The sequence below is a fragment of the Aliidiomarina shirensis genome (assembly GCF_003987345.1).
GTDB classification, from domain to species: Bacteria; Pseudomonadota; Gammaproteobacteria; order Enterobacterales; family Alteromonadaceae; genus Aliidiomarina; species Aliidiomarina shirensis.
This window is the reverse complement of the sequence record NZ_PIPP01000001.1, coordinates 806,104-861,947: the sequence shown is the minus strand read 5'-3', so window position 1 is coordinate 861,947 and position 55,844 is coordinate 806,104. Positions and strand designations below refer to the sequence as shown.

Here is a 55,844-nt window from a genome sequence, read left to right as displayed (position 1 = left end):
ACTGGGATTGATATCGCTGATGGACAGTTACCATCGGCTCAAATGTAACCTATGAACCGCCGTGGTACGGAACCGTATGCCCGGTGGTGTGAGAGGACGGAGGCCGTGAGGCCTCCTCCTACTCGATCAAAGGGTTCTTAAGCAAATACTAGACTTTATCGGATTCGCCACCCTGTAAACTGCCATCCGCGTTTAGACCGGCGTCCGGGTCGTTATACACATCCATATCGAGTTGATCTTCTGATTTACCAACTATGGTTGTTACCATGGCATCACCGGTAATGTTCACCGCAGTTCTCGTCATGTCCAGTAACCTATCAACACCGATAATTAAACCAATCGCTTCTACTGGCAAGCCAACTTGCTGAAGTACCATTGCCAACATGATCAAACCAACACCGGGTACACCGGCAGTACCAATGGACGCTAACGTTGCCGTAAGAATAACCATGAGATATTGCTGCATGGATAAATCGATACCATATAACTGGGCGATAAACACGGTTGCAACGCCTTGCATGATCGCTGTGCCATCCATGTTAATGGTAGCCCCTAACGGAACCGTAAACGAAGCAATTTTATTATCAACACCGAGGCGCTTAGTGGTAGTGCGCAAGGTAACTGGAATCGCCGCGTTACTGCTAGAAATACTAAAGGCAAATATTTGGTTGCTAAGCATTTTGCGAATAAAGATAGCTGGATTTAGGCGTGTGAGGGCACTCAGTATTGCGGGGTACACAATGAACCCGTGTACTAGCAAAATAACCAGCACGGTAATGAAGTAAACGGCAAGATCACCGAGCAGTTCGCCTAACCCTAAATCGGCAAAGGTGCGCGCGAGCAGAGCAAATACACCGTAAGGCGCAACCTGCATGAGTATCATTACAAGCTTCATTATAACGGTGTTAATATCTTCAAAGAAATCGCGTAAGCGTTCGCCCGGCTTGCCAACCAATGCCATTGAAATACCAAACAATAAGGCAAATACAATTATTTGCAGCATGTTGCCTTCGGCCAGAGCATTTATTGGATTGCGTGGCACCATATCAATAAGCACATCAACGAAACTTGGCGCTTGCTGAGCTTCAAACGTAACGTCTTGGCCAGCCATCGAGCCACCACTACCGGGTTTTACGATAGAGGCGACAACTAACGCGATGCTAATCGCAATGCCGGTAGTGATTAGGTAAAGCATTAAGGCTTTACCACCTATTCTGCCGAGTTTACTCGGATCACTCATGGAGCAGGTGCCAACCACGAGAGAAACGAAAACTAGAGGCACAACAAGCATCATTAAGCTGGTGATGAAAAATTCGCCAACTAAACGTAACACACCATCGACAACAACGAGTTTCAACCAAGAATCAGGTGCATCGCTGATTAGGGTATTGAGGAGTAAGCCAAATAAAATACCGGCAAACATACCGATTACTATTTTACCGGTGAGGCCAATCTTTTTAAGTTGCATGGAAATATCCTGAAAGTTATTTTTATTTCGGTGTAGCCTACCAGAGAAGCATCTAATGCCAAAGCTCGACACGGTAAATGGTACGAATAAAAAGAGGAGCATCAGCTCCTCAAATCTTAGTTAAACCCTTTTACTACTGAACTTGCTCCGTAGGAGCCGCTCTGTAATAGGTTACCGTTAGTGCATGTTAACCAATAAAGGTTGGAAAAAATCCATTTGTCCAAGCGATAGCAGTACCTGCCATCAGCACAACCATTAAGATTAAACCGGCAGTAACCACCGAACTTGCATAAATAAAGCCACGTTCTTCAGGGATGTGCATCAAAATTGGCACGCCTGAATAGAGCAGATACACCGAATACGCAACACCCGCTAAGAAAACCATAGAAACAAACCACAGCTCTGGGTAGAACGCCGCTACACCCGACATTAAAACAGGAGTTGATGTATATGCTGCCAATTCTAATGATTGGGTGAGAGTGGGCTTAGCACCAAAGGTTTTCGCCATCCAATGGATTAAATACGATAGCGCCATTACGCCGGCTATGATGCCAACATACATAGCAACCGCCATTGCAATTGCACTATTTTGGGTTAGATAAATACTTTCTCTCGCGCCTATACTCCAGCCCAAATGAGCTGATGCATAATAAGCCACAAGGCATGGAATTAGAGCAACGAATAAGATATGGGTTAACGAGAATCGTAAACTTTCATGGCGTTGATCGATGGTTTTCCATTCTTCAACTGGATGAGCGTAGAGACCCCAGATATGATTTAGTATCATTTTTATTTCTCCTTGGAAGCCGCGGCCCCGGATGTCTTTAAAAACCACAATGGTTATAATGCATTATACGTATGGAGTTCGTGTTTAAATCAAGAATGAAAGGTTCTGAGTATTAGCTGCTCAGATTCTTTTGTTATAAAGTAGTTATGTGGTGAATGTGAAATTATTAAACAATTATCAGGATTTGTTAAATCCAATACACAGTTTTTTATTGTGTAAAACACCAAAACAATGGATTGAACAAGCCGCTGATCCTGAAAAACTTCCCTTACTTCTTACCGATCATCTGCATTGTGAGCTGAAAGCGGCACAAAGTGCGGGATTATTGTTGCGCCGCTATGTTGTTGATAATGAAACATCAAAGCAGATTTTAGAGTGGTTAGAACCATATGAAACTCGAGTATATCGGGGGCATTTATTGAACAGCGATGATGCGCTTACTCATGAGAATAATAAAAAAAATCAGCAAGTACCGAGGTTACAACTCGAAAATGGCGAAGCGTGGCAGCATGAATTGCTGAATAGAATGGTTTTATTGATGAAAGAAGAGCTTCATCACTTTGATCAGGTGTTTAGCATCATAGAAGCAAATAACATTGAACTACAGCCGACAACGGCAGCACGCTATGCGGCCGGAATGTTGCGGCACATTCGAGGTTCCGAGGTTGGCGGTCTAGTTGATAAATTGATCATTGGCGGAATTATCGAGGCGCGTTCGTGCGAACGTTTCGCGGCCTTAGTTCCCCACTTGCCGGAATCTATAGCGCGGTTTTATGTTTCCTTGTTGCGCTCAGAGGCTCGCCATTTTGAAGATTATTTAACCTTGGCACAAATGGTGGCGAGGGAGGATATCCAAGCTCGAACTCAGGAGTTTTTGCGCATTGAAAAGAAACTTATTGAGAGCCCAGATAAAGTATTACGCTTTCATAGCGGCCCTGTTATGTGAACTCGCTTGCAACGGGGCCTCGGGCTGGCGTTGTAAGCGAACACTAACTGCTAATGCTTAGGGTGTAGCGAGAGGCTGGCTTTTGAGTTCAAAGCCGTTTGCGTCTACTTCTAAAATCGAGCCTTGCTCATACCAATCACCCAATACAATTCGAGTGCTCTCGATGCCTTTTACATTATGTGCATGGATGGCGGGTTGATGCGTATGGCCGTGAATCATTAGATCCGTAGAGGTATCGTTCATGAGCGCAACAATAGCTTGGTCTTTCGCATCGTATTTCGCCAGCTGTTCTGCGGTAAGTTGTTTGTTTCCTGAACTGTTATCACGCAGCTTAATGGCAAGCCAACGGCGCCAAGAAAGTGGCATGTTTCTGGCAACCGCGAGCAACCAAGGATGACGAATTACTTTTCGAAATCGCTGATAGCTGACATCATCAGTACATAGTGTATCGCCATGCAATATAACGGTTCGTCGCCCGTATAAATCAATTACCGAGGGCTCAGGTAATATTTCCACGCCCGTGCGTTCGGCAAATTGCTCGCCGATGAGAAAATCGCGGTTACCATGAATGAAATAGCACGGCACTCCGCTATCGGTGAGTGCTTTTAGTTCAGTTTGAATTTGGCGATGAAATGCATTGTCATCATCATCGCCAATCCAATACTCGAGTAAATCACCAAGAATGTATATTGCATCACTTTGGCGCGCTTCTGTTTGCAAAAACTGCACGAACAAACCTGTGATATCAGGCCGTTCAGCGCTCAAGTGCAAATCAGAAATAAATCGAGTAGTCATCTAGAACCTATTTGTTCACAGTTGCTTTGGTTATAACAATATCTTCAACTGGAACGTCTTGATGGAAGCCGGCGGAACCGGTTTTAACGGTACGAATTGCGTCCACAACATCAAGCCCCGAGGTTACTTCACCGAATACGCAATAGCCCCATCCATATGGGTTTTCGCCGGTAAAATCTAAGCCATCATTATCGCGCACGTTAATAAAAAACTGAGCGGTTGCAGAATGTGGATCATTGGTACGCGCCATTGCAAGGGTACCGCGTTTATTCGATACACCATTATTCGCTTCGTTTTTAATCGGAGCCTTTACTTCTTTTTGGTTCATGCCTGGCTCAAAACCGCCGCCTTGAATCATGAAGCCATCAATAACGCGGTGAAAGATTGTGTTTGCATAAAAGCCATCTTCTACATAAGAAACAAAATTGGCTACTGTTTCCGGTGCTTTATCTGCAAAGAGAGTGATTTCAATATCACCCATGGTGGTATGAAGAGTTACGTTCATAATGTATTCCAATTTAATCCGTGAATGAGCCGCTTAAAACATGTTAAGCGCCGTTATTGTAACGGAAATAGGTATCATTAGGTACTTTGCGTTGTCGATTCGGCAGCTACTTGATGAAGTGAAAGGAGAATAGGCTTAATTTCTTTCCAAGCATCATCAACTGAATCGACCAAATGGTAGAGTGCTAAATCTTCTGCGTCGATTAAATGGTGTTCCGCTAATAACTCAAGGTTAATTAGGCCATTCCAGAACTTTTCACCATATAGAAAAACGGGAATACGTGGCATTTTTCCGGTTTGGATAAGCGTTAGTGTTTCGAAGAGTTCATCGAGTGTGCCGAAGCCACCGGGGAACACGATTAGGGCTTTTGCGCGTTTCAAAAAATGCATTTTTCGTAACGCAAAATATTGGAAATTAATGCTGTGCTTTGCCGCTATAAATGGATTTAACCGTTGTTCATGCGGTAACGCAATATTTAGCCCGATACTTGAATGGCCCGCTTCATGAGCTCCGCGGCTGCTTGCTTCCATGATGCCAGGGCCGCCACCGGTAATTAATCGTGTTTGTGTAAGCCCATTGCGCTCGATGTACTCGCCAATTTGAAACGAGAGTTCGCGAGCTTGCTGGTAGTAGGGCGACATGGATTCGCACGGGTTTTTTTGGGCACAAGATTCGGGGGCAGGAATTCGGGCACTACCGAAAATTGAAATAGTATGCAGAACATCTTCGCCGTTGAATGTTTCTTCCGCCAGCATCCACTCTGTGGCCAAGTGTTCAGCACGCTGCATTTCCTTTTGCTGCGCTTGCTCACTAATGGTGAGGTCGGGTTCGTTTTGCTCGTTTACTCGATTAAATGCATTCTTTGCCATGAAACTATCCTTTCAAACGACATGATTCTGGATTACGTTCTATGCTGAATTCTATGCTGAATTCTATGCTGAATTCTATGCTGAATTCTATGCTGAAACTAAGGCCTGATGCTGGTAGTATAAGCCTTTTCCAATCTACCGTAACGTAAGAATCACAGCGAGAATTTAAAATAATGCTAAAGCTTTATAATTCCTTAACCCAAACTAAAGAAGAATTTAAACCAATTCAAACGGGTGAAGTGAAGCTCTATGTGTGTGGCGTTACTATTTATGATTTATGCCATATTGGGCATGCTCGCACCTATGTAGCATTCGATGTGATCGTGCGGTACTTACGCTACCTTGGTTATCAGGTTACCTTCGTTCGAAATGTTACTGATGTTGACGATAAAATCATTCGCCGTGCCGCCGAGAACAACGAAAGTATTGATTCTATCACTGAACGTTTTTTAGGTTATATGCATGAAGATTTCCGCGCTTTGAATCTTGTAGAACCAGATATTGAACCGCGCGTTACTACTCACATGCAAGAAATTATTGATTTGGTGGCGCAGCTTATTGAGAAGAAGCATGCGTATGTTGCCAGTTCAGGTGATGTTTTGTTTGACGTGTCGAGCTTTCCGGAATATGGCCGTTTAAGTGGGCAAAATCTAGAACAGCTGCAAGCTGGCGCACGGGTAGCGGTAACGGAAGGTAAGCAAGATCAAATGGACTTTGTGCTTTGGAAACATGCGAAAGCAGACGAACCAAGTTGGGAATCACCTTGGGGGCCAGGCCGCCCAGGTTGGCATATTGAATGTTCGGCAATGAATGGTAAACATCTTGGCAAGCATTTCGATATCCACGGTGGTGGTTCAGATTTAATGTTCCCGCATCACGAGAACGAGATTGCGCAATCCTGCTGTGCGCATGATACCCCGTATGTGAATTACTGGATGCATACCGGAATGGTGCAAGTTAACCAAGAAAAAATGTCTAAATCACTGGGTAACTTCTTCACTATTCGTGATGTTTTGGCGAGTTACGCAGCTGAAACGGTTCGTTTCTTTTTGCTTTCGGGCCATTATCGGAGTCAGCTTAATTATTCTGAAGCGCATCTAGAACAAGCGCATGCTAGCTTGGAACGTATTTATACCGCAATGCGAGGTATTCAACCTGAAACGGCTTCGGAATCCGTAAGAGAAGGTTATGAAGCGCGTATTCGGGACGCATTAAATGATGATTTTAATGTGCCAGAAGCGATGTCGGTGATTTTTGAAATTACGCGAGAAGTAAATCGCCAACGCAACGAGAACAAATCATTAGCAGCTGAGCTTGTTTTCCTGTTGCAAGAATATGGTGCCATTTTAGGTATTCTGCAGCAGCAACCGGATGAGTTTTTGAAAGGCTCCGAAAATGATTCAGAAGTTGCACAAATTGAAGCGCTAATCGAACAACGTAATGCCGCACGCCAAGCTAAAGATTGGGCTGGCGCAGATGCAGCGCGCGATAAGTTACAGGCGCTTGGAATTGTTCTTGAAGATACTGCTGAAGGCACATTGTGGCGCCGTCAATAGATAGTAAAGCGTATCTCTAGGTATGTATTTGCAGAGCAATCAACGCAAAAATGAGGAATTTATAAGTATGGCAACACCAAAATTAACGATAGTGTCTTCGATTCAAGAGTTACCTGATTCAGGGTGCGATGCTCTCGTAGTACTTAGCCATGATTTAGCAACAATCCCTGCACCATTTGCAGAAACTGTGCACACTGCGCAACAAGTAGATGCTCAAGTTGTGAATAAAACGTCAGTGTTACGTTGTTCGGCTGCGCCAGCGCAACGTTTGGTGGTGGTGCCTACGGGGCCACTTGACCGTGACTATGATGATGTTCGCCGCTTTTTCGATGCAGCACGAAATGCCGCGTTAATCGTTCGTGATACCGGCGCAATAGCACCGGTTCTTTGGTTACCAGAGATTCCAAAAAATACAACCTATGAAAAAGCAGTAGAAGCCGCTTGGTTTGGTTTTTGCCAAGGTTTATATGAGCCTCTCGAAGCGCGCGAGCACTTCGGTGAAAACGTGGAGCCTATTTCTGCGGTTACGCTTATTGCCGAAACTTCACAGAGCGCCTCGTGGCTTCAGGCCGTAGAAGAGGGGCGCCGTGTTGCACGGGATCTTTGTGGCACTGAGCCAGAGCGTATGTCACCTATGAAGTTTGCTGAGTATTGTCAGCAAGCCTTTGCTAGCACCTCGGTTAAAGTGCAGATTATTGATGATAAGCCACAGCTAGAGCATGAGTATCCACTCTTAGCTGCTGTGGGGCGTGCCTCATTTGGAACGAGTCAGCGCCCTTGTGTTATTCGTTTGGAATACACACCAGAAGGTAATGTTGATGAAACGCTCATGATCGTGGGTAAAGGAATAACTTACGATACCGGTGGAGCCGATGTGAAAACTGGTGGCCATATGGCGGGAATGAGCCGCGATAAAGGCGGTGCCGCTGGTGTTGCTGGTTTCGTTAAAGCAGTAGCGGGTGTTAAACCACAAGGGCTAAAAGTTATTGCAGAACTTGCGGCAGTGCGGAATAACATTGACGCCTTGGCGTTTGTAGCCGATGAGATCATTACCGGGCGTTCAGGTAAGCGCGTGCGAATTGGTAACACCGATGCCGAGGGCCGTTTAGTAATGGCCGATTGCTTGGCGCATCTTACTGAATTGGCGGCTAATGAGGTAAACCCGAGTTTGTATACTGTAGCTACTTTAACCGGGCATGCGGCCTTAGCTAAAGGCCCTTATTCGGCGTTTGTGCCCAATGGGCCTGCGATGAAAACTGGCCTTGTTAATGATCTGCTTGCAGCAAGTGAAACTTGGGCGGATCCGGCAGAATTATCACCCAGCCGCCGGGAAGATTATGATTTTGTGCGTGGGCGCACCAAAGCCGATGATTTGCTTTCATCGAATAATGGTCCATCGGCCACTACTAAACGTGGCCACCAGTTCCCAATGGCGTTTTTGAATGAAGTGGCGCTTTTGCATGAACATGGCAACAATAGCGATAAGCCATTGCCATATATTCATATTGATATCGCCGGCAGTGGCGTTGAAGGTGGGGATTGGCAGCATGGCAAACCGACGGCAACCCCAGTGTTGGCATTTGCTGGAAAATTTTTAGCGCGTTAAATATTGCGTTAGAAAAAATAGTTGCGAATAACTCAGGGCAGGGTGCTGAAAAGCATCCTGCCCTGTTGTTTTTGTACGCCAAGCTTTATGCGGGTGGTTCAATTGTGAGTAAATCGAGCTCTTCTTTTGTTTTTCCGTGAGCTTGAGGTTTACGTGAAACACCATCGATATGCACAAAAACAATATCATCAGCTACACAAATATTTTGTTTCGTGCCCTTGTTTCTAACAACACAGCTTACCGTTAATGAGGAGCGGCCCACGTGCTTGGTTTCTAAGCCAAATTCAACAACATCGCCTTGAAACGCCGAAGCTTCAAAAGTAATAGCACCCATGTGTTTGGTGACAAGGCTTTTCTGATCGAGCTGGCAGCTGGCATAAATATAGGCTTCTTCATCGATCCACTCGAGAATTCGGCCTCCGAAAAGTGAACCTGCAAAGTTTAAATCGTTTGGCATAACTAAGCGTCGAGATAAAAAGCGCATTGGCTCTCCTTAAAGTTCTCATGGGCGGTATCAATTCATTGGGGAGTATAGCTTAAGGCTGCAATAACATCTAAAGCAAAGGAACGATTGCGTGAATCGAGTAGCACCAGAATTAAAAAAGGGCCATTTCAGCAGAAATGGCCCTTCGACAAATAGAGAACTGCAACTTTCAGTTCATCGATGTTCTAAAAACTGGCACGAATACCAAGGCTGAAACCACGGCCCGGAAGCGGCGCATAGTTTTTAATAAACGAGCTGTGGGCGTACCCTAGCTCATTGGTTAGGTTTTCAGCTTTGAGGTAAATTGCAACGTCTTGGCCACCAAAGTAACCAGGGTAGTAATTCAGTTGTAGGTTTACTAAACCGAAACTATCGGTTGCATCTTCATTCACAGCAGTTCGGTTCTGCGCAAAATAGTAGGTGTAACCTATAGTTGCATCCCAATTTTCTTGCGTAAAAGTGCCGCTCAGGCCAAAGCGTTGAGCAGGAATACGTGGAACGTTTCCGCCACTGCTAAACACCGCGCGAGTATAATCAGAGAAACCATTTAAGCTCCAAGTTTGATTGAATACATAGCGGCCCGATAACTCGTAACCGTATAATTCCGCACTTTGTTGAGCGTGTTGGTAAACCGGTAATTCGCCAAAGTCGTGTTCATGATCGTGCTCATCTTCATGACCGTGATCATCGTGCTCACTGTGGAAAAGATCGGCATCTAATAATTCACTTGCAAAGCCCATGTTATTTAAATAGATGAAGTCATGAATTTTATTAAGAAACAAATTGGCATCGAGGTGCCATTTGTCGCCCTCAAAATGCATACCAAAATCGATATTCATGGAACGTTCTTTTGCTAATGCAAAATCAGCAAGTTCTAACTCGTAGGCATACTCATCATGACCATGGTCGGCGTGGTCGTCATGACCATGTCCATCGGTATCGTGCTCACCATGTTCATCGAGATGGTGAATTTGATACACACCACCCACTTCAAAGGTGCGCGTTGCAAAGTGTGCGCCATTCGCAAATAGTTCATTCGCACTCGGTGCGCGCTCGCTGTAGCTTACACTTGTCGATAATTTCAGGCCTTCGCTCACCTGCCAATTCATGCCGGTAGACGCGCTCAACGGCGTGTAATCCAACGTGTTAAAGTTCTCGCTATCGAGCTCTACTTGTTCAACGCGAGCGCCGAGTTCCCACGTAATATCACCAAAGGCACGCTCTGCTATCCAGAAAACACCTGCGGTGTCTGTATCGGTTGCCGGGGTATAAGCTTCTGAGCCAAAAGAGCTATATTCTTGTTGCGAAACTTGCGTGCCGATTGCACCACGCCATCCTGCAATAGGGTTGTGGCGAGCAATAATACGCAATTCGGTTTGCTCTAAATCAAAACCGGTTTCAACAAAAGCGCCTTCAATTTCTTGATGATTTAATTCGGTATATCCTACGTTAAAATCAATGCTCTCAAAGCCAGCGAATGGGTTGTTAATGCCGCTAATAAACTGAATTCGATCTTGTTTCATCCGGGCGAACACACCATCATCACCGTGCTCGTCGTGAGCATCATCAGCATGATCATCATGGCCATGTTCATCATGTTCATCATCACCGTGGGAATGTCCTGGAATACCATAATCACGTTCTAAGCGGCCGAAGGAGATTCCAGCGAAGCCGTCGTTAAAGAAATAACTTGCGCCTACAGTAGCGCCTTTATCATCGGTAAAACTATTTTCAATCTTATCTTCATGATGGTCGTCAGGCGTATGGAATTCTGGAACCCGAGTATCGTTGGCTTTGCGGTAAAAGCCATCAAGATGTAAGGCAAAAGCGCCTCGGCCTGCATTTAGATCGAAGCTGCCGCTGCGCTGGTCGGAAACGTTGTTATAACGAACCCCATAAGAACCTTCTAGGCCATCAATTGGCTGCCGTGGAACCCGATTATCAACAACATTCACCACACCACCGCTGGCGCCACTTCCAAATAATAGAGTTGAAGGGCCACGTAAAACTTCAATTTGCTGCGCAGTTGTGGCTTCAGTAGACACCGCATGGTCGGGGCCTCCACGAGAAATATCCGCTACATCTAAACCGTTTTGCACAACTTTCACTCGTGGCCCATCAAGACCACGAATAATGGGGCTACTCGCTGTCGGGCTATAGTAGGTTGCTTGCACGCCAGGCAGACCACGCAAAGTTTCCCCAAGCGTTGCGGCTTCATTGGCCCGGAGTGCATCACCATAGAGCACGTGAACGGGTTGGGCACTCTCTAGAGCTGTTCTTTGTAAAGCGGATGCGGTAACAATAATACGCTCGAAACTCTGTTCAGTGCTGCGTTCAGAGGCACGCTCACGTTGCGCTGTTGCGCGAGATTCATTTTCTTCGGTATCTTGTGCACTTGCGATTTGTGGGCTGAGCAATGCAGCAATGGCCAATGCTAATGGTGCTTTTTTGAACATCTTAATTCACCCGTGATTTGGTTTTACGTAGTTGGTTATCTTTTATGTGATAATATAACATTACATAATCTTCACGAAAGAAACAACCGTTTTTCTCATTGCTGCGATAAGAAGCAGATAAACTGAGATGATCATGTTAACTTTGGGTTACTTAAGTTAGCGTTCTGGCTTAAAGTGTAGGGTAGCGAAATTTCATTCGTAGAGCCCGCATGCGTTGCGCCAAAGTTGAACGGTGCAAGCCACAATAAATACAAGAATAATGGAAGCAATTATGAAGAAGCATTTTTTTAGTAACGCCTCTAAATCCAAGGGAGTTATTGGTGTTTTTGTTGCAGCTGCCTTACTAGCCGCTTGTTCGCCGCAGCCAGAAGCTGAGTTAGAAGTTGCAGCGCCAGCCGCCAACCCACGCTCGGTGCAGGCTCATTTAGAATTTCTTGCCAGTGATTTGTTAGAAGGGCGCGATACCGGCTCTCGTGGCCATGAAATTAGTTCACATTATATTGCCGCGCAATTTCAGGTAATGGGCCTGCAAGAAGCCGGTACTGACGGTTATTACCAGCGCGTTTCATTCCGCAGCGCTCGCCTTAGTGACAACGAACCAACGTTTACCGTAGATACCGAGAGTGGAACTCACGAGTTACAGTATCGGAAGCACTTCACAACCGGCGCAAATACAGCTGAAGAACTATCAGAAGTTTCTGCTGGCCTCGTGTTTGTTGGGTACGGTTTGGTATCGGAAACGTTCGGTATTAATGATTACGAAGGTGTTGATGTAGAGAACAAAATCGTAATTGCTGTAAGTGGCGGAACGCAAGGGCTACCTAGTGAAGAAGCAGCGCACTTGGGCGCGCAGAAACAAAAGCAAGCGGTAGAACGTGGCGCCGTAGGTTTTATCACATTACATACGCCAGAGCGCGAAGCCGTTCGGCCTTTTGAACGTGCTGTTTTATTTGGTGCTGGCCCGCGTATGCGTTGGTTAGATAAAGATGGCAACGCCCACGGTGAAGATAATCAGCTAAAAGGTAGCGCCTATGTTGATTACCGAGCTGCAGAGCCTATGTTCGCCGGAGCAGAATATACACTAGAAGATGTTTTCGCAGCCTTAGAAGCGGGTGAGCGGCCGCCATCGTTTGCATTAAATGCAACTGCCCACATGAGCCGTGAATCAATTTTCGAAGAAATCGATAGCCCGAATGTAATTGGAATGATTGAAGGTTCAGATCCTGAGCTGAAAAACGAGTACGTTATCTATACGGCACACTCCGATCATATTGGTTTGGCTCGTGATTTCACAACGTCCTCAAAAATTAATAATGGCGCTCTTGATAACGCTGCTGGTGTTGCGGTTATGCTTGAAACTGCGCGTATGTATGCTGAACAAGCGGCAGCAGGAAACCCGCCACGTCGCTCCATACTTTTTGCTGCGGTGACAGCTGAAGAGAAAGGGCTTTTAGGTGCGGATTATTTCGCCCACAACCCTACGGTGCCAATTGAAAGTATCGTAGCGAACGTAAACCTTGATATGCCCGTGTTATTGTATCCGTTTGCCGATATCGTTGCTTTTGGTGCAGATCATTCGAACTTAGGCGAAATTGTAGCGCGCGCTGCGGGTAAACATGATATCGCACTCAGCCCGGATCCAATGCCTGAGCAAGCTATTTTTACGCGCTCAGATCATTACACATTAGTACGCCAAGGTATTCCTGCGGTGTTCTTAATGACCGGCTTTACTTCGCAAGACGAAGATGAAGATGGTGGCGAAGTTTGGGGCCGTTTCTTTGCTGAGAACTATCACCGCCCGGGCGATGATTTGAAAACCCTCACGGAACAATATGGCGGAATTCGCTATGATTTCGGTGCACTTTTTACCGATATTAACTTCCAAATTGGTATGGAAATCGCAAATGCTGATGAAGCACCGTACTGGTTACCTGAGAGTTACTTTGGTAAGATTTTTGCAGCCGATTCTTCTGTTCGAGATTAGTTGAATGCCAAAAGATGCTCCTGTAGAGGATACATCCAAAGATGCCGGGAATTCTTCCGGCATCTTTGTTTTACATAAACAGTTAGAGAACGATTGTTTCAATGTGGGTAGCTTGCCTTTGTGCCAAGTGCTCATGATGAACGATCGGCAATACCCGTGGTTTATTCTGGTGCCGAAGCGGCCAAGTTTACGGGAAATTTATCAACTATCGATACCTGATCAGGCGAGCTTTTTACATGAATCGAGCTGGTTTGGGCAGATGATCATGGAAGAATTTAACGGTGAAAAACTGAACATTGGGGCGCTTGGAAATATGGTTTCTCAGCTGCATATCCACCACATAGTGCGCAATCAATATGATGCGTGCTGGCCTGCGCCAGTTTGGGGTAAACTACCAGCAAAACATTATTCAGTAGAGGATGCGGCTAAACGCATCGGATTGGTGGAAAAACGCTTGGCAACCTACCAACCGCCGCCCTCCGATTTTGATGAATTTATTATTGATGAATCCGATTTCGAAGCCTAAACCTTAGTTTAGGCTTTTTCAGTTTTAGGCTTCAATACTTTGTGCAATTTCTTCGAGAACTTGCATGCACCAATTTTGAATTCGTTCGTCCGAAAACTCGTATTGTGAATCTTCATCAAGTGCTAAGCCAACAAACTGGCTTTCATCTTCGGTAAGCGCTTTTGATGCAACGAATTCATAGCCTTGATTTGGCCAAAAACCGATACGATTGATTGTTCTGTTCGCATCGATTTCCGCAATAGCATCGTGCAACATGCCGAGGGCATCTTGAAACCACTCACCATAACCCTGCTGATCGCCCATGCCAAAAAGGGCAATTGTTTTATTGCTAAGATTTAAATCAGCGATTTCATCCCAATGGCTTTCCCAATCTTCCTGAATTTCGCCAAAATCCCAAGTGGATAGGCCAAAAATAAGAAAGTCGTATTGTTCTGCATTTTTCAGGGGAATATCTTTAATATTGTTTAGTTCGAGGATATCAGCACCGATAATGTCGCGCATTTTCTCTGCGGCTATTTCTGTATAGCAAGTGGTAGAACCATAAAATAAGCCAATGCGAAAATCACTCATGGGGTACCTTTATAAACAACACGTAGTAATGAACTTTAAGATGGAGCTTCGATTCCGCAAGATCATAGCAGATAGCGCTCGTGAACTCATTAAGCAAGCAACAATTAACCCTAAGCTACGCTGGAGTGGGTTGCTAAGATCAGCTACAATTGCCGCGCTTTTCGGGGTACAGAGGTTTGTTTCAGATAACGGCGAGAAGCGCAGTTGAATTTATCTAAGTTGTCGGCACATTGAAGCTGGCTATGGAATGAGGACATTATGGCGAACGAATTAACTACCTTAGCTGACTCACTCGAAGCGGTATTTGATGAAGCGGTTGTAAATGGTGATGATAACGAGCTGTTCGCCAGTGGTTATTTACGTGGGCATTTTGACCTCGTTGTGGCGCAGCTTGAATTACGCGGTGAAGAATCACCCGAGTTGTTATGGGAAGAGTTGCGCGCCGCATTAAAGAAAACCAAAGATGAGTTAAACCCGCAAGACCAACAACACGTTCAGAACATGCTGGAACGTTTGATTGCCGCTAGTTAATCTACCCATATCGATTGTTTGCGAATTGCTGCTCGCTCAGCGAAGCGAATAGGTTTCAGTGCATCTACAATCCGCGCCGTTGCCGGTAACGGCAATGCTTCTACTTGGGCCGCTATGAGCTCTGCCGCTAGAGGTGCACTCGTTAAACCTCTAGCGCCGAGGCCGCTCAGAATCCAAAGATTTGGCCATTCATCTAAATTCTCATTGGCGAACCGAGGTGCTCGCCCAGCTAAAGGCAAATGATCTGGGGTTGTTGCTCGTACGCTCGCTCTGCTGTTGGCGATCCATTGCTTCGGAAGTGCAAAGCCAAAATCTTTTTCTAGCTGATTTAAATTTTGCTTGTCATCTTGCGCATCAAAAATGGCCTCATGGCGGCTTTTATCGAACGTGGCGCCAATACAGCAGGTGCCTTCGGTTGCGGGCGTAATGTAACCATTGTGGCAAAGCACTTGTGTTAATTTATTTAGCGGATGGTCCTTTGGTATCGAAAGCTGAGTTATCTGCCCGCGAACCGGGCGAATAGGTACTAACGCTTGTGGTAATAATGAAGCGCTACGTTCACCTCCGGCGATGATAACCTGATCGGCTTGGTATTTATTGTTCTCGGTTAATAAAGCCCACGGTTTTCCGGCTACGCCATTTTGTGTATAGCCCACTTCTTGAATGCTGGTTATCGGGCAATTGAATTTTTGTTCGAACTTGCGCCCCAAAGCCATGCGGTGCTTTCGTACCTGTTCAAAAAGCTCAGATACTAAGGTTTTCGCTGGCACCCAACCGGCCTTGGGTAGCAAAAGCGAAGCTGAAGGGAGTTCTAAACTGGCACTTTGCGATGCTTGCGCTCGTGTTTGCGGTAACCAAATATCGCTCGGGTAAAGCGCTCGAGCTCTGATGCTACGAATTTTAATGTGTTGGGCCGCTGTTTTACTGAGTTGCTGTACACCGGTTTCGTGCCAGCAGCTAGGTGCTGCGCTGCGATATAACTGGCGCGCATATTCATGAGCGTGGCTAAAAAAATCTGCGGTAGGCGTCCACTGTGCTTGCAGCAAAGGGTATACGGCGCCCTGCGGGTTTCCAGAAGCGCCAGCTGCAGGGCCCGAAGCTGCTGAAAAAACGGTAATATCTTTCACTGAATTTTTCAACGCATACGCTAATGAGGCGGCTGCTATACCGTCACCGATAATGGCTATGGATTCTGCAGGTAGATTCTTTGGCAGCCCCAGTTTGTAAATGGTGCCATACAGCATTTCCCTTTTTTTGCCGAATCCGGGAGCTTTTTTGATGTGTAATCCTGCGCGAATAAGGCCTCGTCGCACATCGCCGGTAGCGCTGAAGGTTGCAAGTGTTGCCTGATTCGCCATACTGACCGAAATAGCTTGAAAAAGCTCGGGCTGCCACATCTGCGGGTTTTTTTGAGGTGCGAACCCATCTAAGAACCAAGCATGCACTGTGCGTTTATGGCGTTCTACCCATTCAGGTAGTGCTTCATTAACATCTGCGAAATATAGGTCGAGTGTAATTTGTGGGTGTAAATGCAAGCGCTGTAAACCCGGTAATAACGGTGGGTATTGGCGAAGCAACAGCTCGCTTAGCATTTGAAATTGTGGCCAATAACTGAGTATTTTTGCTAAATCCGCGTATTTCAGTGGATACTTTTCAAAGCTCACAAAATAAAGATGCGCGTTTTTCGGCGCTGTGCGAAGAAATAAATCGGCCGCCAAAAGAAAGTTTAGGCCGCTGCCGAAACCTGTTTCAGCAATTAAAAATTGTTCATGATCCGCAAGTTGCGAGAAACGTGTGGTTAGATCGTTATGATGAATAAATACGTAATTGCTTTCAGCTACACCATCTTTGCGGGAAAAGTAGATATCATCGAACAACCTAGATTCAGGAGTACCTTGTTGGTCGAAGTGGATATCGGCATAATGCAACGATGGATTAGCGTTAGCAGATGTCATATTTAGCCTTGTTCGGGAATGTTAGTCAGCAGACCACTTAAAGAGTGCATTTTCGTTTTCGTCGGGACAAGGTATGATACCGGAAATTTATTAATAGGATAGATTCAATGAGACGAGCAGTCGTAACCGGAATCGGAATTGTATCAAGCATTGGTAACAACCAGCAGGAAGTATTGGCTTCGTTAAAAGAGGGTCGTTCAGGCATCACTCGTTCCGAGCCATTTGCAGAAATGGGTTTGCGTTGCCAAGTTTGGGGTGATTTAAAAATTAATGTTAGTGAGCATATCGATCGTAAAGCCTATCGCTTTATGGGTGATGCTGCTGCTTATGCTTATATTGCACTCGAGCAAGCAATTGCTGATGCGGGCCTTACCGAAGCTGAAGTTTCAAACGAACGTACAGGTTTGGTGGTTGGCTCAGGTGGTGCGTCAGGTGAGCACCAAGTAGCGGCTGCCGATACGCTTCGCGAAAAGGGTGTTAAACGTGTAGGGCCATATATGGTTCCGCGCTGTATGGCGTCTACTACTTCAGCATGTTTGGCAACACCGATGAAAATCAAAGGTGTGAACTATTCTATTAGCTCAGCATGCGCTACCAGTGCCCATTGTATTGGCCATGCTTTAGAGCTCATTCAATTAGGTAAACAAGATCGTGTGTTTGCCGGCGGTGGTGAAGAATTGCATTGGACACTTGGCATGGAATTCGATGCCATGGGTGCATTAAGTACCAAATATAACGATACGCCAGAGAAAGCTTCTCGCACTTATGATGCCAACCGCGATGGTTTCGTGCCTTCAGGTGGCGGTGGCATGCTGGTGATTGAAGAACTTGAAACCGCTTTAGCGCGCGGCGCCACCATTTATGGTGAAATTGTAGGTTACGGAGCTACATCAGATGGCTTCGATATGGTTGCTCCTTCAGGTGAAGGTGCGGTGCGTTGTATGAAGATGGCCATGCAAGATCTAGATGCGCCAATTGATTACTTAAATACTCATGGAACCAGCACACCAGTGGGCGACGTGAAAGAGCTTGAAGCGATTCGTGAAGTGTTTGCCGATAACACGCCGCTAATCAGTGCTACTAAAGCAATGACAGGGCACAGTTTGGGTGCTGCCGGTGTACATGAAGCGATCTACTCATTATTAATGATGAAAGAGAGCTTTGTAACACCTTCAATCAATATTGAAGAACTTGATGAAAAAGCGGTTGGCATGAATATTGTTCGTGAACCAACGCCAAAAAATCTAAATGTTGTGATGTCGAATAGCTTTGGTTTTGGTGGCACAAACGCGTCGTTAGTGTTCCGCAAATACCAGTAAGTAAACTTCGTTTTTTGTTTAGAAGCCGTTCCGCAAGGAGCGGCTTTTTTGTTTTACTTCAGCGTGATTTCCCATATTCGTTATAATCGGCATAATGTTCACAGCATTTAGCGCGCTCAGATTAGGCTTTTGGCAAAAGGAACAAAGAATGAATTTTTTAATCGACAAGAACCTACCTGCAGCACAAGAGCTGCTCTCCGAATACGGTGAGCTGCATTTTTTTGAGGGGCGAGAATTACCTTCAGAGTTGCTTGCGGAAGCGGAAATATTGTTGATTCGTTCTGTTACCCAAATTAGCGAAGCAATTCTTTCCCAAGCACCAAAGTTAAAATTTGTGGGCACAGCTACCATAGGTACCGATCACGTTGATTTAAGTGCGCTCGCGGCACGAAATATAACGTTTGCGAACGCGGCTGGTTGTAATGCTGTAGCTGTGGGGGAGTATGTTTTAAGTGCTGCTTTTGCGGTTGCTCATGAACATCAGCTTACACTGCAGGGGAAACGAGCATTAATTGTAGGGGCTGGAAATACGGGAAGTGAAGTGGGCGCACGTTTGTCAGCGCTTGGTATGGAAGTAGCCTATATTGATCCCATAAAACAAGAAGCTGGCGCTGATGTCGAGTTCAGTGATTGGCAGCAACTGCATCAGTTTGATTTGATATCGTTGCATGTACCGATGCAGAAGCATGGTGAATATACAACCTGGCATTTACTCGACGCTGAGCGAATTAATCGGCTAAAACCCGGCACGTTACTCGTAAATGCTAGCCGCGGTGCCGTTGTGGATAATCAAGCCCTTTATCAGCGCTTGCAAACTCAAGACGACATCTATGTTGTTCTTGATGTTTGGGAGGGCGAACCCGATGTATTAACTGAATTGGTGGCGCTCGTAGATATAGCAACACCGCATATTGCAGGGCACAGCATTGAAGGGAAAATACGCGGCACTTATCGATTATATACGCAGTTGCATGCGCATTTTGGTTTCGCAACACCGATACTACCGGAACGGAATGTGCTACCGGGATTTTGCGATGAGGAAATTTATGTGGCGAGCGATTATACCGAGGCTGACATTGGGCAATGGGTGCAGAAAGTGTACCCGGTAGTTCAGGACGATAGTAGCTTTCGACAAAATGGACTTACCGCACTAGGCTTTGATAAATTACGTAAAGAATATGCGTTACGGCGTGAGTTATGGAGCCAAATACTGGTTTGTTCTCCTAACTGCTCAGGAAAGCAACAGAAACAGCTGGAAGCACTGGGTTTTAGTATTCGAGCAGCGTAGAATAACTACGTTTTCGCGTTGAAAGCGCACGGCGTGAGTATTCCGCTACAATAAATTCATGATGTGTAGCACGAGCTGCACGGGTTATAAATTTCGAGGTTTATAAATGAGCATTGAAGTAAATGTTGCGGTATTGGGTGCCACTGGATTAGTAGGCAAACAAATGATCGAATGCTTGGAAGAGCGTGGTTTTCCGGTAAAGCAATTGTTTCCGCTTGCGAGTAGCCGCTCCGCGGGCAAAGAAGTTAGTTTTCGTGGCGAAGACATCGTCGTTGAAGATGCTGAAACCTTTGATTGGAGCCAAGTTGAGATTGCTTTCTTTTCGGCAGGTGGCAGTATTTCTGAAATCTATGCTCCCCGCGCAGCAGATGCTGGCTGTGTTGTGATCGACAATACGAGCCAATTTCGTTATCAGCCAGATGTTCCTTTGGTAGTGCCTGAAGTAAATGCGCACGCTATTGCAGAGTTTCGTAACCGTAATATTATTGCCAACCCTAATTGTTCGACCATTCAAATGTTGGTGGCTCTGAAGCCTATTCATGATGAGTTTGGTATTGAACGGATAAACGTGGCTACCTATCAATCTGTATCCGGTTCTGGCGCATCAGCAATGGACGAGCTGGCACAGCAAACATCGAAGTTGCTGAATGGGTTGCCGGCAGAGCCAGAAGAGTTTAGCCGACAAATTGCTTTTAATGCGATCCCACAAATCGATGTATTTTTAGAAAATGATTACACCAAAGAAGAAATGAAAATGCATTGGGAAACGCAAAAAATATTCGGTGATGAGAGCATTATGGTGAATGCTACTGCTGTTCGTGTTCCGGTGTTTTTTGGTCATGCTGAAGCGATTCATTTAGAAACGAGATTACCTATTGATGTTGAGCGAGTGAAAGCCTTACTTGAGCAAGCAGAGAGTGTGGAATTGCGTGAGTTGAATGCTGAATTCCCAACCCAAGTTACTGATGCTTCAGGAAAGGATACGGTTTTTGTTGGTCGAGTGCGCAAAGATTTTACGCACCCGAATGGATTAAATCTTTGGGTTGTTGCCGACAACATTCGCAAAGGTGCGGCAACTAACAGTGTTCAGATTGCGGAGCATCTATTGCGCGATTACTGGTGATATAGAAAGACACCATATGAGCGCAACGTGCTTCAAAAGCTGAGTGATTCGTTTAAGTGGCAAGCTGTATTCGATGCCTGTTCAGTGCATCAGAGCGAGCTCAATGAGCAAGCAGGGACAATAAAAATGATAAGCATGCAACAGAAAAAAACTAATACCGGCCGACCATCGCGAACGAATGTGATGGTGATGTTACTACTAGCAGCATTCGCTTTTTCTGTTCCAAGTTGGGCGAGTGTATCGCAGACAGCGGAAAGCGATAGCTCAGAAGCAGGCACGCAGCAAACTTATGGGCCAATAACCAAGCGCGATACCGTATGGTTTATCGCTAACCGGATTCATCCAGACCGCAGTGTTAGCATTTACCAAACGATGGCCGCGCTTGTTGATGCGAATCCAGAGTTGTTTCCTGAAGATAACATTAATCGCCTGGAAACTGGGGTAACGCTGAATGTGCCATCCGCCACCGATATTCGTGCTCAGGACGCAGAGCGTGCGCGCGAACGCATGATACCTGTCCTAGGTGGTGAATTTGCCGCCGCTGCGCTAGCGGGCGAAGCACGCGTTGATGTAGATGAACTGCGAGCTGAGCATGCGGAAGCCCTAAGTGCAGTGGAACAACAATTGCGTGATACGGAACGGAATGTTCGCAATCTTAACCGCGAGAATAGTGAATTGCGGGCACAAATAGCTGATTTGGAAACCGCGTTGAGCGCCGCTGAATCAGCATCGGCAAATCGAGAAGATACTCAAGCTCCACGCCAAGAAATTATTCGGGAAACCCAAGTGGAAACCGTGTATGAACCAAGCATGGCGTGGTTTATGAGCTGGCCAGGAATTGTTATTCCGCTGGCGTTTATCGGTTTGATTCTTGCGTTTTTAGTTGTGGCATTGCGTAAAAATGTACCGAGTAAGGGAGTTGATTCTCCGCATAAAGCGGCAACGGCCGTTCATTTGACGGAACCTGAAGAGTCAGACGGCGTTGAAACGAATGCACAACTTAGCGCTGATACGCATGAACACCCGGAGCATTCAAAAGAGCAAGTAGAAAGCTATCGCGAGATATCTGATATTTTAGATGAAGCAGAAGCAGACGCAGATGCCGATAGTGATTTTGATGCCGGGCAAACAAAAGAGGAAGCAGCGCAAGCTCAGCGCGAAGAGCTGGCGGCGCAAATAGACTTAGCTAGGGCATATTTGGAAATGGGCGAGCTTGATGAGGCTATAGCAGCACTTGAAGAAGTAATGCCGGTAGCCGATAGCGCGTTACAAGCTGAAGCTGAACAGTTAATGGAAAAGATCAAGGAACAAAAGTAGATAATGCGAATAGCGCTCGGAGTAGAGTACGATGGCCACCGTTATTTTGGTTGGCAGCGTCAACAAGCAGTACCAAGCGTACAAGAATGTTTGGAAAAAGCGATTAGCCAAGTAGCGGATCACCCGGTAGCCGTTACTTGTGCTGGCCGAACCGATGCAGGTGTACATGCAACCGGACAGGTGGTTCACTTTGACGTGACTAGTGTGCGTGACGATCGCGCTTGGACACTGGGTGTAAATGCGCTGTTACCCGATGATATTGCGATTCGTTGGTATGCCGAAGTTGGAGATGAATTTAGTGCTCGATTCAGTGCTACGGCTCGACGATATCGGTATGTTATTCAGAATTCACCACTGCGTCCGGGAGTTCTCAAACAGGGCATAACGCATGTCTATCATGCCCTTGATGCTGAGCGAATGCATGAGGCTGCGCAAGCCATTTGTGGCGAGCATGATTTCACCTCATTTCGCGCTTCCCATTGTCAATCGAATACCCCTTTTCGCAACATTCATTTTGTTGATGTAAAACGTATCAGCGATTTTATTGTTATTGATATTAAAGCGAACGCGTTTGTTCATCATATGGTGCGCAACATCGTGGGCTCATTAATTATCATCGGCCAAGGTGAGCAACCGGTAAGTTGGATGTCCGAACTTCTCGCTGCAAAAGATCGGAAACTCGCAGCGGCCACAGCGAAACCAAACGGGTTGTATCTTGTAGATGTGATTTATCCGAAAGAATTTGGCATCCCGAAAGTTCCGATAGGGCCATTATTTTTACCAGAACGGCTTGCGGATTTGAGTAAATAGGTTGGTAGCGCAATAGTTTTGCGAACGGAGCCTAGTGTTTAGACCACTTCTTGCTGCACTATCGGCCGGGTTTGTGCTTTAATGTATACCCTTAACCGGTGATTTAACATAGACGATACTAACTGTATCGGGAGACATTAGGTTCTTATGAGCTGGATAGAACGAATTCTTGCTAAGCCACAATCAAGCAAAAAGAAAAACATTCCGGAAGGGGTGTGGAGTAAATGCGAAGGTTGTGAAGCTATTTTGTACCGCGCTGATTTAGAGCGCCATTTGTATGTATGTCCTAAATGTGGCCATCATATGCGGTTATCTGCACGTGAGCGTTTAGCGGCATTCTTAGACCCAGATAACCAAGAAGAAATTGGCGCGGATCTTGAACCACAAGATAGGCTCAAGTTTAAAGATACAAAGAAATACAAAGATCGGCTAGTTGCAGCGCAAAAGGCAACGGGTGAGAAAGATGCCTTGGTTGCGATGAGCGGCAATTTAAAAGGTATTCCAGTTTGCGTTACTGCCTTTGAGTTTAAATTTATGGGCGGTTCTATGGCTTCGGTTGTTGGTGCCCGTTTTGTGAAAGCGGCTGAAGTTTGTTTAGAGCGGAAGATACCTTTGGTGTGCTTTTCTGCATCCGGTGGTGCGCGTATGCAAGAAGCGCTTTTATCGTTAATGCAAATGGCGAAAACATCAGCTGCATTAGCGAGAATGAGTGAAGAAGGGTTGCCCTTCATCTCCGTATTAACCGATCCAACAATGGGTGGTGTGTCTGCGAGTTTAGCGATGCTCGGTGATGTGAATATTGCCGAACCTAATGCGTTAATTGGTTTTGCGGGCCCTCGGGTTATTGAACAAACCGTACGTGAAACGTTGCCGCCAGGATTCCAAAGAGCTGAATTTCTACTCGAGCATGGTGCTATCGATATGATCGTTGATCGTCGAGAAATGCGCGATCGGATTGGTGGATTATTGGCTAAAATGCAGAACTTGCCGAGCGTAAACCCGGAAATTGAAACATCTGCTGAGTGAGCCAAAGCGTTGAAAACTTCCCCAGAAGTGCAGGCTCAATGGAGCCTGCAGCAATGGCTTGAATATTTAGAAAGTATACATCATAGGCCCATTGATATGGGCCTTGATCGTGTTCGTTTGGTGGCTGAAAAATTAAAGCTGTTGCATCCGAAAGCCACAGTGTTCACGGTAGGTGGAACCAATGGTAAAGGCTCTACAGTTCGCTACCTTGAACAAATTTGTTTAGCCGCTGGGCTTTCTGTCGCCACTTACACTTCCCCTCATATGTTGCGTTACACCGAGCGTGTTCGTTTAAATGGTAACGAACTACCTGAGCGTGAGCATGTGCGTGCTTTTTCTGCCATTGAAGAAGGCCGCGGTGATACTAGCCTTACGTATTTCGAATTCGGCACGTTAGCGGCCATTTGGTTGTGCCAACAACATTTACCGCACGTTATTATTCTTGAGGTAGGCTTAGGTGGTCGATTTGATGCGGTTAATATTATTGATGCCGATGTAAGTTTAGTAACCAGTGTTGGTGTAGATCACATAGAGTTTCTAGGTTCTGATCGCGAACAAATTGGCTTTGAAAAGGCGGGGATCTATCGCGCCAAAAAACCTGCTATTTGTGGTGATACGTCGCCTCCTATCAAGTTAATCAACTACGCAAAAGAAATCGGCGCAGATCTGTGTTGTGTTGGGGTTGATTTTAACGCTGCCCGGCAGCCAGATACGGCTTATTTTGATTTTCATGGTCCACGTACTGATTGGCAAAATTTGCCCATGCCGAGTTTACCGTTCGCAAACGCATTGACTGCGCTTGCAGCCATCCAACTTAGCAATCTAAACATTAGCGCAGAACATGTATCCATAGGCTTAGTAAAAGCCCAGTTACCAGGCCGATTTGAACTCATACGAGCCAACCCTACGGTTATTTTTGATGTAGGGCATAATCCTCATGCTGCTCAATATCTGGCGCAAACGTTGCAAGATAAATTTGCAAACAAACGCATCGTTGCGGTTTGTGGCATGCTGAAAGATAAAGAGCATAGAGCAACGCTCGAGCCCTTGCTTGCCGTTATCGAACATTGGTATCTTGCATCATTGTCAGGGGTAAGGGGGATTCCTGCTCAGACACTAAGGGAATCGTTGCCGGCAACGGCAAAAGCTGATTGTTTTTCTGATCCTATCGCTGCATTTACACAAGCGGAAGCTGACGCTGGTATTGATGATGTTATAGTGTGTTTCGGATCATTCCTTACGATTGCTGCGTTATATGAGCAGCTTACCCAATCAAGTGATTAAAAGAGGTAGTAAAGGTGGCGAGTCAATTACAGAATCGAATTGTGGGTACGTTAATCGTCATTGCGTTAGCTGTAATTATTTTACCGGATCTACTATCGGGTAAAAACTACAACCCTGAGGAAGAGTTTCAGGTGAGCCCACTGCGGCCGCAAGCAAACTCAGAAATGACAGCCCCAGAATTTCCCGATGATTTTTCTGAGCGCGCGGAAAGAGAACCGAACGTGTATGTTGAAGATAACGATTTTGCTGTACAAGAGCCGCGCGAAGCTAGCCCGATTCAAGTGGGTTCGGCTGATAACGAAGAAGATGAATCTGCCGCAACAAACGTAAATGAAGGCTGGGTTATTCAACTTGGTGCGTTCCGTAATGCTGAACGTGTTGCCGAAATTGTAGCTGAGCTGCGTTCCGAAGGGTATTCCGCGTATAGCCGCAATACCCAAAATAGCCAAGGTGATGAGCTTACACTTTTACTCGTAGGGCCGGATGTAAACGCTGCTCGATTAGAAGAGCAATTACCTCGTTTGCAAGAAATATCCGGTCTATCGGGACGCGTTGTTGAATATCGTCCGGCGCAGTAAAAAGCAATCAAATAAACTGCGAGCACGTGCGTGTTTCTTCTGATAGAATGCGCGAAAATTCCACTATGGCGGGCTAAATTATGGAATGGATCGATTACGCAATTATTGCAGTGATAGCTTTATCTATCATTGTGAGCCTGGTTCGTGGCTTCGTTAAAGAAGCACTTTCGCTTGGTGTGTGGATTGCCGCTTTTTTCATTGCCAGCCAATTTTACCTCGAACTTGCCGCTTATTTTACTCGAATTGAAGATACCATGCTTCGGAATGGTGCAGCGGTAGCGGTGTTGTTTATTGCCACCTTGATTGTGGGTGCATTAATTACCTATTTCATCAGCCAGTTAGTAGAAAAAACTGGCCTGTCCGGCACGGATCGTGTGCTGGGTTCTGTTTTCGGCGCTTTGCGTGGGGTGCTCATTGTTAGCGCACTACTTTTTGCTGCTGATACATTTACGCCAATGGCCGAGAATGTTTGGTGGCAAAACTCGCTACTTATCCCGCATTTCAGCGTTTACATTCAGTGGTTCTTTGAATATCTACAAAATACTTCTAGCTTTTTGCAGCCGGAATAATTAACGAGAGGTTTGTGCATGTGTGGTGTTGTCGGAATCGTAGGGAATCAACCAATTAATCAGGCGCTCTACGACGGACTGACGATGCTGCAGCATCGAGGGCAAGATGCTGCGGGTATCATGACGATTGATGGCCAAACACTGCGTTTGCGCAAATCGAATGGTTTAGTTCGTGACGTGTTTCATACTCGCCATATGCGTCGCTTAAGTGGCAACATGGGTATAGGCCATGTTCGTTATCCTACCGCCGGCACTAGCAGCTCAGCAGAAGCGCAGCCTTTTTATGTAAACTCGCCATTTGGTATTGCTATGGCACATAATGGCAACCTTACGAATGCTGCAGATTTACAGGCGGCTTTGTTTGAAAAAGCCCGCCGTCATATCAATACTTCTTCAGATTCAGAAATTCTTTTGAATATTTTTGCTTATGAATTAATGGAAAGTAAGCAGCTTGAGCTTTCAAAAGATGAGATTTTTTCTGCGGTTGCGCGCGTGCATGAACAGGTTCGTGGTGCATATGCTGTGGTGGCGGTGATTATTGGCCATGGTTTGGTAGCTTTTCGCGATCCCCATGGGATTCGGCCATTAGCTCTAGGCAAGCGCGAAACACCGCAAGGCACCGAATATATGGTGGCATCTGAAAGTGTTGCGATTGATGGTACTGGGTTTACCTACGAACGCGATGTTGAGCCTGGCGAAGCCATTTATATTTCTGAACAAGGCGAGTTCTTTAGCCAGCAATGTTCGCAACAGCCGGTACATAACCCATGTATTTTTGAATACGTTTACTTTGCTCGTCCCGATTCAACGATTGATGGCGTTTCTGTTTATGCAAGCCGTATCAACATGGGCCGCAAGTTAGGCGAAAAAATTCAGCGCGAATATTCACACTTAGATATTGACGTGATCGTACCCATCCCAGAAACCGCTTGTGATATCGCCTTGGAAATGTCTCGGGTGTTGAACATTCCATATCGCCAAGGGTTTGTGAAAAATCGTTATATCGGCCGTACTTTTATTATGCCTGGGCAAACTCAACGCCGTAAATCAGTGCGCCGGAAACTAAATGCAATTACTGCTGAGTTTAAAGATAAAAATGTTTTATTAGTCGATGATTCCATTGTTCGCGGAACCACTTCAGAGCAAATTATTGAAATGGCTCGTGAAGCGGGCGCAAAGAATGTGTATTTTGCTTCTGCTGCACCTGAGATTCGTTATCCGAATGTGTACGGTATTGATATGCCAAGCGCAAATGAATTAATTGGCTTTGGCCGTGAAGCGGATGAAATCGGCGCTATAATTAAAGCTGATGGCTTGATTTATCAAGATTTAACCGATTTAATTGATGCGGTAAAGGGTGAAAACCCAAGTTTAGAAAGGTTCGAAACATCAGTGTTTAACGGTGAATACGTTACTGGTGATATAAATCAAGATTACCTTGATCGCTTAGATGCAGCACGGAACGATAATGCTCGAGCCGAAGATGATCAAGATAGTACTAACCCAGAACTTTATAATGAAGGTGATTGATGAAAGGATTTCGGTTTTTATTAGCGGTAGTATTATTTGTTGGGGCTGTGGGAACAAGTTCCGCAGAAATTTTATATCGTGCGCAATACGGTGAACAAACATGGTGGTTGCTCGGCACTATTCACGTGGGTGGAGAAGATACTAAATTATCGTCGCAGGCACGCAACGCGTTTTCTGAAAGCGAACGGTTTTGGTTAGAACTCACACCGGCTGAATTAGAAAAAGCTGGGCCATTACTATTTCAGCACGGATTTCGCAATGAAAAAATGTCCGCTAGCGTGGAACCAGCGCTGTGGAAACAAACAGAAGCTGCGTTAGCTGAATTTGAAATAGCGGCAGCCATGCTGGATAACATGAAACCTTGGTTGTTCGAGCTGATGGTAACTGTGCAAATAGCTATGGCGCAGGGCTTTGATGCTGAGCAAGGTTCGGAAATGCAGTTGTTAAAATGGGCCGAAGAATCAGGCATTGAGTTTGAAGGCTTAGAAACGGCTGAAGAACAAATTGCGTCGCTGCGTAGTGGTGCTGTTGAATCCGACACTGAGTTTCTAACAAGACTTCTCGATCAAATCGACCAAGGAGCGCTTGATACGGATAACTTGGCTGGTATGTGGATACAGGGCGATTTAGATGGTTTAACGGCGTTGATCCTTGAATCGATGAACGAAGAACAGCTAGATGCTCTGCTTTGGCGGCGAAATAATGCTTGGATGGCGCAATTAAAGCCGCTGCTTAATTCAGATGATAGCAACAGTTACTTTATTGCAGTGGGTGCCGGACATCTGGGTGCCGACCAAGGACTGTTACAGCTACTTACCGCAGAAGGCGTTGAGATTACGAATTACTCGAGTAATGCCCAACGCTGATAATGGTTCTTGTTGTGTTAAAAAAAAGCGGCTTTCGCCGCTTTTTTTGTGTTCGAGTTGCAATGCTTGAGGGTTAATCCTGTTGGAATGGATATACCGAGCCCAAGTTCATAATTTGTGTTAGTTCATCGAGTGCCGTGCGAGATTCAACGAGCAAGCTTGGATCAATTAAATCACTCACCGATAACTCATCTCGATAATGTTTATCTACCCATTGATTTAAGCGCGTGAACAATTCATCTGTGAGTATTACGTTTGGATTTACAGCCTCAAGCTCTTGATCATTTAACGCAACGCGCAAACGCAAACAAGCGGGGCCACCACCATTGCGCATACTTTGTTTCACATCGAAGTAACGCACTTCTTTAATTGGCGTATTACTTTGTACCAAGCTATCTAAGTATGCTTTTACACCCGGGTGCTCTTCACATTCGGTAGGCGCAATGATAATCATATACCCAGGCTTTAAAGTAACCAGCTGAGTGTTAAATAAATAGGTACGAACGGCATCATCAACACTGACGGCTGATGTTGGTACCTGAATAAAATGCATGGGTCGCCCGAGCTTAGCTTCTAGTTCGGCGAAGGCTGGTGCTGCATTGAGAAATGCTTGTTCGTGGTAAAACATTACGTTTTGGTTACCAACGGCAATAACGTCGTTATGAAATACGCCTTGATCGATTACATCAGGGTTTTGTTGCAGAAACACAACGTTATCATCGCTTAGACCATGTAGCCTAGCGATGGCTTCGGAAGCTTCAAACGTTTGCCGAGCTGGGTAGATCTTCGGTGCGGGCTTACTACTATCAAAAGCGTGGCGGCCATACACAAAAAGCTCAACACCAGCGTTGCCATAATCGCTGCAAAAACGCGTATGGTTCGCGGCACCCTCGTCACCAAAGTGTTCGTTGTCAGGCAAATGCTGATGGTGCTCAAAGAAACGGTTGTTTGCGAACATGGCTTGCAGAATTCTGCCGCTGGTTTGTGGTTCAAGTGAACGATGGAATTTATTGGTGAGGTTCGCCGGCGTGAAATGCACTTTGCCATTTTTTGTATCTGCGCTTGGTGATACGGTTGCAGCATTAGCGGTCCACATGCTGGAAGCAGAGCAACAGGCGCGGAAAATGGCCGGCGCTTCTTTTGCCGCTTTTTCCAATACGGCTTGATCACTACCACTAAAACCAAGACGACGAAGTGCATAAATATCCGGCCGCTCTTGTGGCGCTAAAACCCCTTGAACCAGCCCCATTTCTTGCAATGCTTTCATTTTTTGCAGCCCTTGCTTGGCTGCGGATTTCGGGCTAGAGGCACTTTTGGCATTACTTAACGAGGCTACATTACCGAACGATAGCCCTGCGTAATTGTGTGTGGGGCCTACCAAACCGTCGAAGTTAACTTCAAAATGCTGCATGATGAGATTGTGCTCCTAAATTTTTTACGCATTCAAAAATGCCATAACCTGGCGCCATTATACGCAACCTCACGCCGGTTAAAAGCCCGTTCTAGCTATAGGTATGGGGGAGCAAAGAATGGAATGCGTAACTATTCACTTATCTATCGATTTTAAGCTGATTTCATTTTTCGGGTTGTTTCTTGGCGTTAATCCCTATATATCTTAAAAAGGAGGGGTAATTGCTGAATCCCCTTGAATATTTATGTTTGAAGGTTTATACAGAAGCCCAAATAACTAGCAAACCATTCGCATCACTAATAAAGAGACATTGGATTTCATGGGTAAAGCACTAGTAATTGTCGAATCCCCCGCAAAAGCGAAGACGATCAATAAGTATCTCGGTTCCGATTTTATTGTGAAATCAAGTATTGGTCATGTTCGAGATCTGCCAACGAAAAGCGGCGCTAAGGCTCCAACTAAAGCACCATCTGAAGTTCGCAAAATGTCTGAGAAACAAAAAGAAAAGTATAAGCGGGAACGTGATTACTTGAACTTGGTATCACGCATGGGTATCGACCCAGAGCATGGCTGGGAGCCGCATTACGAAGTTTTGCCGGGCAAAGAAAAGGTAGTGAAAGAGCTTCAGGCTCTGGCGAAAAAAGCGGATACAGTTTATCTCGCAACGGATTTGGATAGAGAAGGGGAAGCCATTGCGTGGCACTTACGCGAGCTCATTGGAGGTAGCGATGATCGTTATCAGCGTGTGGTGTTCAATGAGATCACGAAAAAGGCTATTCAACAAGCTTTCTCAGAGCCAACAGAGCTTAATGTATCACGAGTAAATGCTCAGCAAACGCGGCGTTTTCTCGATCGCGTTGTTGGCTTTATGCTGTCGCCACTACTTTGGAAAAAGATAGCGCGTGGGTTATCGGCAGGTCGGGTGCAATCGGTTGCTATGCGTTTAGTGGTTGAGCGCGAACGCGAAATTAAAGCTTTTGTGCCAGAAGAATTTTGGGATTTACACGCTGATTTAAACGCACAAAATGAAGATGTTCGGTTTGTTGTTAGCCGCTATCGAGGCGAAAGCTTCAAACCGGTAAATGAAAAGCAAGCAATGACGGCCGTGAGCGCGCTTGAGAAAGCACGCTATGAAGTTGTTTCGCGTGAAGATAAACCTACATCAAGCAGAGCATCAGCGCCTTTTATTACTTCAACGTTGCAGCAAGCCGCGAGCACACGTTTAGGTTTTGGGGTGAAAAAGACCATGATGATGGCGCAGCGCTTATATGAAGCGGGCTACATCACCTATATGCGTACGGATTCAACGCATTTAGGGCAAGATGCGCTAAACAGCGTGCGTGGTTTTATTGAGAAAGAATATGGTAAGCCTTACTTACCTGAGAAACCTAATTTTTATGGCTCTAAGGCGAACGCACAAGAAGCGCACGAAGCAATTCGTCCTTCCGATGTGAAAGTACGCTCCAACCTGTTAAGTGGCATGGAGCGTGATGCTGAGCGTTTGTATGAGTTAATTTGGCGTCAATTCGTATCCTGCCAAATGACACCAGCAAAATATGATGCAAGCACCATCACCGTGAAAGCGGAAGATTACGAATTGAAAGCTCGTGGTCGCGTAATGCGTTTCGATGGTTGGACACGCGTGCAACCACCGATGAGCCGTAAAGGTGCGGAAGATACCCATTTACCCGATTTAAAAGAAGGCGCCGAGCTAAAGCTGATTGCTTTAGATCCTCAGCAACACTTCACCAAGCCTCCTGCTCGTTTTAGTGAAGCTTCGCTGGTAAAAGAACTTGAGAAGCGTGGTATTGGTCGGCCATCAACGTATGCATCCATTATATCAACCATCCAAGATCGTGGTTATGTACGGGTAGAAAATCGCCGTTTTTATGCAGAAAAAATGGGTGAAATCGTTACCGATAGGTTAACCGAGAATTTCCGTGATTTAATGAGTTACAATTTTACTGCGGAAATGGAACAACGGCTGGATGATATCGCTGAAGGCAAGCAAGATTGGAAAACGGCATTAGATGAATTCTATCGCGATTTTAAAGATACGCTGGAAATAGCTGAAGATAGCGAAGAAGCCGGCGGTATGCGCAGTAATCAAATGGTAGAAACCGATATTGATTGTCCGAAATGTGGGCGAAAAATGGGTATTCGAACCGCTTCTACCGGTGTTTTCTTGGGTTGCTCTGGTTACAATTTGCCGGTGAAAGAGCGCTGTACGCAAACCTTGAATTTAGTTTCTGGCGATGAAGCTGTGCAAGTTGCCGATGATGATGATGGTGAAGCGGAAGCACTCGCTTTGCGCGCGAAGAAGCGCTGTGAGAAGTGCGGCACAGCCATGGATTCATATTTACTCGATAAAGAACGTAAGCTGCATGTTTGCGGCAATAATCCAGTTTGTGATGGCTACCTTATCGAAAAGGGTACGTTTAAAATTAAGGGATATGATGGTCCGTTAATCGAATGCGATCGTTGTGGTAGTGATATGCAACTCAAAGCTGGCCGTTTTGGAAAGTACTTTGGGTGTACTAATGACGACTGTAAAAACACCCGCAAGCTTCTGAAAAACGGCGAAGCGGCTCCTCCTCGCGAGGACCCAGTGCATCTGCCTGAATTACCGTGTGAAAAATCGGATGCTTATTTTGTGTTACGTGATGGTGCTTCAGGTATCTTTATGTCGGCGAGTACTTTTCCCAAATCGCGGGAAACACGCGCGGTAACCGTAAAAGAATTACAGCGATTTCGCGAACGTTTGCCGCAGAAGTTCCACTACTTAGCGGATGCGCCGGCAGAAGATAAAGATGGCCGTGATGCAGTAGTTCGCTACAGCCGGAAGAATAAAATTCAGTACGTTATGACTGAAGAAAATGGTAAAGCAACCGGTTGGCAAGCACACTATGAAGGTGGCCGTTGGGTTGAAGAAGAAGGAAAATCCGCTTCAACAACTAAGAAAAAAGCAACAAAGAAAACAGTTAAGAAAACAACAAAACGTGTTGTTAAAAAGAAAACGGCGGCGAAGAACTAATCGGTAAACGCGTCATGTTTTCTCATTAAAAGTACTAGCCGATAGGACGTCGGCGTTCAGCAAAAGGAGTTTGCTATGTATCCGAATCTACGGAAGGTTTCGGTATCATCATTTTTCTTGATCATTATGTTGGCTAGCCCTAACGCTTTGGCGTTTGGGCTGCCAACATGCCCTCCACTCAATATTCAAACTTCTGGTGCTACCGGTACTGCTATTCTTGAAAGCAGCCCGTGGGCGCAACTTGAACTTAAGCCGGGCTTATTACGCCCGCAGCTAGAAAAGCTTCTAAAGCAGCATTGGGGAATTCAGAATGTGGTTTGGTATGCCGAAGATGGCCATTACTGGCCTACGCATTATTCTTTGCGTGCGGCTACCTGGGATGAGTTACTAGAAACGTTAATAGCCCCATATCACATCAAAGTTACTTTACATGCAAATCATACCGCAGTTGTCGATTACCTTTCTGATACCAAGCGAGGTTTGTAATGCGTTTGCTAAGCTTGATGTTAATGCTACCAATATTGCTCGCCTGCTCAGGGTTAGAAAGCTATGAAACGAAGCGCTCTGCTGCTGAGGAACGATTGCATGCTGCTTATGAAATGCCTACCGGAAATGATAAACCGAGCCGAATTATCCGTGAGCAGGGTTATTTTGTTCCTCCCTTACAGCTTCCAGAGAAGAACGGACCGGGTTGGTTTAATTTAAATTTAGAGTTTGCCTTTGACGACTACCCGCTGATGCAAGCGTTGCAGGATATAACGGCTCCACTTGGCGTTAGTGTAAGGTTACTCGATCAAATAGATCCAAATTTACCAATTAGTATTCGTCACCAAGGCACCGTCGGTGAGGCGATAGAGCAAATAGCTTTGCTAACTGGACTGTCATTTGTTGCCGATGAACGTTTGGTAACGTGGCGGCAGTACGAGATGGCTGAGTTTGATGTGGCATTCTTGGCGGGTGCAACAAACTTCTTTTTGGGCGCTGACGGGCAAGAACGCGCGGATTCTGGAGCTGTTGGTGGTAATTCGCAAATGGCCTTCAACAGCGGATTAAGCGATGAGTCAAGCCAGTATTTAAATTTTGCCAGTGAATCGCTTTCCGTGTGGGATGATCTTGAACGCGCGCTTTCCTTACTGCTTTCTGAGCATGGAGAAATAGCCGTGAATCAAAGTTCCACATCGGTTCTTATACGTGATTTACCGCAGCATGTTGCTCAGGTTCGAGAATATTTAATTCAACAAAATGAACGTTTAACTCGGCAAGTAGCAATTGATGTACAAGTTATTGAAGTAACGTTTAATGATTCAAAACAAGTAGGTATAGATTGGGATTTAATCTATCAAATGACCAGCGGTTCAGGCGTAGTGAACTTACTATCGGGTTCTGGGAATCAGTTTTCTAATGGTGCCTCTGGCTTAGGGTATCAACGCCAAGGTGGGCCAATGGCCGGGTCTAGTGCATTAATTAGCGCTCTAAATCAACAAGGTGTTGTTGAAGTGAGTAATCACCCTCGGCTAGTTACGTTAAATAATCAAATTTCAAAAATAATTCTCGAAGATAATGTCACATACTTGGCGTCCGCTGGAACGAGCTCAACAGCTAATGTCGGCACAAGTGATTTACTTATTCCTGGCGTTGTGCGAACCGGATTTGAGCTTTACGTTCTGCCGAAGGTAGCCAATGGGCAGGTGCTGTTGCAGCTTTCAACGTCGTTATCGGATCTACGCAGCATTGATGAAGTTCGTTCGGGCGAGATGATCATTCAAACGCCACAAACAAGCAGGAAAAAGTTTTTCATGAAAGCTATTGTGGCGAATCAAGAGACATTACTTATTTCTGGCTTAGAAAACAGTCGGGAACAATGGGAGCAACGCGGCTCTACGGGATCTTGGCTATTGGGTGGGAAACGACAAAATCAGCGACAACATTCGGAAACGTTGCTGCTACTTACGCCACGAATATTGGATGCTGGAGCAATGCTATGAACGCTGAACTCTTGATGGCTAAAATTTCGAGTCGGTTCCCGTACTTCGCACTTCGAAAATTAGCAAAGCAGTATGAGGCTGAATACGGCAGTGTGGTTAATATTGGTGGCAAAGCATGGGCGCAGCTTAGTGATAAACGTTTGCCAAATTATCTAGCGTGGGCTCTAAAGCGTTTTCGTTATTCGTCAGTTTTGTTGTGCTGTCAGGTAGAGAACAAGTGTTTAGTTCTTGCATGGCATAAGCAGGATGCTATTTGTAATCAATTTATCGGGTTTGAGCATTTGTCCCACCTGTTAGGGTGCTTTGTAGATATTGATGGTTTTGTGCCGAAAGTATTTTACTTTTTTTATCAGGAGAACGGTTTAACGTTGCTGCCTGATGATTGGTCTGATCGAGAAGAAATTGGTGATTGGCCGCAATTAACGAAATCTATCCCGCAACTTCAACAATTAATGAATACAGGGAAAAAGCCACTTACATTGGTATTTGCAATTACTGCGAGCATTTTATTGACGGTTATTATTTGGCCAACTGGCAACAATCTAGAACCGGAGCCAATACCTCCAGCTGAAACGAGTATACAAGAGATACTAGCAGGATCTCCGGGCGCAGTTGCTCCGTTGCTGCAACTTGACGGGCAAATTCAACGTTTGCTTTATCAACTCCCCGGTTGGGAGGTTGCACTTGTAGAATATCACCAAAATTCACTTCGATATCGCATGATCAGAAATACCGGTCGGTTAAGTGAACTGAGGCGGTTTGCTGATCGGCTAAATACACGCGTAATGGTTCAAGGGGAAGAAATTTGGTTGCAGCGGCTTGTGGCGTTACCACCCGCTTTAGATAACTCAACGGAGCTCGATAAATTACCCCAGTTGACGCAGCTAGAGGACCATTTGAACGACAGTATTCAAATACTTATTCCGGCCAGCGGAATACAATTTCAAGCAGTAGAACATAAAGCAGAATGGGGCGTACGGCGTGCGCAAATAACCTTAAATGGGCATTTCCACGAAGATCTTCTTACATTATCGAGTTTACTTGATGGTTTACCTGTTCGGCTCGTGGATGTGAGCTATCGAGTTACTAATAACCAGTTACATGGCTATGTTTCCATCGATATTTATGGAGTGCATAACGGATGAAATGGAATTCATTATCAGCAACTATCGGAGCACTTTTAATGCTTGTTTCGGCGATTACGGAAGAGCCTGATGTGATTGAGCCCATTCTTAACAAGGATGAAGTAAATCAACACAAGCAACTCGCTTTATCGTTGCGCAATCAACGATTACTTGAACAAAAAGCTGAATCGCGAGCGAAGCAACTACTTTTTCAGCTGCAAGCTGCTGAAGCCTGGGCCGCGATTCAGCGTTTAGGGGGGCAAGTAAGCGGGGCGCATGCCGATGAGGCTGACGCAGCAGACAATTCAAATTTATACGTTGCTGATGTAAATGAATTTTATGGTTTTCGCGCGTTGGCCATTATTAAACGCGGTGAAAATTGGATTGCTCGCATTGGCGATAACCAGCGCGTAATAACGGTGAAGAACGGTAGTGAATTAAAGCCGGGCGTGCGCGTTCGTATTGAAAAAGATCTTGTGGAGTTAACCGGGAAAGGATGGAAACACCAAATTAGCATGGAGTAGCTATGGAGATTATCGATGATCGCCGAGAACTGGGGTATGTTCACGTAGCCCCGCAAATGCTCGAGCATTGTTTAGATTTTTTCAATCAATGGAATGATCCAGAAGTTGTGGCGGTGGTGCTGGAGGATGGCCGTTTGCTTGCTTCATCAAAGGCTTGGCGTAAATACTACATAGATCTCCAGAAGATTGTGTTCGCAGCACGCAATATTTGCCCCGTGAAGAATTCGTGTGAAGGCGCAGCGGCAATGATTCGCGAAATTCTCACGGATGCAGACGGGCAACGCCGAGCTCTTGAGATTCAAGCCGGATTTACTGAATATGGAGAAAACCTTGCTCAACAGACCTTGAGCGATATCGTAACTGAAGCGCTTGCTATGAATGCTACCGACATTCATTTGCGAATGAGTGGACAAGAAGCCCGAATATCCTTTCGCATCGATGGGCTTCTGTGTTGGCAAGGCAACCGTAGTCGGGTGTTTGTCACCGAAGTTGTAGCTGCGGCTTTAAATACACAATCGGACGATTGCTCTGATGTTTTCGATGAACGCAGTATCTCCGCAGCAAGTATCTCGCTGGCGCTCCCAGAGCCCCATGGCGAAGTAAGAATTCGAGCTCAGAAATCGCCGTGCCGAGATGGCTTTACGGTAACGCTTCGTTTGCAAAAAAGTTCCCAACGAGAACTTCCAGAACTCACCTCTCTTGGGTTTGCAAACGATACGATAGCGGCTCTAAAACGCCTGATGCAGCAATCTATAGGGCTTATTTTAATATCCGGACCAACGGGACACGGAAAAACAACGACACTAGCGGCTATGAACCGCTTACTTCCGAAAACTCGGAAAGTTATATCGTTAGAAGATCCAATTGAGATAGTGCAACCGGCGATAGAACAAAAGTTTGTTGCCAATACAACGGAGCACAGTGCTTTTTCGGCGATGCTAAAAGTTGTCCTCCGCGAGGATCCTGATGTTGTTGAAGTCAGTGAAATTCGAGACTTGGAAACAGCTACATCGGCGATAAGTGCGGCGTTAACTGGTCATTTAGTGGCATCAACTATTCATGCGAATGACGCCATCGGTATTGTTCCTCGGTTACTTGATATCGGTTTAAATGCCGTGCAATTGAGTCAACCAGGCTTACTTGCAGGGCTTATAGCGCAGCGACTACTACCACGGCTTTGCCAGTACTGCAGAATAAAAGATAAAAGCGTGCATTACGGTGTGCTTTGGCAGCGAAATGAACAAGGCTGTGAACATTGTCAGCACAGAGGTGTAGTAGGGCGTGTGGTTATTAGTGAAGTTTTAGTACCGGGAGAAGATTCAGGACGCTACATCCGAGAGCAAGACTTCCATGCTTGGCGAGAACATCTATTAAAGCGCGGTTGGAAAAGCCTAGCTCGTGAGGCTGAAATACTCGTAAAACAGGGTGTCGTTTCTCTCAACGACGCTTGTGAAATTGTTCCGAATATGCGGATGCAAGGCGAAAGTATAACGATTGCAAAGGAAAGCGATTATGCATTTGATGTTCAATAATCGGTTTAGTAAGGAAAAGCAGTTTCAGTTTTTGCTCGATTTCGGCCAGTGGCTTACGGATGGGCAATCACCAAACAGTGCGCTTGCAGGAATGGAACTTATTGCAAAGGAAAGAAACGATCGTGTTGAGTTGAATATTATTGCGAAATTAAGAGCCACTTTAGCGCAAGGAAAGCCGATTGCAGTAGGTATGCAAAAAAATTTCAGTAAGGATTTACAATTGTTAGTTGATGTTGGCCAAAAGGCAGGGTGCTTGCCAGCCCTGATTACCAGTTATCAGCATTTTCGTGAACGTCGATATGCACTTATTCAACGGGTGATTAAGGGGCTTATTTATCCGCTTGTTCTGCTTTTTGCATCTTTGATTGCTGTCGCTTTTATTGGCGCAGTGGTATTGCCAAAATTCAAACACGTAGATTCTGAAACACCTATGCCTGTTATGAGTGAATGGTTGCAACAGTTTGGTGGACTTCTTTATCAGTTTGGCCCAGCAATACTGATAAGCGGGCTGCTCGCCACCTTGGGGTTCATTCTGTTGGTGTCTCGTAACATCCATAAGCTCCCGAATTGGCTTCAAAACTGCACAATATTTTCGATACTTAAAGCGTATAACGCGATTTATCTATTGCAGGGGCTGAGCTTGTTCTTAAGCTGTCGCTTGAGCCTTGAACGTTCGCTACAAATTTTTGAATCAAGATCTTCGGCTTTCTTGCAAAACCATATTAGCGCTATGCGTAAATCACTGGCTCGTGGAGAAACAAACATGACTAAAATCTTTTCCACCGGTTTGTTCAGCCAGGTAGCTCTTTATCGTTTGGAGGTGGGTTCGGCTACGCGGCAGCCGAAAGGTACGTTATTTGCACATCTTGCGGAGCGAATGATGCGTGATGTCGAGCGGTTAGTGATTGCGCGTCAACGCGCAATGGCATATGTGTGCTTTGTTACTGCCGTAGGATTAATTTTAATGATTATCATTGGTTTAGGGCAGCTATTTACTGATTTAGCACAGCAATGGGCGTAATTTTATACAACAACCCAATGGAAATAACTAAGGAGTCATAGATGACAAATGGAATTGATAGATCGCGTCAGAATTTGTACGAATCAAACGTTATTGCTTTACGACCTGAATCTACCGGTTTGGTGCGAGCACGAGGGTTTACATTTATCGAGATTCTCGCAGTGCTGGGTATTATCGCCCTCGCAACGGTTGGTGTTTTAAGCCTACGTGATTGGGCAACTAGCAATGCTCGTATTGCCGAAGTGAAGGCTCAGGTAGCAACAATACAATCAGGCGTTCAACAATGGCGGCCGCGCAATGGGGTGTATACCGGAATATCCGTCAGTAGTTTGAGCAGTGTGGCCTCACTTCCAGTTGACTGGGCCGACGGCTCCGGCATAAATCCGTGGGGAGGCGACATCGAAGTATCGGTAGATTCAGCTGACGCTACGCGTTATCGAGTGCGATTCACCAATATTCGAGTTGAGGAAGAGGGGATGCGCTTGCAGCGCGACTTTGCTGATATAGCCGAAGCGGCAAGCTTTTCGTCTGGAACCTTTGAAGTTACTTTTCAAGGATAAATCTATGTTTAGCTTCTCATTCTTTGAAGTTCTTGTGGTGATTGGGCTTTCCGCGAGTATTCTCGCATGGCAATCGAGCGCTTGGTTGATTGCCGACCGGTTTGATACAAACGGTGATGAACAGCTTCATAAATGTGCATTATCATTTCAGGCAACCCATCGGCGAGAAGATGAGAAATATTGGTTTTCAGAGAATGGGGAGCTAATTTGTGGTGAATCAACGCAGAAATAATGGCTATTCGCTATTTGAACTTATCATTGTATTGTCATTCGTTGGCGCAATACTGACTTTCACCGTTAAATTTACCGCCAACCAGCAACAGAACAGCCGTGTTCAATTGTTAGTGAGTGATCTTAGTGATTTAAAAGATGCGGTGTACAGTGCGGGTAAATATCTAGACCATGAAGTAATGCCAGAACAGCTCGTGTCAGAACAACTTTATTTTGGTGATTTAGACAGTCCGTGGGGCGAGCCCTATCAAATCGAATACACGGAATATGGAACTTACGTAACCGGATTTGCTAAAAGCAATCAATTTGCCGCTCGCGTGGCGAAACAATTACCTGCCGCTGAGGTTGAAAATGGGTGGGTGAAACTATTTATTCATCGTCCAAACCTGCAGTTAGATGTTTCGCAATTTCTGCACCGAGAGCTAATTACTGACCGGCCGTATTTAAACCAAATGAATACAGACCTAGATATGCAGGGCAATAATATTTTCGATGCTCAAGAACTAACGGCAAATCAAAGTGAATTCACAAATGTTTCTGCAAATACCGCTTGGTTGTCTAATTTGGTCAGTGAAGATACGGTTGCGGGCAGTTTGTCGGCTACCAATGTAACCAGCGATACCGCGGCATTTACGAATGCACAGGCTGACTTTTTAGCAGTTTCAGAATTATCAGTTTCTGATCTATTTGCTGAGAATTTATCAGTTAGCGCACCGCTTATTTCCGTGCAAAACCTGCAAATAAATAATCTTCAGGGAAGCAGCTTAACGGCGGAGGAACTATCGGTAGCACATCAGCTATCGGTAAGTAATGCCATTCAGGCCAATAACGCACACTTTTATACGTTTGAAACTCAAAATTTAGATGTTCAGAACGCTACGTTGCAGACCTTGTCTGCTGACGAACTCAGCAGCGATTCCGTTGTCGCGAATAGTATTAATGTCAATTCGTTTTCTGCAAACCAATTAGATATCAGCGGTAACCTACAAGTATCACAATTAAATGCAAACACTATCATTGCGAGTGATTTTGTGACCGCCACCAGTTCATTGGTGGCGGTGCAAAAATTAGCGGCAAAGTTAGACTCGCTCTGGTTGCAGTGTACGGTCGATGGGGGATGTCAGTGAGTCGCTTAAGCTGGGGATATCGTTGGCACGGGCAAAGCATGCTTGAAGTGGCCATTAGTTTGTTCTTCTTTTGTGTATTTATCGCCACCATTACCCAGTTACTTTGGATATTTTTAGCACAACAAATGCTGCAAGCGACGACATTGAGCGCTGCCCGCTTTGCTGCAAAAGCAAGTATGGACAACGCCGGCGTGCAGATGCTAATTCAAAACCGGATAAAGGCGATTCCCGGCTTGCAAATTCACATACCGAAAATTCAACGCGTAGCGCCAACAGATGAGGATGTAAAAACGCATGGAATTTATGATGCTCGAAATAAGCGTCATCGTTTGCCTGCGGAGTTTCCGGAACTAAATCTATCGCTACTAACGAGAGAGGAACAAGAGAAGTTTTTGCAACTGCGCGTTTTGCAAATTGAAATTGAGTACTGTTTTTCGCTGCGCGTACCGTTAGCGGCAACATTAATTAAAAGCGCCACTAAGGCCAGCATTCACTGCCAACTACAACAGCGCAATAAGCCTATGTTACCGATTCACACGAAAGCGAGTGTTCCGTTAGCCAATGATTTTTGGCTTTAGCGTGAAGTTTTTGGCTTATGCTAATTAGTGGTCACTATGGAAGTCATTACATGCTTGCAAAGTATTTGCCATAAGCATGGCCACTGTCATTGGGCCAACACCGCCAGGAACTGGCGTAATAAAGCTAGCGCGCTCACGGGCAGCTACGAACTCTACGTCGCCACACAGCGAACCATCGGTACGTCGGTTGATCCCAACGTCAATTACGATGGCACCTGGTTTAACCCATTCTCCGGGAATGAATCCGGGCTTACCTACTGCTACTACTAAGATATCGGCGCGCTTAACATGGCTCGAAAGATCGCGCGTGAAGCGGTGGCAAACGGTCGTTGTGGCACCGGCAAGCAGAAATTCTAAACTCATAGGTCGGCCGACAATATTGGAGGCCCCTACAATTACTGCATGTTTACCATGTAAATCAGTGCCTGTGCTTTCTAGTAATTTAATCACACCATACGGAGTGCATGGACGTAATACCGGAAGCCGTTGTGAGAGGCGACCGATATTATACGGATGGAAACCATCTACATCCTTTTTCGGGTCTATGCGCTCTAGAATGCCGGTCGAATCTAAACCAGCGGGCAGCGGTAATTGTACGAGAATCCCATCGATTTCGGGATCCTGATTCAAATCATCAACAAGCGATTCAAGTGTCTCTTGACTGGTTGTAACCGGCAAATCGTAGGCTTTTGAAATAATGCCTACTTCATCACAAGATTTGCGTTTGCTGCCTACGTATACTTGCGAAGCTGGGTCTTGGCCAACGAGAACTACCGCTAATCCGGGCGCTCGCTTGCCTTGCTTAAGGCGCTGAGCAACCCCTTCTTTGACGGTATTTCGAACTTCTTGAGCGATGGCTTTACCATCAATCAGTTGCGCATGGTTCTGGGAGGTCATGATACTTTGGTTCCGGGAACTAGAGAAAAAGGCTAACTGGGCACATATTGTCGCGGAAAATGAAGCAGAGAACAATGAAACGAGTGAAGTTTAAGCACATTTTCTGTCAATTCGTAGATAACTGACGTAAAAATAGGCATACAGCACAGTATTCTCAAAAATTGTTTGACGAGGTGGCGGCAGATAGGTAATATTCGCCCCCGTTGAGCTCCTGAGATTTCATTCGGGAAAACGACTGTCGGCGATTAGCGCAGCTTGGTAGCGCACTTGGTTTGGGTCCAAGGGGTCGCAGGTTCAAATCCTGCATCGCCGACCATTTTTTCTTTATGCTAAACCGTAGGAAGAATAACGCGCCCGTAGCTCAGCTGGATAGAGCAACTGCCTTCTAAGCCGTCGGTCGCAGGTTCGAATCCTGCCGGGCGCGCCAATTTCGCTGCTGTTTTAAGCGAAGAAATAGGCCGTCAGCATAGAGTTCAAAACAGTGGTGGGTGTAGCTCAGTTGGTAGAGCCCCGGATTGTGATTCCGGTTGTCGTGGGTTCGAGTCCCATCATCCACCCCATTTCTAGAAAATGCTTCAATATTGTCGGCGATTAGCGCAGCTTGGTAGCGCACTTGGTTTGGGTCCAAGGGGTCGCAGGTTCAAATCCTGCATCGCCGACCACTCCCTCAGATTTAATCTCTGAATCATATCTCAATATCACTTTATCAAATTTTAATATTGCGTATGATACAAGGTATCTGCTCATGGCGAGCTATTCCTACTGAACGAGATTTAACATGTTTGATGCGCAATTGATGGCCAACACTCGCGAGCTTTCCGATCGATTGGTGCAGCTCCAATCGCCGATACGCATTCTTGATGCGGTCAATTGGGATCGTAGTATCAAAGAAGAGTTTTTCCGCCAAAAAGCACAGCATAATCCAACTATTTCGCGTAGCTATTACCAGCAAAAAAATCTAGGTTTTGATCCGGAATCGTTGCGCCAAAGTTTGGCTGAATTACAGCGCGATATCGTTCGGCAACTCGGCCGGTTGAGCCCTGCATCGCAATTAATGACCCGAGCATGCCGCGAGTACCGCGATGTTATTCGTCTTATCGAAGCCCGCGGCACCTCTGAGTTTCATGAGCTGTCAGTAGAACTTTTTGGTCATCCCGATGATGTTTTTCACGCCAATGAACCTTCGCTATCAGAACTTGCCACAATGCTGCAGAGCCCGCTCGATAGCTTGCTGGCCAGTGATGCGCTGCCAGAGGAAAAAAAGAGCATCAGTGCGAGTGAAGCGGTAGCACGATTGCAAGCTCAGCTTGATTTAAGTATGCCCGATGTTGATGTTCAAGTAATGCTCTCAGATGGGATTGTGAGCGATGCGGCCGCAGGTAGTGACCGTATTAAGCTTAATCAAGATGTGCTCTTCTCCCAACGTGAGTTGGACATTCTTGAGGTGCACGAAGGTTGGATTCATGTAGGCACAACGCAAAATGGTTTAAAGCAACCTTATCTCACGTGTTTGAGTAAAGGCACTCCGAGCGCAACGATTACGCAAGAGGGGTTAGCTGTGCTCACTGAGGTTATCACGTTGCGTTCAACGCCGCGGCGGTTAGCGAAGCTCGTGCAACGTATTCATGCGGTGGCGTTAGCAGCAGATGGTGCTGAGTTTGTTGAGGTATACCGGAATTGTTTAGAGCAGGGCATGCGGCCTGAAGAAAGTTATACGCTAACTCAACGCGTATTTCGCGGCAGTACCGCCGATGGTAAGCCTTTTACTAAAGATCTGGCTTACATTCGCGGTTTCGTATTGGTTTATAATCTAATACGCGTAGCCGTGCAATTAGGCAAGATAGATAGGCTACCATTGTTACTCACCGGCAAGATTGCGATTGATGATTTCCGTTTAATCTGTGAATTATCTGATTCTGGAATGATTGCCCAACCAAATTTTGTACCACCGCACTTTAAAGATTTACGTGGCTTAGCCACTTGGCTAAGTGTGGGCCGTTTCTTAGGTGATTTCTCGTTTACTCAACTCGAGAATGATTACCGTCCGTTAATTCCATAAAGTTTTTGATGGTTAAATTCCCAAGGATTCTTAATGAGCGTTAAACGCAATTCCGGTTACTCTTTGCAAACACGTGTTGCCCAGGCGTTAAGCTACGTGGAACCAAGCACGCAAGGTTTGGTGCCGCCAACGTATCCATCAACAACGTATTTGCGCGATGAAGATAATGAATACCGTTCCGGATTAGTTTATTCCCGTGCGGATAATCCAACGTATCGAGTGGTCGAAAGCGTTCTCGCGGACATTGAAGAGGGCGAGGATGCGCTCTTGTTTGCTTCCGGAATGGCAGCGGCGGTAACCGTTTTTCAAGCGCTGCGCCCGGGCGATCACGTTTTGGCACCGAAAGTAATGTATTGGGCATTGCGGAATTGGTTACTTACCTTAGGGACCGATTGGGGATTAGAGGTTGAGTTGGTGGATATGACCAACACAGCCGCGGTCGAGAAGGCAATTATAGCCGGTAAAACTAAATTAGTGTGGTTAGAAACACCAGGTAATCCGCTATGGACCATTTCGGATATCCAAGCTATTTGTCATCTCGCTCACAGTGCGGGAGCAAAGGTAGCGGTCGATTCTACCTGTGCTACGCCAGTGCTGAGCTTACCAATCACACTGGGTGCCGATATTGTGATGCACTCCGCTACGAAATACTTGAATGGGCATTCGGATGTGATCGCCGGGGCTTTAATTGGAGCGAAAGATGACGCCTTCTGGCAACGCATTCGAATGGTTCGGAAACAAGGGGGAGCGGTATTAAGCCCAGCCGATGCGAATCAATTACTTCGGGGCATGCGGACATTGGAACTACGCGTACGGCAAAGTAGCCAAAGCGCACAAATCATCGCGGAACGGCTACAGGCGTTACCAAATGTTATCGAGGTGCTGTACCCAGGTTTGCCTTCATTTTCTGGACATGAAGTTGCTGCCAAACAAATGCAGGGAGGGTTCGGGGGAATGCTTTCGGTGCGTTTACAAAATAGCGCTATGGCCATTCATACAGCGGCATATACGAAGCTTTGGAAGCGGGCTACGTCACTCGGAGGAGTTGAAAGCTTAATTGAGCATCGAGCAAGTATTGAAGGTATTGATTCTCCAGTGCCTGATGATCTTTTACGCCTTTCGGTAGGCATCGAAGACGCCGACGAGCTATTTGCTGATTTACAGCAAGCGATGGCCTCGGCGAATAATGCAAAAAATTAATACAACATACTAATGTCAGATCCTTTAAAAGTTGCGTCTGGGTTTGCGGAATTTGAAATCGAAATAAAGAAGAGCCGATTTATTGCTATCGCTGGACCCGCGGAAAATCGCGATCAAGCTTTGCTTTTATTAGAAAAAACGAAAGCACAATACCCTGATGCTCGCCATCACTGCTGGGCTTATTTACTTGGCGGCGCGCAACTACCAAGTAGTGCAGCGATGAATGATGATGGTGAACCTAGCGGTACCGCAGGAAAACCTATTCTAAATGTTTTGCAGCATAAAGGTATCAGTGATGTGATGCTTATCGTGGTGCGTTATTTTGGCGGTGTAAAGCTGGGCGCCGGTGGTTTAGTGAGAGCATATTCGCAAGCTGCTGAAGCAGTAATGCGTAAGGTGCCGTTTACTATTCATGTGGCTCAAAGCCGTTGGCAAGTTTCTGTTGATTTTTCGTTGGAGCAGCCGCTTCGGCATTTTCTCAGTGAAAATGAGGGGAACATTGATAGCGTAACTTATACCGACACCGTAAATGTGAGCCTATCACTTCCCACGGAGCATGATGCAGCCTTTGATGCTTTCTGCGCGCAGCATCAACTCAAGGGCGTGCGTTTAGTTGATGAGTAGCAGGCGATTGCTTAAATCAACTTGGCAATAACGATCGGTGCGCGGGTTTGGAACGCGTGAGGTATCGGTTTCCGCAAATGTACTTGGGCCCAATCCCATACTCAATAAATCAGCTTCTGAATAGTAGAATCCTTGGTATTGCTCAGTCATACAGCCGATATTTTTATCAAAGCCATAAACGGTAATATATTGGTCGACGTTGATGCGGTTGAAAAATCGAGTTTCCCGGCGCAGGTAAGCATTGGCATTTTGGGCAATGAAATCACCTACGCCCGGAAACAGTGTTGATGTCCATTCACTGAGCCTGCTTTGTTCTAGTGCGCCGCCAGCCCATGCCACAATAGCTCCTTCATCAACCGTACGAGTTTTTGCAGCAGTGAAAATGTAATTTGCGCAGCCTTGCTTGCATATATCGGTAACCCGTAAATCAAAAGCATTCCGGTACAAAATATAGCCGAGCTGCATCGCAGCCATTGGGTCTGAAGTTTCGCTCGATATATGTAGTTCGGTAACCTCGGGATAGTCAGCTACCAAGTTTTCCAGTTGCTCAACGGTAGAATTCGTTACCTTGCCTTGAATCGAGAAATGATTCTCAAAGATTTGCACTGATGCGCCAGTGTCTGGGGTAGAGGACGAGCATGCAGATAGAAGTAGAACACTCAGAATTGATACTTTACTGATCATAGAACGCTGACGCATTTAAATTACCCTTATTATTTTTATTCACATAACGTTTGTGTCGCGACAAATACTGTACCAACTGATCCCTATCCTAGGCCATATTTTGTTCATCGGCAACTTAGGAAAAGCGCATGTTATTGGTTGAACGAAAATGAGGCTGAGCACGGAATCTGGCGATTACGATGCGGATGATTCTCTATACTCTACTCGATTTCTTCCTTTTGCTTTTGCCAACGTCAGCATATTGTCAGCTTGGTTCACAAGATCATCTGCATTTCGGCTATCAGATAGGCAGGCTATACCGCCACTTACTGTAACGTTCTTGCTGTTTTCCGTGCTTGGATGAGTGATGCCTTCTAACTCGAGTAACTGCAGAAAATCATCGCTACGTTGGCAAGCATCAAGAAAGCTAAGATGAGGAAGCATTACCGCAAACTTTTCATCGGCAAAGCGACACACAAGCTCGCCATTTCTGCGAAAATGTTGCTTTAGAAGCCCAGCTAGCTTTTGAATTAAGGCATCACCGGACGGAAGGCCAAGACTCTCGTTATATGCTCTAAAATCATCGATACCGAACATTGCGACAGTAAGTTCATGTTTTTGCCGCAATGCCCTGGCCATCTCCTCTTGCAGGCGGTCGGTGAATTGCCGACGATTCGCTAATCCAGTTAGCCCGTCTCGAAGCACTAATTCGCGGAGCGCGTCATTGTTTGCCATAAGCTGCTGTTGCGATGTTTGTAAGGTATGGTAAATGCGCTCATTACTTACCGCCGTGGCAATGAGTTCGCCAATAAGCCGCGTTCGCCGAATATCAGCTTCGGACCAACGACGATTTCTAGCGACCATATCTAAACCTATGAAACCGATTAATTCATCCATTTCATAGAGGCCGACACAAAGTGTTGAACGAATATCCTCGCGTTCAAACTCGGCCTTCTCAAGCGCTCCTTCATCGGGGATCTTGGCTGTGTCGGTTATCGCGAATACGCCTTGGCTTTTAATTTGCTCGAAAAACCAAGGAAGCTGTGTATTGGGAATTTCTTGAAGATCATCGATATGACTTGAAATTCCATCATTAACCCACTCGTGGGTATTGCTCATTGTGGTATGTTCAAAGTCAAACAGAAATACGTAGGCTCGATCGGATTGGCAGAACTCGCCTAGCCGAGTAAGCGCATGGTAAATATTGGCGTCAATTTGCGCGAGCTTAGAATTTCGCAGTAGGGTTGATAAATCGGCAACAATTTTCTCAAAACCAATGAAATCACGAAGTGACACTTCCGCATTTGACATATCCATTGGCGTACTTTTATTAAAAAATAACCGATGGTCTCTGGGTTGTAACGTTAATGCGTAAATTCGTTCATCGTCGCCATAGAATTGATTGCTTTCGATGCTGACTGGAAAATTTGCTACGATTAAATCACGACGATCAATAACTTCGCCGGATAACGCTGCGATAATCGGCGAGGCAATAGGCTGTGGATCCGTGGCAGCACCAGTGAGATGAACGTCAGGAAAGAATTGTAACTTTTCAAGCTGCGATTTTAACGGCAAGTCGGCATCGAGATTGAGTAACTCAATTGCAGTTTGATTGGCAAAGTAAGTACGCGATGGGATTCCTGAGTCTTCCGATTCCGCGGCGAAGACAACAGCTACAGGCAAAAGGTCAACAACTGCTTGCCAATTTTTTATCGAAGTTCCAAATTGAGGCATCATGGGTCCCGTCGTGCAGGTATTTTTCTTATTATAGACGCTTACTATTGATAGGTTGCTTTTTCATCGCCACTTTGTCAATTTAAGAATGCAGTTTTAGCGCTGCTAGCGATGATTTGTCTTGTCTGCTGATTAATTCGGCGGCTATGCTCGACTCTGTCGCTTGTCATCGTTATAATGTCGCGTCATTTTTTCATGAAGTGCTTTATGAGTACTTGCTTAGAAAAGAGTAGGTGGCCGCGGGATCGACATCCCGAGTATGCAGGCACCAGATTTTTTGGAGTAGCTTAAGAATACTGTTTGTTACGTATTGAGAAGATTTCAATAACGTAATAACGGAATGATTAAGGCTACGGTAATACGAAATGCACTATTTAGTGATGCTGAGGTAACAACGCAATGCAGGTTTCTGTTGAAGCAACTGAAGGTTTAGAACGCCGGATTACCATCTCTGTTCCGGCTGAGAAAATTGATAAAGAAGTTAAGAGCAAAGTACAACAACAGGCTCGTACTGTTCGTATGGACGGCTTCCGCCCAGGCAAAGTGCCAGTAAGCTTGGTTGCTAAGCGCTTCGGCCCTGCAATTCGCCAAGACGTAGTGATGGAGCAAATCCAACGCCACTACATTGAAGCTTTGGTGCAAGAGAAGATTAATCCAGCGGGTGCGCCTCGCTTTGAACCAAAAGTTGACGAAGAAGGTAAAGACCTTGAGTTCGTTGCTGTGTTCGAAGTATATCCAGAAGTTGAATTAAAAGATTTGGATAAGGTTAGTGTTGAGAAGCCAGTAGCAACGGTTACTGATGCAGACCTTGAAAAAATGCTAGAAACCTTACAGAAGCAACATGCTACTTTTGAAGAAGTGAAGCGTGGCGCGAAAGAAGGCGATAAAGTAACTTTTGATTTTCTTGGCCGCGTAGATGGCGAAGAATTTGAAGGCGGCAAAGCTGAAAACTTTGAATTGGAAATGGGCCAAGGCCGCATGATTCCAGGTTTCGAAGACGGTATGAAAGGGTTGAAAGCTGGCGCTGAGAAAACTATCGAAGTGACGTTCCCTGAAGATTACCATGCTGAAGATTTAAAAGGTAAAGTTGCTGAGTTTGATCTTGTAATCAAAGCAGTGAATGCACCAAAACTACCTGAACTGAATGATGATTTTGCTACTCAGTTCGGTATTGGCGATGGCGGTATTGAAGCGTTGCGTGCTGAAGTTCGCAAGAACATGGAACGTGAACTGAAAAATGCTGTAAAAAATAAAGTTAAGCAACAAGTTATCAAAGGTTTGTTAGCGGCTAACGATGATATTCCAGTGCCTGCAGCAATGAAAGAACAAGAAGTTAAAGTTCTTCGCCAGCAAGCTATGCAGCGGTTTGGTGGAAATGGCCAGAACATGCCTGAGCTACCAGCAGAATTATTCTCTGAGCAAGCTGATGAGCGCGTTAAAGTTGGATTGTTACTTGGCGAAGTTATTCGCGGTAACGAACTTAAAGTTGACGAAGCACGCGTTCAGGAAATGATTGAAAATACTGCTTCTGCGTATGAAGATCCGCAAGAAGTAGTTGCGTACTACAAAGAAAATGCTGAAGCGAAACAGCAAGTTGAAAATGTAGTGCTCGAAGATCAAGCTATTGATTTTGTGCTCGAGAAAGCGAAAGTTACTGAGAAAGAGTTTAGCTTCGATGAAGTGATGAACCCTCAAGCAAAATAAGCATTTGCTGAAATTCTCAGGAATTGGTTTAATGGCTCGGGTTAATGTATCCGAGCCATTTTTTTTAGGAGTGAATTAGCTAATGGGAAATACTTTACCGGATCCAATGGCGGCACTTGTGCCAATGGTAATCGAGCAAACAGCAAAAGGTGAGCGTTCATTTGATATTTACTCACGGTTGTTGAAAGAAGGAATTATCTTTTTAGTTGGGCCTGTAGAAGAACAAATGGCGAATTTGATCGTGGCTCAAATGTTGTTCCTTGAATCAGAGAACCCGGAGAAAGATATTTATCTGTATATCAATTCCCCAGGTGGCTCGGTAACGGCGGGTATGGCTATATACGATACCATGCAGTTTATCCGGAATGACGTATCCACAATTTGTATCGGCCAAGCCGCAAGTATGGGCGCGTTCTTGTTAGCGGGTGGCGCCAAAGGCAAGCGTTTTTGTTTACCTAACTCGCGCGTGATGATTCATCAGCCATTAGGTGGTTTCCAAGGGCAAGCTTCGGATATTGAAATCCACGCTCGCGAAATCATGTACATAAAAGATAAATTAAATAGAATTTTAGCAGAGCACACAGGCCAAGAGATTGAGCGTGTGGCAAACGATACTGATCGTGATAACTTTATGAGCTCGGAACAATCGGTAGCTTATGGTATCGTTGATGAAGTATTAAGCCATCGCGGTGCGGAAAAAAGCACTGGCAAAAAGTAAGCGTATTAATTAAGTAAAAGTACATATTTGGTTGTACTGGAGAAGTGAATGACGGATACAACATCTGGCACCAGCAACAGCAGTAAAGCGCTTTACTGTACCTTCTGTGGCAAGAGCCAGCACGAAGTAAAAAAACTTATCGCCGGGCCATCGGTCTTTATTTGCGATGAGTGTGTTGATCTATGTAACGATATCTTGAAAGAAGAGATCAAGAACATTTCACCTCAAGCTGGTGAAGATCAGTTACCAACACCCAAAGAAATACGCCAACACTTGGATGATTACGTAATTGGCCAAGATCACGCAAAACGTGTGCTTGCGGTAGCTGTTTATAATCACTACAAGCGCCTACGTAATGCAGGCGTGCACGATAATATCGAATTAGGTAAGAGTAATATCTTGCTGATTGGTCCTACAGGTAGTGGTAAAACGTTGCTCGCCGAAACATTGGCCCGCTTCTTAGATGTTCCCTTCACGATGGCTGATGCTACGACGTTAACGGAAGCCGGTTACGTTGGTGAAGATGTCGAAAATATCATTCAGAAGTTATTGCAGAAATGTGATTACGATGCGGCGAAAGCTGAACGTGGAATTGTTTACATTGATGAAATCGATAAGATTTCGCGTAAATCAGATAACCCTTCCATCACCCGCGATGTTTCTGGTGAAGGCGTTCAACAGGCGTTATTGAAGTTAATTGAAGGTACGATTGCTTCGGTACCACCGCAAGGTGGTCGGAAGCATCCGCAGCAAGAGTTTGTGCAGGTAGATACTTCGAAAATTCTATTTGTTTGTGGTGGCGCTTTCTCAGGATTAGAGAAAGTTGTTCAGCAGCGGTTGGCTACTGGTGCAGGTATTGGTTTTGGTGCCAAGCTGAAATCAAGTTCAGATAGCAACCAAATTAATTTGCTAACACAAGTTGAACCTGAAGATTTGGTAAAGTATGGCTTAATTCCTGAATTTATTGGCCGTTTACCTGTAGTGGCAAGTTTGACCGAACTCGATGAAGACGCATTAGTGCAAATTCTTGGTGAACCAAAAAATGCGATTACCAAGCAATATGCTGCGTTGTTGGATATGGAAAACGTAGAGCTCGAATTCCGTGAAGATGCCTTGCGAGCGATAGCTAAAAAGGCCATGCAGCGGAAAACCGGTGCTCGCGGGCTTCGTTCTATTGTGGAGGATGTTTTGCTTTCAACAATGTATGAACTACCTTCCATGACCAACGTGAGTAAAGTGGTGATCGATGAAACTGTGATTACCGGTGAATCGGATCCCATACTTATTTATTCGAAACAAAAAGACGCCCAAGCATCGGGTGAATAATCAAGAAAAGGGGCCATCCGGCCCCTTTTTTATTACCTAGCCATTGAACTTTATCGGATAAGCCGCATATTAAGGGTATATCAGATTTTTTGGACACTAAAATATGGGAACAGTAATGACAGAAGAAAGCGGAAAACGTCAGGGCATTCCGGTATTACCTTTACGTGATGTAGTGGTATATCCACACATGGTAATTCCATTGTTTGTTGGCCGAGAAAAATCAATTCGGTGTCTTGATGCTGCAATGGATAACGATAAACAAGTGTTCCTAGTTGCGCAGAAAGACGCAGGTGTTGAAGAACCAAGCGCTGATGATATTTATGAAGTGGGCGCGGTTGCAACGATTTTACAGATGCTCAAACTTCCGGATGGCACAGTTAAAGTATTAGTTGAAGGCGTTCAGCGTGCCAAAGTAACGGCATGGCAGCCAGACGGAGATTTTTTCCGGGCTGATATCGAATCATTGCTTACTGAACCGATGGAAGAGAAAGAAGAGGAAGTACTGGTTCGTTCAGCGCTGAATCAATTCGAAGGTTACGTAAAACTTAACAAGAAAACTCCGCCAGAAGTGCTTACCTCGTTAAATGGTATCGATGATGCTGATCGTTTGGCCGATACCATGGCCGCGCATATGCCGCTCAAACTTGCAGATAAACAGCGGGTATTGGAAATCATCCAAATCCAGGAGCGCTTGGAACATTTAATGGCCCTCATGGAGGGTGAGATTGATATTCTTCAAGTTGAGCGAAAAATCCGTAATCGGGTAAAACAGCAGATGGAGAAAAGCCAACGCGAGTACTATTTGAATGAGCAAATGAAAGCAATTCAAAAAGAGCTCGGTGAGGGTGAAGATGGTGTTGACGAGTTTGAAGTACTAGCGAAAAAGATCGAAGAAGCGCAAATGCCGAAAGAGGCGTTGGATAAAACCAAAGCAGAGCTACAGAAGCTTCGGATGATGTCGCCGATGTCGGCTGAAGCAACCGTGGTGCGCAGCTATATTGATTGGATGACCAGTGTTCCATGGCATAAAAAATCACGAGTTAAGAAAGATTTAAGCCAAGCTGAGAAAATTCTTAATGAAGATCATTTTGGTTTGGAAAAAGTAAAAGAGCGTATTCTTGACTATCTAGCGGTGCAGCAACGCAGCAAGAAAGTTCGTGGGCCTATTTTGTGTTTAGTGGGGCCACCAGGTGTTGGTAAAACATCATTAGGGCAATCAATAGCCAAGGCTACGGGGCGTAAGTACGTGCGTATGGCGCTTGGTGGTGTTCGTGATGAAGCTGAAATTCGCGGCCATCGCCGTACCTATATTGGTTCGATGCCCGGTAAATTGATGCAGAAAATGGCCAAGGTTGAGGTTCGTAACCCACTGTTTTTACTTGATGAAATAGATAAAATGGCTTCGGATATGCGCGGCGACCCTTCTTCTGCTTTGTTAGAAGTGCTCGATCCTGAGCAAAACAATGCGTTTAACGATCACTATCTAGAAGTTGATTACGATCTTTCCGATACCATGTTTGTTGCTACTTCTAATAGCATGAATATTCCTGCGCCATTGCTCGATCGGATGGAAGTTATTCGCCTTTCTGGCTACACAGAAGACGAAAAGTTGAATATCGCGAAACGCCACCTATTAGAAAAGCAACTTGAGCGCAATGGTTTACGTAAGGGTGAAGTGGATATTACCGATGATGCAATTCTTGGCATTATCCGTTATTACACGCGGGAAGCGGGCGTTCGGAATTTAGAGCGTGAAATTTCTACGCTATGCCGTAAATCAGTACGCCGCATTTTGTTGGACAAGAAACTGAAAAAAGTAACCATTAATCAAGACAATCTTGAGGATTTCCTTGGTGTTCAACGATTTGATTTTGGTAAGGCGGAAGATGAAAATCAAATTGGCCAAGTTACTGGTTTAGCGTGGACACAAGTAGGTGGGGATCTATTAACCATTGAAGCGACGAACGTAACCGGCAAAGGCAAAGTAGTGTGCACCGGCTCTCTTGGTGATGTTATGAAGGAATCCATTAGCACGGCGATGACAGTGGTTAGAAGTCGAGCCGAAGGCTTGGGAATCGCCAATGACTTTCACGAGAAGCGGGATATTCACGTTCACGTACCCGAAGGCGCCACACCTAAAGATGGCCCCAGCGCGGGTATCGCGATGGTTACTTCGTTGGTTTCGTCTTTGACCAACAAACCTGTGCGGGCTGATGTCGCCATGACGGGTGAAATCACATTGCGTGGAGAGGTGTTAGCTATCGGTGGATTGAAAGAAAAACTCCTAGCAGCGCACCGTGGTGGCATCAAACGAGTGTTGATTCCAAAGGACAATGAACGTGATTTGAAGGAAATTGCGGACAATGTAAAGGCAGATCTCGAAATTTTTCCAGTTCAATGGATAGATGACGTACTCCGCCTTGCTATGGCTGAAGATCCTTATAAGCTTCAGAAAAATAAAGAGAAAGAGTGATTTTTATGGTACCTAAAGAGGCTGTTCTCAGCCTCTTTACGTAAAAATTGTTAATTTAAAGCGAAAAAATGCTTTTCATCCAAAATCACTGTGATAGCCTAGAGTCTAGTGCCCGCCCTTGCCAACAAAGGCATGCGGAGTGGTAGGGTAACTCAAAATAGCATTTTCAAATGCTTGAACTAATGGTATAAGCTTGTTATAAACTTGTCTGTACTATTTTTAATGGAACTAAAAAACTCCATAATAACAATCTAAGGGGATGACACTGTGAATAAGTCTCAGCTAATTGACAAAATCGCAGCAGACGCAGAACTTTCAAAAGCAGCTGCTGGACGCGCACTTGATTCTTTTATCAGTACTGTTACTGAAGCTCTTAAAAGTGATGACCAAGTAGCATTAGTAGGTTTCGGCACTTTCACTGTTCGTGAGCGTTCTGCTCGCACAGGCCGTAACCCACAAACTGGCCAAACAATCCAAATCTCTGCTGCTAAAGTACCAGCTTTCAAAGCCGGTAAAGCACTAAAAGATGCGGTAAACTAAGAAGTAAGCATTTTAAAACCGCCGCGAAAAC

Annotated in this window: 49 protein-coding genes and 4 tRNA genes; 40 read left to right on the top strand and 13 right to left on the bottom strand. The window is 45.4% G+C overall.

Features of this window, described 5'->3' with window-relative positions; all coding sequences use genetic code 11:
* Nucleotides 1-148: 148 nt before the first annotated feature.
* Complete coding sequence (locus tag CWE13_RS04035) at nt 149-1,468, bottom strand: dicarboxylate/amino acid:cation symporter (RefSeq protein WP_126806106.1); 1,320 nt, start codon at nt 1,466-1,468, stop codon at nt 149-151.
* 187 nt (nt 1,469-1,655) lie between these two features.
* On the bottom strand, nt 1,656-2,255 hold the full coding sequence (locus CWE13_RS04030) for a Yip1 family protein (protein ID WP_126806104.1): 600 nt from the start codon (nt 2,253-2,255) through the stop codon (nt 1,656-1,658).
* 148 nt (nt 2,256-2,403) lie between these two features.
* Here CWE13_RS04030 and miaE point away from each other — a divergent pair, with 148 nt between their 5' ends.
* On the top strand, nt 2,404-3,201 hold the full coding sequence (miaE, locus tag CWE13_RS04025) for a tRNA isopentenyl-2-thiomethyl-A-37 hydroxylase MiaE (protein WP_198677880.1): 798 nt from the start codon (nt 2,404-2,406) through the stop codon (nt 3,199-3,201).
* 57 nt (nt 3,202-3,258) lie between these two features.
* Here miaE and lpxH read toward each other — a convergent pair whose 3' ends face one another.
* The 3 genes from lpxH to CWE13_RS04010 all read right to left on the bottom strand — a co-directional run bounded on the left by lpxH (nt 3,259) and on the right by CWE13_RS04010 (nt 5,370).
* Nucleotides 3,259-3,996, bottom strand: coding sequence for a UDP-2,3-diacylglucosamine diphosphatase (lpxH, locus tag CWE13_RS04020; RefSeq protein ID WP_126806103.1), 738 nt, complete (start codon nt 3,994-3,996; stop codon nt 3,259-3,261).
* Between the two features lie 7 nt (nt 3,997-4,003).
* The gene (locus CWE13_RS04015) at nt 4,004-4,501 is read right to left on the bottom strand and encodes a peptidylprolyl isomerase (protein WP_126806101.1); all 498 of its coding nucleotides are present in this window, start codon (nt 4,499-4,501) and stop codon (nt 4,004-4,006) included.
* Between the two features lie 77 nt (nt 4,502-4,578).
* On the bottom strand, nt 4,579-5,370 hold the full coding sequence (locus CWE13_RS04010) for an LOG family protein (protein ID WP_126806100.1): 792 nt from the start codon (nt 5,368-5,370) through the stop codon (nt 4,579-4,581).
* 173 nt (nt 5,371-5,543) lie between these two features.
* Here CWE13_RS04010 and cysS point away from each other — a divergent pair, with 173 nt between their 5' ends.
* Together cysS and CWE13_RS04000 are read left to right on the top strand one after the other, a co-directional pair.
* Nucleotides 5,544-6,926, top strand: a complete 1,383-nt coding sequence (gene cysS, locus CWE13_RS04005; RefSeq protein WP_126806098.1) for a cysteine--tRNA ligase — start codon at nt 5,544-5,546, stop codon at nt 6,924-6,926.
* A 67-nt stretch (nt 6,927-6,993) separates the two neighbouring features.
* Complete coding sequence (locus CWE13_RS04000; RefSeq protein ID WP_126806096.1) at nt 6,994-8,532, top strand: M17 family metallopeptidase; 1,539 nt, start codon at nt 6,994-6,996, stop codon at nt 8,530-8,532.
* Between the two features lie 85 nt (nt 8,533-8,617).
* Here the strand turns inward: CWE13_RS04000 and CWE13_RS03995 are convergent, their stop codons facing one another.
* Together CWE13_RS03995 and CWE13_RS03990 are read right to left on the bottom strand one after the other, a co-directional pair.
* Nucleotides 8,618-9,016, bottom strand: coding sequence for an acyl-CoA thioesterase (locus tag CWE13_RS03995; protein WP_126806094.1), 399 nt, complete (start codon nt 9,014-9,016; stop codon nt 8,618-8,620).
* Between the two features lie 185 nt (nt 9,017-9,201).
* Nucleotides 9,202-11,472, bottom strand: a complete 2,271-nt coding sequence (locus CWE13_RS03990; protein ID WP_126806093.1) for a TonB-dependent receptor — start codon at nt 11,470-11,472, stop codon at nt 9,202-9,204.
* A gap of 271 nt (nt 11,473-11,743) precedes the next feature.
* Here CWE13_RS03990 and CWE13_RS03985 point away from each other — a divergent pair, with 271 nt between their 5' ends.
* Both CWE13_RS03985 and CWE13_RS03980 read left to right on the top strand, forming a co-directional pair.
* The gene (locus CWE13_RS03985) at nt 11,744-13,456 is read left to right on the top strand and encodes a M28 family metallopeptidase (RefSeq protein ID WP_126806091.1); all 1,713 of its coding nucleotides are present in this window, start codon (nt 11,744-11,746) and stop codon (nt 13,454-13,456) included.
* 4 nt (nt 13,457-13,460) lie between these two features.
* Nucleotides 13,461-13,982, top strand: a complete 522-nt coding sequence (locus tag CWE13_RS03980) for an HIT domain-containing protein (RefSeq protein ID WP_126806089.1) — start codon at nt 13,461-13,463, stop codon at nt 13,980-13,982.
* Between the two features lie 24 nt (nt 13,983-14,006).
* Here CWE13_RS03980 and fldB read toward each other — a convergent pair whose 3' ends face one another.
* Nucleotides 14,007-14,552: a flavodoxin FldB gene (gene fldB / locus CWE13_RS03975; RefSeq protein WP_126806087.1), complete on the bottom strand. Its 546-nt coding sequence runs from the start codon at nt 14,550-14,552 to the stop codon at nt 14,007-14,009.
* Between the two features lie 258 nt (nt 14,553-14,810).
* Here fldB and CWE13_RS03970 point away from each other — a divergent pair, with 258 nt between their 5' ends.
* Entirely contained in the window at nt 14,811-15,083 is a 273-nt protein-coding gene (locus tag CWE13_RS03970) for a YfcL family protein (protein ID WP_126806086.1), read from the top strand.
* Here the strand turns inward: CWE13_RS03970 and mnmC are convergent.
* Nucleotides 15,080-17,038 carry a bifunctional tRNA (5-methylaminomethyl-2-thiouridine)(34)-methyltransferase MnmC2/FAD-dependent 5-carboxymethylaminomethyl-2-thiouridine(34) oxidoreductase MnmC1 gene (mnmC, locus tag CWE13_RS03965; protein ID WP_126806084.1) on the bottom strand — a complete coding sequence of 653 codons (1,959 nt, stop codon included), beginning with the start codon at nt 17,036-17,038 and terminating at the stop codon, nt 15,080-15,082. The two genes, CWE13_RS03970 and mnmC, sit on opposite strands and share 4 nt — an antisense overlap.
* Nucleotides 17,039-17,145: 107 nt before the next feature.
* On the opposite strand from mnmC, the gene fabB reads away from it, so the two are divergent.
* The 11 genes from fabB (at nt 17,146) to CWE13_RS03910 (ending at nt 28,748) form a co-directional block, all read left to right on the top strand.
* Nucleotides 17,146-18,357: a beta-ketoacyl-ACP synthase I gene (fabB, locus tag CWE13_RS03960; protein WP_126806082.1), complete on the top strand. Its 1,212-nt coding sequence runs from the start codon at nt 17,146-17,148 to the stop codon at nt 18,355-18,357.
* Between the two features lie 148 nt (nt 18,358-18,505).
* The gene (locus CWE13_RS03955) at nt 18,506-19,645 is read left to right on the top strand and encodes a 4-phosphoerythronate dehydrogenase (protein WP_198677879.1); all 1,140 of its coding nucleotides are present in this window, start codon (nt 18,506-18,508) and stop codon (nt 19,643-19,645) included.
* Nucleotides 19,646-19,751: 106 nt separating this feature from the next.
* On the top strand, nt 19,752-20,768 hold the full coding sequence (locus tag CWE13_RS03950; protein WP_126806079.1) for an aspartate-semialdehyde dehydrogenase: 1,017 nt from the start codon (nt 19,752-19,754) through the stop codon (nt 20,766-20,768).
* 126 nt (nt 20,769-20,894) lie between these two features.
* Complete coding sequence (locus CWE13_RS03945; protein WP_126806077.1) at nt 20,895-22,085, top strand: FimV/HubP family polar landmark protein; 1,191 nt, start codon at nt 20,895-20,897, stop codon at nt 22,083-22,085.
* 3 nt (nt 22,086-22,088) lie between these two features.
* Nucleotides 22,089-22,895 carry a tRNA pseudouridine(38-40) synthase TruA gene (gene truA / locus CWE13_RS03940; protein ID WP_126806075.1) on the top strand — a complete coding sequence of 269 codons (807 nt, stop codon included), beginning with the start codon at nt 22,089-22,091 and terminating at the stop codon, nt 22,893-22,895.
* A 147-nt stretch (nt 22,896-23,042) separates the two neighbouring features.
* Entirely contained in the window at nt 23,043-23,921 is an 879-nt protein-coding gene (gene accD, locus CWE13_RS03935) for an acetyl-CoA carboxylase, carboxyltransferase subunit beta (protein ID WP_126806073.1), read from the top strand.
* A gap of 9 nt (nt 23,922-23,930) precedes the next feature.
* Nucleotides 23,931-25,205: a bifunctional tetrahydrofolate synthase/dihydrofolate synthase gene (gene folC / locus CWE13_RS03930; RefSeq protein WP_126806071.1), complete on the top strand. Its 1,275-nt coding sequence runs from the start codon at nt 23,931-23,933 to the stop codon at nt 25,203-25,205.
* A gap of 14 nt (nt 25,206-25,219) precedes the next feature.
* Nucleotides 25,220-25,783: an SPOR domain-containing protein gene (locus CWE13_RS03925; protein WP_126806069.1), complete on the top strand. Its 564-nt coding sequence runs from the start codon at nt 25,220-25,222 to the stop codon at nt 25,781-25,783.
* An 80-nt stretch (nt 25,784-25,863) separates the two neighbouring features.
* Nucleotides 25,864-26,352, top strand: a complete 489-nt coding sequence (locus CWE13_RS03920; RefSeq protein WP_126806068.1) for a CvpA family protein — start codon at nt 25,864-25,866, stop codon at nt 26,350-26,352.
* Between the two features lie 18 nt (nt 26,353-26,370).
* On the top strand, nt 26,371-27,882 hold the full coding sequence (purF, locus tag CWE13_RS03915; protein ID WP_126806066.1) for an amidophosphoribosyltransferase: 1,512 nt from the start codon (nt 26,371-26,373) through the stop codon (nt 27,880-27,882).
* Entirely contained in the window at nt 27,882-28,748 is an 867-nt protein-coding gene (locus CWE13_RS03910) for a TraB/GumN family protein (RefSeq protein WP_126806064.1), read from the top strand. Before purF ends, CWE13_RS03910 begins: the two co-directional genes overlap by 1 nt.
* A gap of 73 nt (nt 28,749-28,821) precedes the next feature.
* Here the strand turns inward: CWE13_RS03910 and astB are convergent, their stop codons facing one another.
* On the bottom strand, nt 28,822-30,159 hold the full coding sequence (astB, locus tag CWE13_RS03905; RefSeq protein ID WP_126806063.1) for an N-succinylarginine dihydrolase: 1,338 nt from the start codon (nt 30,157-30,159) through the stop codon (nt 28,822-28,824).
* 319 nt (nt 30,160-30,478) lie between these two features.
* Between astB and topA the strand changes: the two genes are divergently transcribed.
* The 11 genes from topA to CWE13_RS03850 all read left to right on the top strand — a co-directional run bounded on the left by topA (nt 30,479) and on the right by CWE13_RS03850 (nt 41,875).
* On the top strand, nt 30,479-33,193 hold the full coding sequence (gene topA, locus CWE13_RS03900) for a type I DNA topoisomerase (protein WP_126806061.1): 2,715 nt from the start codon (nt 30,479-30,481) through the stop codon (nt 33,191-33,193).
* A gap of 75 nt (nt 33,194-33,268) precedes the next feature.
* Nucleotides 33,269-33,679 carry a hypothetical protein gene (locus CWE13_RS03895; protein WP_126806059.1) on the top strand — a complete coding sequence of 137 codons (411 nt, stop codon included), beginning with the start codon at nt 33,269-33,271 and terminating at the stop codon, nt 33,677-33,679.
* Entirely contained in the window at nt 33,679-35,178 is a 1,500-nt protein-coding gene (locus tag CWE13_RS03890; protein ID WP_126806057.1) for a hypothetical protein, read from the top strand. The genes CWE13_RS03895 and CWE13_RS03890 overlap by 1 nt, the downstream gene beginning before the upstream one ends.
* Nucleotides 35,175-36,323: a hypothetical protein gene (locus tag CWE13_RS03885; protein ID WP_126806055.1), complete on the top strand. Its 1,149-nt coding sequence runs from the start codon at nt 35,175-35,177 to the stop codon at nt 36,321-36,323. Before CWE13_RS03890 ends, CWE13_RS03885 begins: the two co-directional genes overlap by 4 nt.
* The gene (locus CWE13_RS03880) at nt 36,320-36,826 is read left to right on the top strand and encodes a hypothetical protein (RefSeq protein WP_126806053.1); all 507 of its coding nucleotides are present in this window, start codon (nt 36,320-36,322) and stop codon (nt 36,824-36,826) included. The genes CWE13_RS03885 and CWE13_RS03880 overlap by 4 nt, the downstream gene beginning before the upstream one ends.
* Before the next feature lie 2 nt (nt 36,827-36,828).
* The gene (locus tag CWE13_RS03875) at nt 36,829-38,358 is read left to right on the top strand and encodes a GspE/PulE family protein (RefSeq protein ID WP_126806051.1); all 1,530 of its coding nucleotides are present in this window, start codon (nt 36,829-36,831) and stop codon (nt 38,356-38,358) included.
* Nucleotides 38,339-39,379 (top strand): type II secretion system F family protein, encoded by a 1,041-nt coding sequence (locus tag CWE13_RS03870; RefSeq protein WP_126806049.1) that lies wholly within the window; start codon nt 38,339-38,341, stop codon nt 39,377-39,379. Before CWE13_RS03875 ends, CWE13_RS03870 begins: the two co-directional genes overlap by 20 nt.
* A 41-nt stretch (nt 39,380-39,420) precedes the next feature.
* Nucleotides 39,421-39,939: a type II secretion system protein gene (locus CWE13_RS03865; RefSeq protein ID WP_241973620.1), complete on the top strand. Its 519-nt coding sequence runs from the start codon at nt 39,421-39,423 to the stop codon at nt 39,937-39,939.
* Nucleotides 39,940-39,943: 4 nt separating this feature from the next.
* Entirely contained in the window at nt 39,944-40,171 is a 228-nt protein-coding gene (locus tag CWE13_RS03860; protein ID WP_126806047.1) for a hypothetical protein, read from the top strand.
* A complete protein-coding gene (locus CWE13_RS03855; protein WP_126806046.1) occupies nt 40,149-41,297 on the top strand; it encodes a hypothetical protein in 1,149 nt (382 codons plus the stop codon). Before CWE13_RS03860 ends, CWE13_RS03855 begins: the two co-directional genes overlap by 23 nt.
* Complete coding sequence (locus tag CWE13_RS03850) at nt 41,294-41,875, top strand: TadE/TadG family type IV pilus assembly protein (RefSeq protein ID WP_126806044.1); 582 nt, start codon at nt 41,294-41,296, stop codon at nt 41,873-41,875. Before CWE13_RS03855 ends, CWE13_RS03850 begins: the two co-directional genes overlap by 4 nt.
* A gap of 24 nt (nt 41,876-41,899) precedes the next feature.
* On the opposite strand, the gene folD is transcribed toward CWE13_RS03850, so the two are convergent.
* A complete protein-coding gene (gene folD / locus CWE13_RS03845) occupies nt 41,900-42,772 on the bottom strand; it encodes a bifunctional methylenetetrahydrofolate dehydrogenase/methenyltetrahydrofolate cyclohydrolase FolD (RefSeq protein WP_126806042.1) in 873 nt (290 codons plus the stop codon).
* Nucleotides 42,773-43,011: 239 nt separating this feature from the next.
* Between folD and CWE13_RS03840 the strand changes: the two genes are divergently transcribed.
* From CWE13_RS03840 to CWE13_RS03810, 7 genes are all read left to right on the top strand, one after another.
* Nucleotides 43,012-43,088, top strand: a tRNA-Pro gene (locus tag CWE13_RS03840).
* Nucleotides 43,089-43,122: 34 nt separating this feature from the next.
* Nucleotides 43,123-43,199: transfer RNA gene (locus CWE13_RS03835), tRNA-Arg, on the top strand.
* 57 nt (nt 43,200-43,256) lie between these two features.
* Nucleotides 43,257-43,332, top strand: a tRNA-His gene (locus CWE13_RS03830).
* Between the two features lie 25 nt (nt 43,333-43,357).
* A tRNA-Pro gene (locus CWE13_RS03825) sits at nt 43,358-43,434 on the top strand.
* 116 nt (nt 43,435-43,550) lie between these two features.
* Complete coding sequence (locus CWE13_RS03820) at nt 43,551-44,831, top strand: flavohemoglobin expression-modulating QEGLA motif protein (RefSeq protein ID WP_126806040.1); 1,281 nt, start codon at nt 43,551-43,553, stop codon at nt 44,829-44,831.
* Nucleotides 44,832-44,864: 33 nt separating this feature from the next.
* Nucleotides 44,865-46,031 (top strand): trans-sulfuration enzyme family protein, encoded by a 1,167-nt coding sequence (locus CWE13_RS03815; RefSeq protein ID WP_126806038.1) that lies wholly within the window; start codon nt 44,865-44,867, stop codon nt 46,029-46,031.
* A gap of 12 nt (nt 46,032-46,043) precedes the next feature.
* Nucleotides 46,044-46,655: an IMPACT family protein gene (locus CWE13_RS03810; protein ID WP_126806036.1), complete on the top strand. Its 612-nt coding sequence runs from the start codon at nt 46,044-46,046 to the stop codon at nt 46,653-46,655.
* Here the strand turns inward: CWE13_RS03810 and CWE13_RS03805 are convergent.
* Complete coding sequence (locus CWE13_RS03805) at nt 46,641-47,354, bottom strand: hypothetical protein (RefSeq protein WP_126806034.1); 714 nt, start codon at nt 47,352-47,354, stop codon at nt 46,641-46,643. The genes CWE13_RS03810 and CWE13_RS03805 overlap by 15 nt on opposite strands.
* A gap of 159 nt (nt 47,355-47,513) precedes the next feature.
* Complete coding sequence (locus CWE13_RS03800; protein ID WP_126806033.1) at nt 47,514-49,055, bottom strand: sensor domain-containing diguanylate cyclase; 1,542 nt, start codon at nt 49,053-49,055, stop codon at nt 47,514-47,516.
* Nucleotides 49,056-49,451: 396 nt separating this feature from the next.
* On the opposite strand from CWE13_RS03800, the gene tig reads away from it, so the two are divergent.
* The 5 genes from tig to hupB all read left to right on the top strand — a co-directional run bounded on the left by tig (nt 49,452) and on the right by hupB (nt 55,813).
* Nucleotides 49,452-50,756 (top strand): trigger factor, encoded by a 1,305-nt coding sequence (gene tig / locus CWE13_RS03795; protein WP_126806031.1) that lies wholly within the window; start codon nt 49,452-49,454, stop codon nt 50,754-50,756.
* Nucleotides 50,757-50,838: 82 nt separating this feature from the next.
* Nucleotides 50,839-51,474, top strand: a complete 636-nt coding sequence (clpP, locus tag CWE13_RS03790; RefSeq protein WP_126806029.1) for an ATP-dependent Clp endopeptidase proteolytic subunit ClpP — start codon at nt 50,839-50,841, stop codon at nt 51,472-51,474.
* A gap of 48 nt (nt 51,475-51,522) precedes the next feature.
* Complete coding sequence (gene clpX, locus CWE13_RS03785; protein WP_126806027.1) at nt 51,523-52,800, top strand: ATP-dependent protease ATP-binding subunit ClpX; 1,278 nt, start codon at nt 51,523-51,525, stop codon at nt 52,798-52,800.
* A 115-nt stretch (nt 52,801-52,915) separates the two neighbouring features.
* Nucleotides 52,916-55,273, top strand: coding sequence for an endopeptidase La (gene lon / locus CWE13_RS03780; RefSeq protein WP_126806025.1), 2,358 nt, complete (start codon nt 52,916-52,918; stop codon nt 55,271-55,273).
* A gap of 267 nt (nt 55,274-55,540) precedes the next feature.
* Entirely contained in the window at nt 55,541-55,813 is a 273-nt protein-coding gene (gene hupB, locus CWE13_RS03775) for a nucleoid-associated protein HU-beta (protein ID WP_007419067.1), read from the top strand.
* The last annotated feature ends 31 nt before the right edge of the window (nt 55,814-55,844 follow it).

Excerpts from the sequence above, each read along its gene's own strand:
- CWE13_RS04010 (WP_126806100.1), bottom strand. The coding sequence starts at position 5,370 with ATGGCAAAGAATGCATTTAATCGAGTAAACGAGCAAAACGAACCCGAC.
- folD (WP_126806042.1), bottom strand. The coding sequence starts at position 42,772 with ATGACCTCCCAGAACCATGCGCAACTGATTGATGGTAAAGCCATCGCT.
- CWE13_RS03910 (WP_126806064.1), top strand. The coding sequence starts at position 27,882 with ATGAAAGGATTTCGGTTTTTATTAGCGGTAGTATTATTTGTTGGGGCT.
- lon (WP_126806025.1), top strand. The coding sequence starts at position 52,916 with ATGACAGAAGAAAGCGGAAAACGTCAGGGCATTCCGGTATTACCTTTA.
- CWE13_RS03890 (WP_126806057.1), top strand. The coding sequence starts at position 33,679 with ATGCGTTTGCTAAGCTTGATGTTAATGCTACCAATATTGCTCGCCTGC.
- clpP (WP_126806029.1), top strand. The coding sequence starts at position 50,839 with ATGGGAAATACTTTACCGGATCCAATGGCGGCACTTGTGCCAATGGTA.
- CWE13_RS03870 (WP_126806049.1), top strand. The coding sequence starts at position 38,339 with ATGCATTTGATGTTCAATAATCGGTTTAGTAAGGAAAAGCAGTTTCAG.
- lpxH (WP_126806103.1), bottom strand. The coding sequence starts at position 3,996 with ATGACTACTCGATTTATTTCTGATTTGCACTTGAGCGCTGAACGGCCT.
- CWE13_RS03810 (WP_126806036.1), top strand. The coding sequence starts at position 46,044 with ATGTCAGATCCTTTAAAAGTTGCGTCTGGGTTTGCGGAATTTGAAATC.
- CWE13_RS03995 (WP_126806094.1), bottom strand. The coding sequence starts at position 9,016 with ATGCGCTTTTTATCTCGACGCTTAGTTATGCCAAACGATTTAAACTTT.
- CWE13_RS03990 (WP_126806093.1), bottom strand. The coding sequence starts at position 11,472 with ATGTTCAAAAAAGCACCATTAGCATTGGCCATTGCTGCATTGCTCAGC.
- topA (WP_126806061.1), top strand. The coding sequence starts at position 30,479 with ATGGGTAAAGCACTAGTAATTGTCGAATCCCCCGCAAAAGCGAAGACG.
- CWE13_RS03800 (WP_126806033.1), bottom strand. The coding sequence starts at position 49,055 with ATGATGCCTCAATTTGGAACTTCGATAAAAAATTGGCAAGCAGTTGTT.
- CWE13_RS03885 (WP_126806055.1), top strand. The coding sequence starts at position 35,175 with ATGAACGCTGAACTCTTGATGGCTAAAATTTCGAGTCGGTTCCCGTAC.
- mnmC (WP_126806084.1), bottom strand. The coding sequence starts at position 17,038 with ATGACATCTGCTAACGCTAATCCATCGTTGCATTATGCCGATATCCAC.
- CWE13_RS04030 (WP_126806104.1), bottom strand. The coding sequence starts at position 2,255 with ATGATACTAAATCATATCTGGGGTCTCTACGCTCATCCAGTTGAAGAA.
- CWE13_RS03950 (WP_126806079.1), top strand. The coding sequence starts at position 19,752 with ATGAGCATTGAAGTAAATGTTGCGGTATTGGGTGCCACTGGATTAGTA.
- cysS (WP_126806098.1), top strand. The coding sequence starts at position 5,544 with ATGCTAAAGCTTTATAATTCCTTAACCCAAACTAAAGAAGAATTTAAA.
- fabB (WP_126806082.1), top strand. The coding sequence starts at position 17,146 with ATGAGACGAGCAGTCGTAACCGGAATCGGAATTGTATCAAGCATTGGT.
- CWE13_RS03945 (WP_126806077.1), top strand. The coding sequence starts at position 20,895 with ATGATAAGCATGCAACAGAAAAAAACTAATACCGGCCGACCATCGCGA.
- fldB (WP_126806087.1), bottom strand. The coding sequence starts at position 14,552 with ATGAGTGATTTTCGCATTGGCTTATTTTATGGTTCTACCACTTGCTAT.
- CWE13_RS03895 (WP_126806059.1), top strand. The coding sequence starts at position 33,269 with ATGTATCCGAATCTACGGAAGGTTTCGGTATCATCATTTTTCTTGATC.
- truA (WP_126806075.1), top strand. The coding sequence starts at position 22,089 with ATGCGAATAGCGCTCGGAGTAGAGTACGATGGCCACCGTTATTTTGGT.
- CWE13_RS03865 (WP_241973620.1), top strand. The coding sequence starts at position 39,421 with ATGACAAATGGAATTGATAGATCGCGTCAGAATTTGTACGAATCAAAC.
- CWE13_RS03815 (WP_126806038.1), top strand. The coding sequence starts at position 44,865 with ATGAGCGTTAAACGCAATTCCGGTTACTCTTTGCAAACACGTGTTGCC.
- CWE13_RS03820 (WP_126806040.1), top strand. The coding sequence starts at position 43,551 with ATGTTTGATGCGCAATTGATGGCCAACACTCGCGAGCTTTCCGATCGA.
- CWE13_RS03955 (WP_198677879.1), top strand. The coding sequence starts at position 18,506 with ATGAATTTTTTAATCGACAAGAACCTACCTGCAGCACAAGAGCTGCTC.
- purF (WP_126806066.1), top strand. The coding sequence starts at position 26,371 with ATGTGTGGTGTTGTCGGAATCGTAGGGAATCAACCAATTAATCAGGCG.
- CWE13_RS03985 (WP_126806091.1), top strand. The coding sequence starts at position 11,744 with ATGAAGAAGCATTTTTTTAGTAACGCCTCTAAATCCAAGGGAGTTATT.
- CWE13_RS04035 (WP_126806106.1), bottom strand. The coding sequence starts at position 1,468 with ATGCAACTTAAAAAGATTGGCCTCACCGGTAAAATAGTAATCGGTATG.
- CWE13_RS03920 (WP_126806068.1), top strand. The coding sequence starts at position 25,864 with ATGGAATGGATCGATTACGCAATTATTGCAGTGATAGCTTTATCTATC.
- tig (WP_126806031.1), top strand. The coding sequence starts at position 49,452 with ATGCAGGTTTCTGTTGAAGCAACTGAAGGTTTAGAACGCCGGATTACC.
- astB (WP_126806063.1), bottom strand. The coding sequence starts at position 30,159 with ATGCAGCATTTTGAAGTTAACTTCGACGGTTTGGTAGGCCCCACACAC.
- CWE13_RS03805 (WP_126806034.1), bottom strand. The coding sequence starts at position 47,354 with ATGCGTCAGCGTTCTATGATCAGTAAAGTATCAATTCTGAGTGTTCTA.
- clpX (WP_126806027.1), top strand. The coding sequence starts at position 51,523 with ATGACGGATACAACATCTGGCACCAGCAACAGCAGTAAAGCGCTTTAC.
- CWE13_RS04015 (WP_126806101.1), bottom strand. The coding sequence starts at position 4,501 with ATGAACGTAACTCTTCATACCACCATGGGTGATATTGAAATCACTCTC.
- CWE13_RS03860 (WP_126806047.1), top strand. The coding sequence starts at position 39,944 with ATGTTTAGCTTCTCATTCTTTGAAGTTCTTGTGGTGATTGGGCTTTCC.
- CWE13_RS04000 (WP_126806096.1), top strand. The coding sequence starts at position 6,994 with ATGGCAACACCAAAATTAACGATAGTGTCTTCGATTCAAGAGTTACCT.
- accD (WP_126806073.1), top strand. The coding sequence starts at position 23,043 with ATGAGCTGGATAGAACGAATTCTTGCTAAGCCACAATCAAGCAAAAAG.
- CWE13_RS03980 (WP_126806089.1), top strand. The coding sequence starts at position 13,461 with ATGCCAAAAGATGCTCCTGTAGAGGATACATCCAAAGATGCCGGGAAT.
- CWE13_RS03875 (WP_126806051.1), top strand. The coding sequence starts at position 36,829 with ATGGAGATTATCGATGATCGCCGAGAACTGGGGTATGTTCACGTAGCC.
- CWE13_RS03880 (WP_126806053.1), top strand. The coding sequence starts at position 36,320 with ATGAAATGGAATTCATTATCAGCAACTATCGGAGCACTTTTAATGCTT.
- CWE13_RS03970 (WP_126806086.1), top strand. The coding sequence starts at position 14,811 with ATGGCGAACGAATTAACTACCTTAGCTGACTCACTCGAAGCGGTATTT.